Genomic DNA, 47,906 nt, shown 5'->3' on the forward strand with positions numbered 1-47,906 from the left:
GGAACTGTACCCGACGAAGGTTGTAAATCTGCCAAAACTTCCGCGACGGACTGATAGCGACTTTTGGGTTTGGTTTCAACCAAACGGTCTAAAATTTTGCCGAATGAGTCACTGACCGGATTTCCATTCAAATAATCTCGCCAGACCCATTCCACCTCCATCGCATCATACAAATCAAAAGGATTCATCTGAGTCAACAAATGCAAGCAGGTGACACCCAAACTATATAAATCGCTGGTATATTTGGGTTTTCCCACTGCCTGTTCTGGGGCGCAGTATTGCGCCGAACCGATAACCGTTCCGGTGACACTGAGGGACGTGCGCGACATCTGTTTGGCGGCACCGAAATCCACCAAGACTAATTTTTTATCGCTTTTTCGTCTGATGATATTTTCCGGTTTGATGTCCCGGTGAATGACTTTTTCACTGTGGACAAAATCCAAAACCATCAATAAATCTTCTAACAATGACCGAATTTTCTTCTCGGTGAACACGCCATTGTTATCTAATTCTTGTTGCAGCGTTTCCCCGTCGATAAATTCTTGGACTAAATATTGCCGGTTATCGGCTGTGAAATAGGCTAAAAGTTCGGGGATTTGGGGATGTTTGCCCAGTTCTTCCAGGCGCCGCGCCTCCTGGTCGAACAGTTCGGCGGCTTTTTGTAGTGTAGCGGTTCCCTGCGCTTGGGGGAGAAACTGCTTGATGACGCAGGGGGGTTTGGAGGGTTTGAAGTCATCGACGGCGAGGAAGGTGCGTCCGAAGCCACCCTGTCCGAGGATGCGTTGAGCCTGGTAGCGTTCGAGGAGTCGCAGTTTGCCCCCACATTTCTGGCAAAACTGGGAACCGTCGGGGTTGCGGTGGAGACAGTCGGGGTTGAGGCACTGGCTCATGATTCGGGATGGTTATGGTTACTGATACCTGATTTTATTCAATGGTTTCATGGCAAAATCAGGTTATTTTGACGAAATAATCCTCCGTGTCCTGGAGTGCCTCCGTGGTTTTTCAAGTCAAACCGCTTACATATTTCCCCCCTCGCCCAAGATTGGGAGAAGGGTCGGGCGATGCCCTGAGCTGGGTCATTGGGGATGAGGGTCGAATCCAGTGCTGGGTTGTGACACGCTGACGCCGTTGGCGAAACATAACTTAACACGCTAAAACCCTCGAAATCTCGGGGTCGCCTCTCGCCATCCAATATATTTTTGTAAAGTCACCAAATGCACCATCACACAGACTGTTGATAAAAGCAACCTGGGCGGGGACTCCTTTGCGAGATAGCAGTAGGTAAGAAGTTTCCGTGACCACGCACCAAGTTGTAATCAATGGTTCATCAACTTTTTTTAAGGCTCGTTTTGCCGCTTCGTGGTGGGTGTCACGGCGGTCAGCAAGGGCCAACCAAAATCCCGTATCAACGACGATCATGCTTGGCTTGCATTTCAGTTTTTAGGACGGATTTATAATTGCTGGAAAGATCGCTTTCGACAGAGCAACAGCCGATGAAGCCCGATCGCTCTAACTTTTCAAAGGGATGTCGATTTTTTTCTTGTTGTAGCTTTTGTCAATCGCAGCGCCCAGAATGTCGGAAAGCTGTTGTTCTGTTTGTTCTTGAATTGCGGCCAATTGTTCCGCCGTGCGATCGCTCAAATGAGTTTCGATTTTTAACATTTTTATTCGGCGTTTAAAGGTTTGTATTGCCATCAATTTTAAATGAAAAATATCAAAGTGTCAACGGGCATAATGAACGGCTCCGAGATTGGGAGAGGGGTTTGGGATGAGAACCGAATCTTAAGTTTTCTTAAATTAATTGTAAATAAATGAATCCGATCGCAACGAAACATTGCAAGTCATTAATAAAAATTAATTGTCATTCAGTTTCGATCGCCCGCCCCCGAACCCGATCGCACCCTTTCCACCCGGACGAGAATCCGCCCAAACCCCCGCCAGACGGGGACTTTGGCATCAAATGGGTCCGACGCGATCGCCAAAATGTTAAATTAAAAATTTGTGAAGATCGGGTGATCAAACGTCCACCGAGTTGACTTTCGTGATATTAGTTAAAAGTGATTCTCAATATTGCCGTTCGATAGGCTTAATTAACTATGGGTACCGATCGCTCTTCCGCCGATCTCAGCTTCAACCCCTCAGATCGAAACTCAGTTTGGCAAAAATTCACCTACATCGGAAACCACGGCACCGAGAAACGGGCGGGAGAGCCATCTGGAGCCGATCTCGTCGCCGTCGGAAATCCGTCGCACACCAACAGTTTCCCCCTCTCCACCGCCCGGGCGGGCGATCGCCTGCGGATCGTCTCCCTCGACTGCGACGGGGCGAATGCGCGTCTGATGGGGATGGGATTGATGCCCGGTACCGAAATTAATGTCATTAGCTGCACCGGCAATGCCAGCGTCATGGTCGCTTTGAACGATCATCGCCTGGGACTCGGGGCGGACATGGCGCGATGTATCCGAGTCGCCCCCGTCTGGGAGACGCCGCCGGACGCCGCCGAGTCCGAAGAACAACCGATATCCGAACACTCAAAAAGGAAGCGATCGCCAATGAACAGCCAAACCGAAACCCCACGGGTGACACTGCGGGACGCCGCCATCGGTTCCCGGTTGCGGGTCGTGGGCTACGACCCCACCGCCCGGGCCTACAAACGGAAATTGCTGGCGATGGGACTGACGCCCGGAGTCGAATTTACCGTCACCCGCCACGCCCCCCTCGGAGACCCCACCCAGATTCAAGTCCGGGGATTCTATCTGAGTTTGCGAAAAGACGAGGCCGATGCCCTAAAAGTCGCCCCCGCCGAATAGCAGGGCCGTTTCATTCTCCCCTGAGAAATGGTTGGGGAAGCAGAGGAAACAGAGGAAGAAAGGGGGGAATTAATTATTAATTGTTAATTATCAATTATCAATTATCCCCACCGCCCCCGGCAATTTTTAACCGAGAATGAAACGGCTCTGCTTGCCGAATCAATAGAAGCAGATCTTAAGGAGGAACCGGACGTGAGTCAATCCATCCAACTCAACCGCCGACCCGAAACCGAAAAATCCCTCTACGCCATCGCCCTCGTCGGCAACCCCAACTGTGGCAAAACCACCCTGTTCAATGCCCTCACCGGCAGCAGCCAGCGGGTGGGCAACTGGCCGGGGGTGACGGTGGAGCGCAAAGAGGGCAGCTACCGTTACGATAACCAGACGGTGACGGTGATCGACCTGCCGGGGGTCTATTCCCTGGACGTGGAAGACGCCAGCACCGGCCTGGACGAACAGGTGGCGCGGGACTATTTGCTCTCCGGGGAAGCGCAACTGATCGTCAATATCGTCGATGCGTCGAACCTGGAGCGCAACCTGTACCTGACGACGCAACTGCTGGAAATGGGGATGCCGATCGCGATCGCCCTCAACATGATGGACCTGGCGAAAAAGCGGGAAATTGCGATCGAAGCCGAGCAACTCTCCCGCCGCCTGGGGTGCCCCGTCATCCCCATGAGCGCCAGCAGCGGGCGGGGCGTCGATCGCCTCAAAGACGTGGTCGCCGACGCCATCCAATCCCCCCAACTGCCCCAGGCTCAAGTCGCCTATCCCCCCGTCATCGAAGCCGCCCTAGCGGACATTTCCGAAGCTCTCCGGAGGGGCGACACCTCCCCGAGTGACGCCCGCTGGCTCAGTGTCGGCCTGCTGCAATACGACGACAGCCACGCCAACATCGATCGCGACGTACTCGGGCGCATCGCCACCCACCGCCACCGCATCCACCAAACCCTCGGCGACGATATCGATTTATTGATCGCCGACGCCCGCTATAGCTGGATTCACCAGATCTTGCAAGACGTGACAGCCCGCGGCAACGTCATGGGGCAGCACCTGTCCGATCGCATCGATGGCGTCGTGTTAAGCCGCGCCTGGGGCATCCCCATCTTCCTGGCGGTGATGTACCTGATGTTCCTGATCTCCATCAACTTCGGCGGCGCGTTTATCGACTTTTTCGATATCGCCTTCGGCACCATTTTCGTCGGCGGCATCGCCCACGGACTCGAACAGATCGGCGCCTCCGGTTGGCTGATCGGTTTTCTGGCCGACGGGGTGGGCGGCGGTATCCAAACCACCGCCACCTTCATCCCCCAAATCGGCTTGATGTTCATCTGCCTCGCCATTTTAGAGGACTCCGGCTATCTGGCCCGGGCCGCCTTCGTCATGGACCGGTTCATGCGGTTCATGGGGCTCCCCGGCAAATCCTTCGTGCCCATGATGGTCGGTTTCGGGTGCAACATCCCCGGCATCATGGCGACCCGAACCCTGGAAAATCGGCGCGATCGCCTGATGACCGTGCTGATGAACCCCTTCATGTCCTGCGGGGCACGGCTTCCCGTCTACGCCCTATTCTGCGCCGCCTTCTTCCCCCGCAACGGCCAAAATATCGTCTTCATGCTCTACATCATCGGGATTTTCGCCGCCGTCTTCACCGGACTGGTCCTCAAACACACCCTGCTGCAGGGCGAGGCGTCCCCCTTCGTGATGGAACTGCCCCCCTACCACATCCCCACCCCCAAAGGCGTAGCGATCCGGGCCTGGGAACGGTTGCGGGCCTTCATCACCCGGGCCGGTAAAATGATCGTGATCATGGTCGTGATTTTGGGCCTGCTCAGTTCCGTGGGCACCGACGGCTCCTTCGGCAAGCACGACAGCCAGGACAACCTCCTCAGCGCCGTCAGCCGCACCATCACCCCCGCCTTCGCCCCGATGGGCATCACCCAGGACAACTGGCCCGCCACCGTCGGCATCTTCACCGGAGTCTTCGCCAAGGAAGTGATGGTGGGAAGTATGGATGCCCTGTATACGGAACTGGCCAACCAAGAAGCCGGGGCGGATGAAAATCTCGCCGCCGAACCCCCCGAAGCATACAACTTCTGGGGCGGCATGGGAGAAGCGATCGCCTCCATCCCCGCCAATTTGGCAGATTTGGGCAACCAGGTCTTAGATCCCCTCGGATTGGGTATCATGGATAGCGCCGGCGACCAACAGGCCGCGGCAGAAGCCCAAGAAATCAGCTATACCACCTTCGGGCAGATGTACAAGCGCTTCGGTTCCCCCCAAGCCGCGATCGCTTTCCTCCTGTTCGTGCTCCTCTACTTCCCCTGCGTCTCCGCCACCGCCGCCGTCTACCGGGAAACCAACCTGGGTTGGACGATCTTCGTCGGCGCCTGGACCACCGGACTCGGCTACTGGGTAGCAACATTCTACTACCAAGCCACCCGGATCGGTCAAAATCCCGAAGCGGCAACCACCCTCGCCGGACTCTGCCTGGTCATGGCCGCCGTCCTGACCGGCTTGAAAGTGGCCGCCAAACGCCGTCAGATCAATTGATAATTGATAATTATCCAAGTATCAATTTCTGAGAAACCGGGTTTTTAACAGCATCTCAAATTCCTCCGAACCACTCGGATAAAAACCCGGTTTCTAAAACCACACCCCACACCCCACACCCCACCCCCCAAACCATGATACTCACCCAACTCCAAAACCACCTCAAAACCCACCGCCGCGCCTCCCTCGCCGAGCTCGAACACTCCCTAAAAGTCGATGCCGACGCCCTGCGGGGGATGCTCGGTAAACTCATCCAAAAAGGGCGAGTTTGCAAAATTAACGGAAAAGCCTGCGGTGGCTGTCACAGTTGTGCCCCGGAGGCGATCGAATTTTACGAATGGACCGCCCATTAAACCGCCCCCTTCCATAGAACCCCAAGGAGCGAAATCAATGCTTTCCAAAGCAATGACCGACCAACTCAATCACCAGATCAACCTGGAGATGTATTCATCCCATCTCTACCTGCAAATGAGTGCCTGGTGCGCCTACAAAGCCCTCGACGGTTGCGCGTCATTTCTCAGCCAACACGCCGCCGAAGAAATGACCCATATGCACCGCCTCCTCAACTACGTCCAGGAAACCGGAGCCCTCGCCGTCGTGGGCGGCATGGAAGCCCCGCCCACCCAGTTCAACTCCCTCAACGAACTGTTCGAGCAAATTTACGAACACGAGCGGTTTATCACCAGCAAAATCAAAGATCTCGTCCACCTCGCCACCGTCGAACCCGACTATTCCACCCTGCAATTCCTGCAATGGTACGTCGCCGAACAACACCAAGAGGAATTCTTATTCAAAGGAATTCTCGACAAAATCGAACTAATCGGCACCGAAGGCCAGGGCATCTTTTTCATCGATCGCGAAATCGCCACCCTAGCCACCAACCCAGCCAAAGAAACCACATCCATGACCCCCGCCGTATGACCGTCCGACACCGATCGTGATAAATTATTAGAGGAGGTAGAAATAGGATTTTCGAGATGTCCGATCGCCCAGACCGCGCCGCCCTGGAACGGGCCTTAGTGGAAGCCATCAACGACGAATATAAAGCCTGTGCCACCTATGGCAAGATCATCAAAAAATTCGGTCCAATCCGCCCATTTGTCAATATCATCGAATCGGAAAAGCGCCACATAATGGCGCTAATTCCGCTGTTCAAAAGATACGAAATCCCCATTCCCGAAGACGACTGGGAAACCCGGGTGACAGCTCCCGCCTCCGTGCAGGAAGCCTGCGAAGCCGGCGTTCGGGGAGAAATAGAGAATGCCGAAATGTACCGGCGGTTGCTATCTGAAACCCGCAACTATTTCGACGTGCAGACGGTATTCTTAAACTTGCGGCGAGCCTCCCAATTCAACCATCTCACCGCCTTCCGACGCTGTGCCGAACGGGGCGGCACGGCATCCCCACACCGTCAGGGAATGAGAGGTGGCTGCGGTGGCGGCGGCGGCCGGGGTCGCAGACACCGCCGCAGAGGCGGCTGGGGAAACAATTGATCATCGATAATTAATAATTAATTTCTCCACCTCAACCTCCCAAACCAAAATCATCTGCGAAAATCTGCGAAATCTGCGGATTCCTTCATTCAGCAAAAAGGTACATTGACCATGACAGACGCAACAGTAACACCAGAGGTGCAACCTTCGGCCGGTTCGGAACTGGCGCCCCAGTTGGGCAAATTTTTGGACGAATACGATGAAATCGTGACGATTTTGCCGGTGGTCGCCGGATTACTCGTCACCAGCCGCCTGCGACTCCGCGGCGCCCAGGCTTTGCTGGTCAATTTGCTGATGGCGGCGATTATCCGCCAGGTAGTCGGGCAGTTGAAACGGCAGGCCCACGCCACCCCCGCGACGGTTCAAACCGCCGACGCCCCGGCATCCGACAAAAACGGCGCGACCCCCGGCCAACAGGAAGATTACACCATCGTCCATTCCGTCCCGGGGCGGATTCGGCTGCGGATTCCCCGCCTGACGGTGGATGCCCTCTACGCCAAGCGGTTGGAAAAATTGCTCTCGGAGGACAGCCGGGTGAAATACGTCCGCATCAACCGGGCGGCATCATCTTTGGTGATTCAATACGACGGGGCCGGGGTGTCCGAACTGGAGTTGGGCATCTACTTGCTCAACATTTTGGAACAAGCCGAAGCGATCGCATCGGAAACGACATCATGACAGCTTTGAAATCAATGCCGGAGGAGAACTCCGAATTTCCACCCGTCCTTTTATCGTCCGGCGAATGCCAGGTCGTCCACCGCATTCCGGGGCGGACCCGATTTCGCATTCCCTTACTCGGGGAAGATCCAGACTCCACGGCGGCGGTGCGGGAAGTCCTCGAATCCACCCCCGGCGTCACCGACATCCGCATCAATCGAATGTCGCGATCGCTCGTCGTCCGCTACTTTCCGGAATCCTCGGTCGAAGCGCAAATTTGTCGGCGGGTGTCGGACTATTTGCGACAGTTGGCGGGGCGGGACGAAACCGAAACCGACCTTTCGACTGCCGAGGAGACGACTGAAGAAGATGCGGGATCGAATTTGCGCCTGCCGGTTGCTGCCGTTTCCCTGGCGTTGCTGAGTCGGTTTCCTCGACTGGGGGGGCTGCGACTCGTGGCGCGAGTTGCCTTTCTGGCGGCGGCGTTCCCCGTGGCGCGGCGGGCCTTCGAGAGCGTGGTGGTGCGGCGGCGGTTGAATATCGACTGCCTGGATTTTCTGGCCCTGAGTTTGAGCGCGGGGCAGGGCAAGTTAGTCACCCCGGCGATGGTGATCCTGCTGCACGAGTTGGGGGACGCCATCCGGGAGCGGACGGCCCGGGCGACGGAGGTGCAGACGGCGACTTTGATGGACGCGATCGGCCGGTTCGCCTGGGTGAAATACGACCCCGATCGCGAACCGGAACAAATTCCGAGCGATCGCGTCCAAGTCGGAGATACGGTCGTCGTCTATCCCGGCGAACAGATCCCCGTGGACGGCACGGTATTGCAGGGGGAAGCGGTCATCGATCAGCAGAGTTTGACCGGGGAGGCGATGCCCGTCGTCCGCCGTCCGGGGGAATCGGTGCTGGCTTCAACCCTGCTGCGGTCCGGACAGCTTTACCTGCGGGCCGATCGCGTCGGGATGCAGACCCGGGCGGCGTTGAGCATCGAATTATTGCAAAAAGCCCCCGTCCACGACACCCGCATGGCGAACTACGCCGAAAAAGTGGCCGATCGCCTCATCTGGCCGTCTCTATTGCTGGCGGCGATCGTTTTGGGGGCGACCCGCGACCCGGCCCGGGCGGCGGCGATCCTCACCCTCGATTTCGTCACCGGCATCCGGGTTTCCATCCCGACGGCATTTCTCGGCGCCCTCAACCACACCACCCGCCACGGGATTTTGGTCCGCAGCGGACGGACCCTGGAACAGTTGGCGGAAGTGGATACGGTGGTTTTCGACAAAACCGGCACCCTCACCGAAGGAACCATCGCCATTACCGGCGTGACAGTGGTGGAGGGGGGATTGCCCGCCGACGAGATCGCCCGGTTAGCCGCGGCGGCAGAACAGCGACTCACCCATCCGGTGGCCGAGGCGATCGTCGAATACGCCCGAAATCAAGGCCTGACGATTCCCACCCGGGGGGAATGGTTCTACGAAGTGGGTCTGGGGGTGCGGGCCGTCATCGACGAACGAGAAATTTGGGTCGGCAGCGAACGCTTTTTGGAACTCTCCGGCGTGGAGTGGGGCGGCGGTTTGCCCGAGTTGGACGGGGAATCCCAATCGTTGATTTATGTCGCCTGCGATCGCAAATTCCAGGGCGTGATCCGATATACCGACCCCCTGCGGCCCGAGAGCGATCGCCTGATCCGCGCCCTGCAAGAATCCTACGGCATCGAGGTGCACCTGCTCACCGGGGACAACCCCCAGCGAGCCGCCCAGGTCGCCCAGAAACTCAGCATCCCCACCTCCCGCGTCTACGCCGAAGCCTTCCCCGACGAAAAGGCCCGCATCGTCCGCAACCTGCACCGGGCCGGACGCACCGTCGCCTTTGCCGGGGACGGCCTCAACGATTCCGTCGCCCTCGCCTACGCGGATGTTTCCATCTCCTTCGAGCGGGGTTCGGATATCGCCCGGGAGACGGCGGACGTGGTGTTGATGAACAACAACTTATTGGACTTGTTGGAAGCAATTTCCATTTCCCGCCAAACCCGCAACCTGATCGACCAAAACATCGCCCTCGTCGTCGTCCCCAACCTCGCCGCCCTGGGGTTGGCTTCTACCATCGGCCTCAACCCCCTGGTGGCAACGGCCGTCCACAACGGATCGGCGATCGCGGCGGGGGCGAACAGCCTGCGGCCCCTGGTCGAACACCAGTTGGATTGGCGGAATTCCGGCTGACCGGATTTTCGGATTTGTCCGTCAAATTGTTGCCAATGCTTCTCATTTGACGGGCAATTCCTGCTACGCTGGGAATCAGTAGAACTGTTATCTCCAACGTCCTATGTCTCTCGTTCACTTGGAAAAATCGGTACTGACCTTCCACTTCCGAGAAATGCTCGAAGGCGGACACGGCAATCACCCCCTCGTCTGGGTGGGGTTGGGCGTCCTGGTTTTGGGACCGAAACTGCTGCCGAGTCTCAGCCAAACATCTCAACCCGCCACCCCGGTCAAAAAAGTATTGCCCCCGTCCCGCCGAACCGAAGTTCCCCTGTCCCAGTGGGTCGCCGAGGCGAAGCGGCGGGAGATGTCCGCCGCCGCCTCTTCCCGCGTCGTCGATGCGGAGGTTCGTCCCCTGTCGATGTTGAATTGATCCGATTATTTTTCTGACAAAGCGATCGCGCGTTGACAAATTGAGGAAGCCTCAATTTCAAGGGAGTTTGAGTTTTTCCGACTCCCTAATACCGACTCCCGACTCCCGCGCGAAGCGCCATCAAAGCGTTGCCGTCTGAATCCGTCCCTCTGTTCCCAAAAAAGTTCAGCCGGCAACGTCAGTTTGACTTAATCCTCCGATGTCGAGGATTTTGCAGCGGAAAGGGCTGGAGTTTGGGCGACTTTTTGCTGCAGGCTTTCGGCCTGGGCTTCGGCTTTCGCCTCCGCGACGATATCCGCCATCACTTCACCCGTCTCGGCCAGTGCAACTTTGGTCTTTTCCAACAGTGTCACGCCGGATTTTAGCGTCGATTTGAGGACGGGTTTCACCAGGGGTAAAACCACCGGCGTCAGGGCAACCGCAGCCACTCCGACGACGATCGCCCTCGTATTCGGGTTGGCTGTCAGCTCGGCGATCCGCTGCCGCAATCCAGTTGCCCCCTGATAGTTGTATTGTTCCATCATTTTCGTTCCTCTTCTATGCCGGGATGCCAATGGCATGACATCCCACATTTATTTTACTCTATATCGGTGCGATCGGGGATATTTTTTTTGGCTTCCGTTATTGATAAAAATTAAGGATTGCCATCGCTTCAAACTGCCAAAAAATGAGGCGAAAGTCATCAATTGGAACGTCCTGTTGCCGGGGGAAAAGTGACGCGATCGCTTGACCGTTTCATCACTTCCCGGGTGGCATAGATGGCACTGACCAGAATCTCGGCGGCGCGATCGATTTCGGATTCGGTGGTAAACTTGCCGACACCAATTCGCAGCGCACCTTCGATCGCATTTTGGGGCAAACCGATCGCCCGCAAAACGTGGGATGGCGCTTCGACTCCGGAAGAACAAGCCGCCCCCGTGGAAATGGCGAGGCGATCGCGCACTCGGGCGATAATCGCACTGTTGGGAACGTCGGGAATGGAAACGTGCAGGTTTCCCGCCAGTCGATTATTAATATCTCCATTAATCACTAAATCGGGGATTTTTTCAAGTAGAAAATTCTGCAATTTATCCCGCAATTTAGCAATCCTTATCTCATCTTCCGCCATCTCCGCACCCCGCAGGCGGCAGGCTTCCCCCAACCCGACAATTCCCGGCACGTTCAGGGTTCCGGGACGGATTCCCCCCTGGTGTCCGCCACCGAATCGAATCGGTTGCAAGTGATAACCTTTTCGCATCACCAACGCGCCGACTCCTTTCGGGCCGTAGAGTTTATGACCGGAAATCGCCAGATAGGTGATGCCGGATTCCTCGAAATCGACGGGGATTTTTCCGACGGCTTGGGACCCGTCGCAGAAAAAGGGAATGTCGTGGGTTCGGGCGATTTTGCCGATATCCGCGATCGGATATATCGTCCCAATTTCGTTATTTGCCGCCATCACGCACAGGAGGGAAATGCGATCGGCACAAACTTTTTCTATTTCTTCTAAGTTCAGTCTCCCCCGGGAATCAACCCGCAAAAATATCAACTCTGCCATTCCTTTTTTTTCTAAAGCCTGACAGGTATCTAAAACGGCTTTATGTTCCACCGGAGAAAGGGCGATTCGCGGTTTTTTGGGATTGAGAGATTCAGCCAAAATACTCCCTTGAATTGCCAAATTTATGCTTTCAGTCGCGCCGGATGTGAAGGTGATTTCTTTCCGGGAGGCGCCGATTAATTCCGCCACTTGAATCGCGGCTTTGGATACGGCTTTTTTGGCGCGATCGCCCCAAATATGATCGACACTGTTGGCATTCCCAAATTCTACCGTCATGTAATGCAGCATCAGTTCCGCTACCCGGCGATCGCTTGGGGTGGTGGCGTGGCAGTCGAGATAGATGGGGGAAGATTCGGTCATTCTCTTTATCCCACGGCAAACTCCGTATAACGTCGCACTTCCGGCGGATGAAACCCCAAAACAATCTGATGTTTTGGAATTCCAGCCCTCACCAAATCATCCGCTATTCCATCCTCCAAACCGTCCTCATGAATCCAAACCTTATCCCCCACAATTTCCAAGTGAACGATACAGCCATGTACGCGCTTTCCATTCACCTCTCCCACGGTCAACAAAACATAATTTTTGCGATCTTCCCCGATCGCCAGCTTTCGTTCTAAATGGCCGTGAGCATAGGGCAATCGTGCATATTCCTTCAAAATCGGAGCGATGATTTGATAATAATGATCTAAGATATCCATTGACAGATCGCCTCCTTTTTTTCGTCAAAGACAATCAAACTTAACCGCTTATTTCTCAACAAAACCTCGCCAATTGGCTCTTCAAAAATGTCTTCAAAAACATCCTTTTTTATCGCCAGATACAGCGACCGTTCTGGCTCGATATCTTGCATGATATCATAATATAACACATATTGCCCCAAGGCATTCTCCACTACTGTCATGTAATGCAGCATCAATTCCGCCACCCGGCGATCGCTCGGGGTGGTGGCGTGGCAGTCGAGATAGATGGGGGGAGATTCAGTCATCGGATAGGAATTTATCGAGCTTGTTGATAGAGAGAACGGGCAAAATTTAAAAGTTCTGTTTGTTTTTCTTCGGGAAGTCGTTCGAGTAACAATGAAACTTTATCGGTGGTGGTCAACCATTGTTTTGTTTTGGCTTGCCAAACGACAATAAATTGCTGTATATCAAGCGGACAGAGAGCTTTCATTTCTCCCTGTTCGTCGGAAAATTCAACCTCAAAATGGGTGGCATCCAAACATTCAACGATCGCACCTCGATCGCCGATGGATAACTGATATTCTGGCAAGTTCGAGAGGAGTTCTACAATATCAAAGAGTTCGGGTTTCATCATGATCGCTTTTTAATAAAAAGAGTAATCAGTCGAGCTTGTTTGGAATTTTCGGGAATTAACCAACCTGTCCGCACCGTTTCGATTTGGGCGGTTTCGATTCCTTGAATTTCGAGATCGATTTGGTATCTTGTACCGTACTGGTCTTGATTTTGGGGGATCGCTTCGGCATCGAGAACTTTCTGATGAATTTGGTCAAGTAATAATTGATAGTTGTCTATTGTATAGCCTAAATATTTGGCAAACATCAAGGCTTTATTTTTGCCTTTTGGGTTGTCTGGGTTAAGAGCATAATCGGTGAGTTTACGACGCTCAATCAGGATTTCATCGACCAGTTCTCTGAGTTTCATGGCTCATTCGAGGATGTGGGAGACTTTAACATCGAGTAAATATTTTACGTTCATGAACGACTTACTTCATTACCTCGTGTTCTGCTTTTAATTTCAATAACCGACTCACGGATGACGGCGGATTTTCATCTTGTTGACGTTCGGACTGTAGGCAATATTCCAACCAGTTGCCTATGTATCGGCTGACTTCTTCCCGATTGTGGAGATAATATAAAATTGTGGCGTACACTTGCTCCAAAGTGAGGCATGGGTAGGCGATCGCAATTTCCTCGGCGGTGCGACGGCGATAGATGTACTCATACAGAATCGTTTCGATACCGATTCGCGTGTTTTTGATCCGAATATCGTTGGGTGCGATCGCATCAAAATAATCGATAATTTTCATGGTCTTTCCGTTCTGTTTCTTGCTATTGTAGCTTAAAGGCTAACTTGGATTAAAGTTTTCATCAGCCATAAATTTTAGCATCAGCGATCGCGACCCCGACGAGCCAACAAGCGATCGCGCACCCCTTCGGGATCGAATCGACGCTGGTTTTGCCGGCGAATTTCCTCGGCGCGATGTTTTCGTTGCTGCAAATAGTTTTCCACGTCCTCCTGTCGTCGCAAGTAAAACGCGATCGTCGCATAGATGTCGGCGAGTTGTAAAGACGGATATTGAGATGCAATTTCCTCGGCCGTTGCCCCTTGATTAAAAGCGGCAACAACGGTATCTAAAGTGACTCGCGTTCCGCCAACGCGCACCACTCCATCGGGATGGAATTCTAAAGGGACGGGTTCGAGGGGAATTGAAAATGTCATGGGTTTCTCCTTGGTTATGGATTCTCTCCATTATAATAACTGAGCCTCCCTCAATACCTGCTGCCGAATCAAAGGACTCAACCCCGCTTCCGTCACGATATCCACCCGACATCCCAACAAATCCTGTAAGTCCATCAACAAATTGAATCAATAATCTCTTGAAAATTCATGATTAACTTCCCTCAACTCAGGATATCTATAAAAATAGCATATCCGCGATCGCGATCGCCTCAAATTGGGTCGGTGCTGCTGGCGTTGCCTATGTAATGCAACATCGATCGCTTGCGGTGGTGGCGTGGCAGTCGAGATAGATGGGGGGATATTCGGTCATCGGAAATTAAGACAGATACACCCAATCCTGAGAAAAACCCTGATTTTTTGCCAATCCTAACAGAGGGCCGATCGCCGATTCATAGGCATTCATCAAGCGATCGCGATCGAGTAAGTCTTCTGTTGATAAATTGAGATCGCTGATAAATGGTTCGATTTGTTTCTCCCACTTTTTCTGAGCCAGTAAATCGTGGGAAGTCACCAAACCCAAATGCTGAAGATAAACGAATTGATAGAAATATCGGGACGATGGCAAATTGTTAGACTTGGCAGAATTGACTTCTGGGACTACCGGAACTAAATTCCATAATTGATCGTGGGCGACAAATGACCAGGGCAAATAATGATCCAAGCTGAATCGAGAATAATCTAAGATCTCCCCGGAATAAATGCAGCGAGTTTCGGGATGCTGATTTAAGGTTAATTTCCAATATTGTGTTTGTTTTGATAGGGGTTGCCGCTTGGAGGGCATAAATAATTTATTCACCAAAGCGGGGGTGTTGGGGTTGCGTTTTTGCATATATCCCAACCACTCCCAAGCCGCCCAAGCCCGAACGATCACATAATTTTTTTCTAAATATTCCGCCCAACTGGGATGGATGATAATCGCCTGACAATGTTGCTTTTCTCTAGAATCAAAACAATACAGCGGTTTTTTGGAATTAAAATACTGCCCCGCCAATCCCGGCATCGCCAATTCCAATTCGTTACCCCGACCCCGGCTTACTCCCGCCGCTTTGATTTCTTGTTCTAGGAAAGGTGCAATTAACCGAAATGGAACATATCGAGAAAAATGAGATATAATATCTTTTAAATTTTGGGCAGAAATCGCTTTTCTGAGCAGTCTTTTATCGGTGTCGGTAAATTTGAGGATCGGTTCGGAAATTTCTAATTTTAAGGAATCCAGTTTTTTTGCGATTTGATCCTGCGTCCCGAAAGACAATTTAAAGTAAGTGTGGGGATACCAGGCATTCGCCAACATTTCGACGATGATCTCTTCAAAGCTGATTGACGATAAAACCTCAAACTCTCTGCGTCTCAAAATATCCAGCAGAGACAGGAAGAACAGATATTTATAAGAATTTGTCGTATCTGCGAACAGTCCGGAGAGTGCCGCCACATCCACATCTTCAGACGGGGGCAGTTCGGCGGGTTGTTCCACGGGTGCGATTTTTTCCAAAGCCATCCAGTCCCCCAAATACAGCCTGACAAATTGCCGAGAGGCATCTGGGTTGATGCCTTCGAGGGCTTGGGCGATATCCACAACGGTTTCGGCTGTGGGATCGACCTGGCCGTGAAACCATCGGTTAACCACGGTGCGTTTGGCGTCTAATGCGATCGCCAGTTGGTTTTGACTGATCCCGCAGTCTTCTAACGTCTGTCTGAGTGCGTCGCCTGCTTTGCCCATGTTCTCTATGTTGCCAGAGAAGCCGGGAACCGTAAATGTAAACATTTATGTATACACATTTACTCGAAATTTGTTAACATATATGATAACATCCCGTTGAGATTTCATCAGCCTATGTCATACCGAGATAGCCTGTATACCTGGTCAGTGGTGCGTTTGCTGCCCGATATGCGTCGGATCACCGTCGGGCGATTCTGGAAGCGATCGGATGCTGACGGACATCTGGGACTTCTGCGACGGTTGATCCCCTGGGGTCGGTTCGTGGTGGTTTTCGATCCCCCGCCTGACTTGACACGCAAAGCCGATCAATGATTGATTTTTATTCCCAGTCCCTTCGGCTGGGAATGTTATGATTTTTATGAAATGCTTGAAAAAGCGATTTTTTACCAAATAATCGCTGCTTTTTGAGTCGCAAAATCATATAAATATGACATTTTAATTTATACTGAAGACTCGAAAACTTACAAATGACACGCCAAACAGGGTTCGTCCTCATCTTCTTCATCTAAGACGGAAGATAGCACGTCCGCTAGAGGTCGATTCGGAGGCGATTTTTTGGCTTCCTTTTCCATTGATTTTTGATGATTTTCGATAATTTCCTCCTTCCGTTCGAGGAGTTCGAGCAGCGTTTCCCCGTCCGTCCAGGTGTAATTCCTGCCGTCCCGGTGATTTTGCTCGTATTCAACCGCCTGGGCAAACAGGTCGGGATGTTCCTCCGCCAGCTTCACCCATTCGTATTTTCGCTGAAAAAAGCAGAAAAAGCAACCGGAGCGACTGCGCCACCGATAATAGTCGGGGAGTCCGATGCCACTCTCCTCCAGCAATCCCATGATGTCGGATTTGACCAAACCCCGCTCCTTAAACGGATAGACGGGGCGGATGTTCGGCTTGGTGGAGATATAGCCGTTTCGGTTTTCGTCGGCTCGGATGCCGATATAGCTGATCGTTTCGTCGTCTCCGATGAATTCCTCCAAGGGCTTGATTTTCATCATCACGGTACACCAGCGCTTTTGGGGGGAGGGGAGCAACCCGTCATGAACGTCGAGCCAGTGATCGAACCCTCGCTTGGCGCTGAGATAGTGGATCGTAATCCCCAAGCGGGCTTTGATGCGATCGAGATATTCGTAAGTCTCCGGCAACTCCTTGTGAGTGTCGCAGAAGAAATATTCCATCTGCGGCACTTCTTTATGAAGGAGGATGGCAAGTGCAGTGCTGTCCTTGCCACCGGATAACCCGAGGATATGTCGGACGGGTTTGTTACTCATATCTTATAATTTTCCCACATTTCGCGCTGCTCACCCTAGTCTAGCAAAATTTGAGAGCGCTTTTTTACCAAATTTTACTCAAATCCAGAACGAATCCGGGCAAGATCGGATCGCCACTCACCGCAGCCGGATGATTGAGGCAGTCTACCGGATTGCCGGGACGATAAATGTAAACTCGACGTTGTTTTCGGTCGATCAGCCACCCCAGTTGCACTCCATTATCGATGTACTGTTGCATTTTTTCTCGGAGTGGTTTTAATGTGTCAGATGCCGATCGCAATTCCACCACAAAATCGGGGGCGATCGGTGCAAATTTTTCCTGCTGTTCCGGCGTGAGGGCGTCCCACCGTTCCAACTTTATCCAAGCCGCATCCGGGGAAATTTCCGCTCCGTTCGGTAAGGTAAAACCCGTACTGGAATCAAACCCAATTCCCGTCCCGTCTCCTTCAGTCCAGTTATAAAGCTGCCCGAGCAGTCTAAAATTGCGTCCGCCCGTTTCGCTGCCGGTGGGGGGCATAATCACCAATTCTCCCGTTTCCGTGCGTTCGAGGCGCAAGTCTCGATTGAGTTGACAAAGTTCAAAAAACTGCTCCGGGGTAAGCTCGATCGCGGGATGGAGATGCAGCACCAAAGGATGATGTTTAACCGTCTTCGAGATGTCCGTCGGATTCATGGTCAATCACCTTAATTTTGCGATCGATTCACACTGATTTTATCTTCTTCAGGCTTCCGAGTTTGACGCTTTTCCTGCATTTGGGCAATATTCTCCTGGGATACCGCCCCCAAAACTCTCTCTGTCAGTTTGGCAACCAAAGCCTGCTGAAGTTGAGGATTGTCCCGCACCAGGGAATTTTGTAAGATATCTTCAACCAACGCCTCGATTTTATCCTCCGACTCGTGTTCCACCCAAACCATGCGGTGGGTTTCTTCGCCGTCGGGACGGGTGACGGTAATCCGCCGCGCCTCGAATCCCTCGCCCTTGGCGGCGACCTCTTTTTGCAGGGCTTCCAAGTTCTTAAACCGCCGCGCGATGTCGCTGAGTTTCATCTCGAATCCGGTGGCGTCCGCATCCGTCCAAGACTCGGCGGGTTTGTCCGCGACGATCATCACCAACGCTTCCAACCACTGCCGATCGCTCTTACTTTCGTCCGCCGCGGCCCGGGCAAAACTCTTGAGGATGCGTTCCAAACACTGACCGCTAATATAACTCGCCCGAACCCGCAAATCTTCCCGCAGGCGAGTTTCCGGACTCCTGATCCCGAAGGCCTCGTACAACTGGGCCTGACAGTCATTCAACAGGCAATCGTAGGCCGTCTGAATCTCCCGCAACGCCTCCACCAACTTGCCGCGCAGGGTCTTGGCCGTGGTGGTATCCTCCGCCTTTCCGGTCGTGATGGCGGGCAATCCGCAAGCCTGCGGCAGGGACGTAAACACCAATTCATCCGGTTCTTGATCGCGCTTCAACGCCTGCAAAACCCCCACCGCTTCGTCACTCAGACGCCGGGTTTGGGCGGTGTAGGCGGGCAGTTTTTTGACGAATTGAAATAGCGGTTTGACCACCGTCAATAACGTGACATTGCGAACCCCCGCTTTGTTGAGGGGTTTGCGGTTTCCCCACATCGCCTCCAATTCTTTGAAAACCTGCGATCGCAATCCCACCACTTCAAAATATTTCACCGAAAAGCGATCGGGATACCTCACCAATATCTCGAAATGTTCCAATCCCAACACCGGGATAAACGTGCCGTCTTTGTAAACCCCCACATCGTCCACATGGTAAAGCAGCACCGCCGCCAAAATATCGCGATCGCACCCTGTTTCATGCCGTAGGGGGGCGCTTGCAGGCGTTGATACAGCAAATCTAAGGTTTGCTGCCGTTCCTTCGCCTCCAGACAAAAGGTTTCGATCGCCTCCCAAACCGTGGAAATTCCCGAATCTTCCGGCGGGGGATAAAATCCCCACTCGCCATCCTCGCACCGATGAATTTTCGTCTCATTCAAAACCGAATAATAAATACTCACTTCCGGGCCGTATCCTTCCAACCCCAACCGTTCGCGATCGGCCCGATCTAACATTGCCGAAATCAACTCCAATCTCGCCTTCGCGCCTTGGGAGGTGAGGTCGCGGCGGTTGATCAATTCGTTCCACAGAACCGGCGTTTTGGAATAAACCCCGTCGCACACCCGCGACAGTTGCGCGTTTAAATCGGTGACGTGATTGAGGGTTTCTCGCCCTCCCAAAATCCAGCAAACATTGTGATTTTCCCCCACGTCGAAAGCCTGACTGAGGGTGTCGTCGAACAATTCTTCCGCCTGCACCAAACGATAGCGCACTTCCCGCCGCGCCACCCCGTCGCTTTGCAACTCCGGCGCGTTGTGTTGGACGTGCCGCAGGGCCGCAAATTCCCGCGCCTGCATCCGCAGCGTCTCCAATTTCGCGGCACAAACCACGATCAAAGGTTTGCCGTCCGCCGTCATTTCCGGAACGCGATCGGGCAATTCTTCCCCCACCCAATAGGCGATCGCGCCGTCGGCATTTTCGAGGGTACAAGCGAGGGTCGAAAGCTGTTCTAAATTATCCAAATAGCGCCGTTCAAAATAGCGCAATGTACCCGTAAGATAACTGTGCCGTTGGGCGACCAGCGGTTCCATCGGGCGGATGTCCGACAGCAGATCCACCAGGGGGGAGCGATCGCTTGCCAGATAGTCCGCGATCGCGCGATCGACGTTGAAATCCGACCCCTCCCAAATCCGCAATTCGTCCACCTGCCGCCGGTAGGTGACGATCCCTTTTTGCAACAAGTTATCGATCGCGTTTTCCCACTCCCGGGACTCGTCAACATCGTCGCCCATCGCCAATGCAACGAGCGATCGCGTCGCCTTCAGTCCCCCCGTGGTGGTGACGATATTTAACGTTCCGATGGTTTTGAGCACCCGCAAACTGTCATTATCCAGGGTTTTAGAAACGTCGTTGATCAACCCCTGCACTTCGATCCACCGCTGCAATTTCGGGCGGGAAGTGATCCCCATCCCCACCGCTTCGATAAAGTAATCGTAAACGCGATCGAGCTTCAGCGTCGGCAGTTTCGCCCCGTCCGCCGCCGTCTCTTCCAAGTAGCGTTTGAACGAATAGGGTTCGGCACTGGTGAGGAATGTAAATAACGAGCGATCGTTCTGGGCGTATTGGGTGCACAATTCCGGCAACACCAACGCCGTCACCGGATGCAGGGGATAGGTCGCAGACACCACGTCGGCGCTAATCTCCGAGGTGAGTTCTGAAGGCAGCAAATCGAACCATTCTCTCGCCCGGTTATCGATCACGCAGGCAAATTTTTCAGCCTCCGAAGAATCGATCGCTTTGCCGATCAACCGCATCATTTGCGGGGCCGAATCTTTGAACGGAATATCCTCGAATCTTCCCTGAATTTTCGCCCATTCGTTGCGCTGAACCGAAGCCAAGCGCTCCCCGTAGTCCGCGAAAGCCTGGTGCAACAATCCGATCAGATAAATCGGCGCATCGCTCTCCCTCGGCAGTTCCGCCAATTGCTGTTTTTTCCCAATTCATCGATCAGGATCAAAACCGGAGCTTTGGCCGCTTTAGAAATTCCTCTAACTAACTTGAGAATATTTTTAGTTTTGATAGATTTTCCGTCTTCGATCTCGACATATAAATCCATCAATTCTCGGGCTATTTGCGACCTTTTACCCGGTTTTATATCCTTCCAAAAATTTTCGGAACCATGATACAGCGCCCTGACGATTGTATGGCTCAACGGTTCCCGCTGGGCCGTGACAACCGCCCGAAAAAAACCGGATTCCGGAATAATTTTGGTCAGCGATTCGTACTCGTCACTCTCCGCCCCCAAGGTCGATTCTAACAGTGAAAAAGCCCGCTGACGCGCATTATTTTCCCCGTCCCCACAGGCGGCAATGAGGAACTGGGCGAAAGACGATTTCCCGGTTCCGTAGACTCCGGTCAATGTCCAGGCGCGATTCGCTTCCGGGTTGGCAAATCCGGTCAAAATCCGCCGCAGCGCATCCAGCGATCGCTCGGTGATAATATATCCAGCCAATGCTTCTTCTCGGTCCAAATCCCGCTCGATATTGATCGAACGAGAATAGCGCCGATTCAGGCCAAAATAATCCGATAAAAATTTAGTCATAATTGCTTCCGTCCCGCCTCAAATTATAGTATCGTTCTATTATAGAATCTGCCAAGTCTTGGGGATTTTCGGTAAAGGAAAATTGAATCAACCCAGCCGCTTCCGACAGGGCGATCGCATCCCATCCCCGCGCCACCCGTTCGATCGCCTCGCAGACCGCACTTTCGGGCAACTTGAACACCATCCCCGGACTGCCGACATCGTAAAGCAGCCGGGACAGGGCGATCGTCCGCTGTTCCCGCCCCACGAAATTCGCGTATTCCAGACAGGCCGCGACCACAATTTCGGCGGGCAGATTCCGCTTGTTGTTGACCCGAAACGTGTAATATTTTGTATTTCCAGAACGGTGGATCAATCCCAATTCCGCGAACGGACAGTCGATAGAATCCTCGCTCACCTTCGCCTGGGATTTTTGTCTGACGTACATCCGCAGGATGCAGCTCACATCTTTATTGATCGAAGAATCGGCGATATTATTTTTCAGCGTTTTTCCGTAGTCCGACACCCCCAAAAACAGATCGTTTTGGGAAAATTCCACCGGGCGAAACTGATTGAAGGTATAATGCCAAGCGGCAGCGTCGCAGGTGGGTTTGAGCAAATTCCAGTGCAGCAGCCACAGAGAAGCCGGATCTTCCAAAAACGGGTCCCACCCGCCATCCTTTAAAAGATTGTCGCCGAATTCCGTCGGGCGATCGCTTTCCAAAATTTTAAACGCCTTGCACCAGTAGCGGATCGATCGCACCATATTTTTCCCCACCCCGAGACGCACCGGCGCATCTTCCGCGAGAAATACGTCGCTATCTTCTTTGGCTTTATCAAAACCCTTTTTGAGCCAGCCAAACCGAGGGTGAAAGGTTTCGTGGCGGGCAAAAACCGGATTCACCAAGGCTTGCTGGTTCGGGAGATTAATATTGAGGGGAACTTGAATCATCAATTAATTGCAGACAAAATACTATTGTTGCCAATGAGGGTCGCTGCGAGAAACACGAACAACAAAACGTCACCTCTCACATCGAACCACACCGCGATCGCGTCGTCAACCCGTCCCCCGATCCCGAGGGCGATCGCCGGCCGCGATCGACTAAAAGCGCCACAAAAATTCGTTATTTTTTCTCCGACAAAATCCACTCCGACAAAATCGGATTCACCAACTCCGGCGCCTCATCCTGGGGACAATGCCCCACCCCCTCCAGCGGCACGAACCGTTTCACCGCCTCAAAATTGGCGAACTCCCGCCCCAGGGCGATCGGTTCCCAGGGGTCCTCCGTCCCCCACAAAACGATCGCCGGACAGGGCAAAATCGGCAGCAGATCCTCCGGTAAAGGACCCTGGGAATAGCGGGTAAACGCCGCGAACACATCCACCGCCCCCCGATCCCGGGCCGGCGTCAGCAGCATTTCCACCAATTCATCCGTGACGGCATCCGATCGCCGGTAAGCTTGCAACAGGACCCGACGCACCGTCCGGGGGGTGGCAATTTGCCGAAAAAATAACTCGCTCACCCACCGCAGGCCCAAAACTTGCTGGGCGACTCCCGCGCCGAAGCTGCGATACCAGGGAATCTCCGCCCGCTTGCGATCGTGCAGCAACCGCAACGAACAGTTTAACAGCGCCACGTCGCGGGCGACATCCGGATGGGACACCGCCGCCTGCATCGCCACGATACAGCCGATGGAATTGCCCACCAAATGGGCCGGTTCGCCGACCACCTGGCGACAAAAATCGGCCACCAGATCCCCCCAGGTTTCAAAGGTGTAGGATACGGTAGCCGAGGGCAGGGGTTTAGCCGACCCCCCGAACCCCAACAGGTCGATCGCGAACACCCGGCACTTTTCGGCCAAAACGGGGATATTTTTGCGCCAGTGTCCCCAACTCGCGCCGAAGCCGTGAATCAACACCACGGCCGGCCCGGTTTCTCCGGCGGCGGTGTAGCAGATGGGAAACCCTTTCCAAAGCCAAGTTTGAGTCGTGACAGTTGCTGCGGTCATGGGGCAAATGAATAATGAAAAATGAACAATGAAAAATTCCCGACTCCCCACACCCCACACCCTACACCCTACACCGGATTCCAATTTGGTGCAGGGACTCCCCCCGACGTCGGTCCGTGGCAAAATTTGGGAATAGCCAAAACTGTCCTCTCACATCGGAGAGGCGAAATCTCAATTTTAAAATGCAATCGACCCTGACTCCCCCCTCCGTCGCGGACTTTCTCGGATCGGAAATCGTCCCCGACTACGAAACCGCCAAAGTCGCCATTGTACCCGTCCCCTTCGAGGCGACCACCACCTACCGCAAGGGGTGCCAGAACGGGCCGGCGGCGCTGTTGGAGGCCTCCCACCAACTCGAATGTTACGACGAGGAATTGGGGCGGGAAATCGCCTCTGAAGTGGGAATTTACACCCACCCGGCGATCGCAGATACTCGCCGCGACCCCTCCCTGTCCCTGGAAGAAATGCTCCGCGTCACCCGGGAAACCGTCAAATCCCTGGCGAAAGATGATAAATTTGTCATTGCCGTCGGGGGCGAACACGGCATCACCGCCGGGGTGGTGGAAGCCTATCTGGAACTGGAAACCGAACCCTTCACCGTCGTCCAAATCGACGCCCACGGCGACCTGAGACACGAATACGAGGGGTCGATTTACAATCATGCCTGCGTCATGCGGCGGGTGTTGGAGATGGGGTTGCCCACCCTGCCGGTGGGAATTCGCAGCATCTGCCGGGAAGAAGCCGACCTAATCCGGGAGCGGGACATCCCCGTGATTTGGGCGCGGGACATCGCCACACAGCCGGACTGGATCGAAAAAGCGATCGCCCGCATCCCCACCCGGCGAATCTTTCTCACCATCGACCTCGACGGCCTCGACCCCGCCGCCGTGCCCGGAGTCGGCACCCCCGAGCCTGGAGGGCTGTCCTGGTACGGGTTGCTGGCGTTTGTGCGGGCGCTGTTGACAGACAGCGAAGCGATCGGCTGTGATGTAATGGAATTAGCACCCGTCGGAGATTCCGTCGTCTCCGAATTCACCGCCGCCAAATTGATCTATAAACTGATCGGATACCAAGCCGTGGCCCGGGGTTGGGTGAAGTGACGCGGAACTCCGCTCCCCGGAGATTTCCGAGTGTCATTCCACCCCCAATTCCGACCGCCCAACTCTCAGATTGTGAACCGCGATCGCTCGAATGTTGAACTGCTTATGAAGGGTACTCCAATTAACAGCTATGCGCCCGATTTTGAACTGCCGGGGGTGGACGACGAAGTTCACCACCTGGCTCGCTATCTGGAACGATTCCGGGCCGTCATCGTCGTCTTCATGTCCAACTGCTGCCCCCACGTCCGCTCCTCGCTCGAAGGCTTGAAGCGGTTGCAGGCCGAACTGCAGCCGCAGGAAGTCACCTTGGTGGGGATCAACGCCAACGATGCCGCCCGCTCCCCCGAAGACAGCTTCGAGAAAATGAAGGCCTTCGCCGACTCCAACGACCTCAACTTCCCTTACATTCGGGACGTGAACCAGGACGTCGCCCAATGTTTCGGCGCCCGAACGACCCCGGAGGCTTTCCTTCTCGACCACGAAGGAATTCTCCGCTACCGGGGTTCCATCGACGATTCCCCCGACGGCGGATCGACCCCCGGCCTCCTCCACGCGGCGGCGGCCCAACTCCTGCGCGGAGAGGCGATCGAGCCCGCCGTGACTTCCCCGGCCGGCACCCCCATCCAGTGGCGGGGGTGACGGGCGATCGGTTTTCGATCCCCTGGGGGTCGGACGTCGCCGCCCCGGAAAAAAAGCTGAGAGGAAATCGCACCTTTCTGTTATCTTATTGGGGAGACAACTGCCAAACCGGTCGCCCCCATTGGTGATGTTTCCTGATTCGCGTGTGAGCCGAAACCTGGCCGAGTGCACAAATATAGTAGGTTTTAACGATACCCCAATGAAACCAACCCGACGATTTCAACCGTGCAGACCACCCGGAACCGTTGTCGCGATCGCCGTCGATCCCCGGGGATTGGGTCGTTCTCAACAGGGGGATTAAATGGGGACCAAATATAAGCGGATTTTACTGAAACTGAGCGGCGAAGCCCTCATGGGCAGTCTGGGATACGGCATCGACCCCGCCGTAGTCCAGGGCATCGCCCAGCAGGTGGCCGACGTGGTGGCCAAGGGCGTCCAGGTGGCGATCGTCGTCGGCGGCGGTAATATTTTCCGGGGCATGAAAGCCGCTTCGGCGGGCATGGACCGGGCGACGGCCGACTACGTGGGCATGATCGCCACCGTCATGAACTCCATCACCCTCCAGGATGCCCTGGAACAGATCGGCGTCCCCACCCGGGTGCAGACGGCGATCGCCATGCAGGAAGTGGCCGAACCCTACATCCGCCGCAAGGCGATCCGCCACCTGGAACTCAACCGGGTGGTCATTTTTGGGGCCGGTTCCGGCAACCCGTTTTTTACCACCGACACCACGGCGGCCCTGCGGGCGGCGGAAATTGACGCCGAGGTGATCTTCAAAGCCACGAAGGTGGACGGGATTTACGACTCCGACCCAGCCGTCAACACCGACGCCCGCCGCTACGAAACCTTGAGCTACGGCTACGTACTCACCCACGACCTGCGTGTAATGGACAGTACGGCGATCGCGCTGTGTAAAGAGAATGATCTTCCTATTATTGTATTTAATCTCACCGAGCCCGGCAATATCGGCCGCGCCGTGATGGGCGAACCTGTAGGAACATTTGTTGGAGGTTCTTGTGAAGTTAAGTGAAGCTGACAATTTGATGAAAAAAGCCGTCGAGGCGACTCAACGCGCTTTCAACACCATCCGCACGGGGCGGGCGAACGCCTCCCTGCTGGACCGGGTGACGGTGGAATATTACGGCGCCCCCACCCCCTTAAAATCCTTGGCCAGCATCAGCACCCCCGACGCTTCCACCCTCACCATCCAACCCTTCGATCCCAATACGCTGGGGCTGATCGAAAAGGCGATTTCCACCTCCGACGTGGGACTCACCCCCAACAACGATGGGACGGTGGTGCGGTTGAATATCCCCCCCCTGACGAAAGAACGCCGCCAGGAGTTCGTCAAGATGGCCGGGAAATACGCCGAAGAAGGCCGGGTTTCGGTGCGGAACATCCGCCGGGACGCGATCGACTCGGTGCGGAAGCAGGAAAAAAGCGGCGACCTCTCCGAAGATGAGTCCCGGGATTTGCAAGACCAAATTCAAAAGATAACGGACAAATACACGGCTAAGGTGGACGAGCTGCTCGAAGCCAAAGAAAAGGATATTATGACTGTTTAGGAGAATTTTTCAATTCCCGACAGTTCAAATCCGGCTCCCGTCAGATCGATATCGGAGGTCAGGGGTAGAAGCGGCATCGTCGCCTGCGGGGCCGGTATCGAAAACCCAAGACAGATCAGATCCACTCACAATGACAACTCTATTCGACTGCATCATCGTAGGAGCCGGGCCAGCCGGCGGGGCTGCGGCCTATCACCTTGCCAAACGGGGCCATTCGGTTCTCGTCCTGGAAAAAGACACCTGGCCGCGGAATAAACCCTGCGGCGGCGGCGTCTCTCCCGCCGTCGCCGAGTGGTTCGACTTCGATTTCGCCCCGGCTATCTCCACCACCGTCCAAAAAATCCGCTATACCTTCAAACTCGGGGACCCGGCGGAAACGGACATCGCCAAACCCATGTGGATGGTGCGCCGGGATGTCTTCGATGCCTTTTTAATGCAACAAGCCCAAGACCAGGGCGCCCTCCTGCAGGCCGAAACCGAAGTCAAAGGGATTCAGTGGAAGGGGGAGGCTTGGGAAGTCCTCACCGGCGGCGAACCGGTGACGGGCCGATATTTGATCGCCGCCGACGGTGCCAAAGGGCCGGTCGCCGGGTGGCTGGGCATCAAACAGTCCAATCCCCGCACGGCCCTGGTGACGGAGGCCGGTTCGTTTTCCGACGTCCCCACCTTTGAATTTGGCCTGGTCAAAAATGGCAGTCTGTGGGGATTTCCCAAGGCCGACGGCTACACCGTCAGCACCGCCACCTTCCGGGGGGGGGAACCCAAGAGTTTGAGCAAAGACCTGAGCAAATATGTGGCGGAACTGGGGTTGGATGCCAACTCCCCCGTCCTTGAACATTCCCTGCGCCTGTGGGACGGCGATCGCACCCTGCACGCCCGCAACGCCCTGGTGGCCGGGGAAGCGGCCAGCATCCTCGACCCCCTCTCCGGCGAGGGGATTCGCCCGTCGATGTTGACCGGGGTGAAGGCGGCCGAAGCGATCGACGCGGCCCTCGGCGGCAACGGCAATGCCCTCGAACAGTACACTCAGACCGTCCACGAAGATTGGGGCGCCGATATGGTCTGGGCCGGGCGCCTGGCGGGGTTGTTCTACCGCTTCCCCGGTATTGGCTATAAGGCGGCGGTGAAAGTCCCCGTCGCCACCCAACTGATGAGTCAGATCCTCTGCGGCGAACTCCGCTACGCCGACGTCGCCAACCGGGCGATTAAGCGACTGAGTCCCTTTTAGAACCGAAAGAAGTCGTCGAGGGGGCGGAGGGGCAGAGGGGCAGAGGGGCAGAGGGGCAGAGGAGCGGAGGAGGCGGAGGAAGCAAGGGGGCAGGAAAAATCTAAAATTCCCTATTCCCTATTCCCTATTCCCTATTCCCGACTCCCGACTCCCGACTCCCTATTCCCGATTCCCGACTCCCGATTCCCGACTCCCCCACTCCCCTTTGCCCAGACGCCAGATCGCGTCTGGGCATCGAGTTTTTGGGTGCGACCGGATTGGGGCGGGCACAAAGGGGGCGATCGCGACGATCCCGTAGCCGCATCTCGGCTTCGGTCGGGCGGTGACATTCCTTCTCCCTTGGATGATGATATCATATCAGCAGATATCGGTTGACTTCTGCGCTTTTATCTCCCTATTGAAAAACCAACAGTTCTTCCTGATTGGGAGTGGCTAACTCTCCCACTTTTGCCCCGGATCTTGCCAGAGAATGAATTTCTCTCTCCCCCGATAGTCTCCGGATCTGATCCACTTCTAACGATTAAATTGGCTCCGAAATTCGCTAAAATAACTCCAGGAGACCCGTCCGGATCGCACGGTCATCATTACTCTCGCGACCGCCACCATTTGAGATTTGAAGGAGGGCGGTGATGGGTTCGATCCCAACTCGGCACTTTTGTCGGGCCGGTCAGTTTCGGGGCAATCTGTACGCTGTCGCGGATGTGTGCGCTTCGCGGGTGTGTGCGCTTCGCGAATCGGCCTTCGCGGGCGGACGACAGGAATGACGCCAAAACGCCGGGTGCGCTCCTCGCCACCCACCTGAAAGACATCCTTTGAACCTCGATCCTCCCCGGCAGCTCGATTCCGACCTAAGGAGATTTATGAATCCCGTGGATACCGCACAAATACTTCAATCCCAATTCGATCAGCAGGTCCTGTTACACCGAATCGTCAACCGCATCCGCGAGTCCCTCGAACTCCAGGAAATTTTGAGCGCGACGGCCTCGGAAGTCCGCTCCTTTTTGGGGACGGACCGGATCATGATCTATCGATTCGACGAAGACGGCAGCGGGGAAGTGGTGGCGGAGTCCATCGACGCCGATCGCCTCCCCTCCTTGAAAGGGCTGCACTTCCCCGCCGACGACATCCCCCCCGAAGCCCGCGATCGCTACCTCCGACTCCGGCAGCGCACCATCGTCCACGTCGCCTCGGGCAGCATCGGGCTGAGTCCCCTCGATGCCGAGGAAACCGGCCGACCCCTCCAGACCCCCGAAATCCACACCCGGGAAGTCGATCCCTGCCACGTCAGCTACCTGAGAGCGATGGGGGTGCGGTCCTCCGTCGTCGTCCCCATCCTCCACTCCCCGCGAACGGCACAAATCTCCGACGCCCCGGAATCCCCCCCGCCCGAAACCCAACTCTGGGGGCTGCTCGTCTCCCACCACTCCGAACCCCACGCCATTACCGAATTGCAGCTTCAAGTCCTCCAGTTGGTCGTCGATCAGGTGTCCGTCGCCATTTCCCAAGCCAACCTGCTCGAGGGCAGCCGCCGGCAAGCCCGCCGGGAAGCCACCGTCAACCGGATCGCCTCCCTGCTGCACGAACAACCCACCATCGAATTACAGGCAGCCTTGGAAGCCACCGTAGAGGCCTTTGAGGGGTCGGGGGGGCGGTTGTACCTCTTCCCCCACGGGGATGGAACCGCCTCGGAGATCTGGACCTGCGGCGACGGGCCCACCTTGCCCGAATGGGAATCCACTTCAATTTTGGAAGAACATCCCCTGTGGCAGCAGTGGGTCGATCGCGGCTTTCAACCCGCCGCCTCGGACTCCCACTCCGACATCTGGGCGATCGCGGACCTGTACCGGGAGCCGCAACTGCGGATCTTCGCCCCCGCCTTCCGCCCCACCGACATCCGGGGCCTGCTCGTCCTGCCGGTCCGGTATCGCCGGCAAAACCTCGGCATCCTGACCATTTTCCGCGACGAGATCGACACCGAAACCCTGTGGGCGGGATTCTTCGACCCCAGCGCCAAACAGATGATGCCCCGGCAATCCTTCGAGGTGTGGCGGGAATTGAAAAAGGGACAGGCCCAGCCCTGGACCGCCGACGAAATCGCCCTGGGGCGGGCGTTGGAAAATCAATTTTCGATGGCAATTCAACAATATTGTCTCTACCGAGAAGTCAACGCCCTGAACAGCAACCTGGAGCGGCAGGTGCAAGAGCGCACCGAACAACTGCAACAGTCCCTCGCCAGCGAACAGTCCAAAGCCGAACAGTTGGCGAAAATTTTGGACGAACTGCGGCGCACCCAAAGCCAACTGATTCAGACCGAAAAAATGTCCGGACTCGGGCAGCTCGTGGCCGGCGTCGCCCACGAAATTAACAACCCCATCAACTTCATTTTTGGGAATTTGACCTACGCCAACGAATACAGCGATCATTTGTTGAAACTGATTCCCCTCTACCACCAACATTACCCCGATCGCCACCCGGATATCGAAGCCTACGAAGAAGAAATCGAACTCGATTTCATTCAAGAAGACCTCCCAAAAATTATCTCGTCGATGCAGATCGGGGCGCAACGAATTCGGCAACTGGTCCTCTCCCTGCGGAACTTTTCTCGCCTCGACCAGGCCGAGCGCAAATCCGTCGATATTCACGAGGGAATTGAGAGTACGCTGTTGATCCTGCAACACCGCCTCAAAACCAAACCCAACTATCCGAGCATCACCATTGAGAAAGAATACGGCGATCTGCCCCCCATCGAATGTTATGCCGGGTTACTCAATCAAGTGTTCATGAATTTGCTCAGTAATGCGATCGACGCCCTCGATGCCAAAATTAAGGAACGGGAGGGGGAAAAGTTCGTGCCGACGATCGCGATTCGGACGGCGATGGGTTCTGACGAAACCGCCCCGAGTCCGGCCGTGGAAATTGCGATCGCGGACAACGGGCCGGGAATTCCGCCGCCGATCCGGGAACAAATTTTCGACCCCTTCTTCACCACGAAACCCGTGGGTTTGGGCACCGGCCTGGGACTCTCCATCAGCCATCAAATTGTCGTGGAAAAACATCGCGGTCAGCTCCACTGCATTTCTCAGCCTGATCAGGGGACGGAGTTTCGCATCAAACTTCCGGTCAGTTGACGTTTATTTCGCATAAAAAAAGGAGTTGCATCCACCAATTGCCAGACCCATTATTTCTCAACTCAAATTGCTGACTTATGCTTGTTAACTCTCATCAGTGGCAACAATTCCGAGACTGCTGTCGCGACGAGGCCGCCTTCACGAAGCTGCAAAATCTGTTGAATTTGACCCCACCTGACGCCGAACCCGCCGCGGCGGGAGCCAATTCCCCATTTTGTCAACTGTGGATGGATGCGGCCGAAGATGCCATTTTCATCTGCGATCGCCAACTGCGCTACACCCAAATCAACCGCGCCGCCTCCGCAGCCCTCGGCCTGTCCCTCTCCGAGGTCGCCGGAAAAACCCACCGGGAGCTATTCGGGTTCGGGGACGAATCCCTGGAATTGGGGCTGCGGCAGGTTTTGGAGCTCGGCGAACCCCTGCGGGTCAACCACAAACTCTCCCCCCGCCCCGGCGCCCCACCCTACAACTGCGCCTACACGGCCGTCCGGGATGAAGAGGGCGCGATCGTGGGACTGTTGGGCATCTGCCGCCCCCTGAGTTCCATGAATCTCCCCCCCCGACTCGACCCCGCTCCCCGGCTCACCCCCTCCCTCAAACAGCGCTACGGTGCCCTTTCCCACGTCATCGCCTCGATCCGCGAGTCCCTCGACCTCCAGACCATTTTCAACACCACCAGCACCGAAGTCCGCCAACTCCTCGATGCCGACCGGGTGGCGGTGTTCCGCCTCGATCCCGAGTCCGGCTACAATGACGGCGAATTCGTGTCCGAAGACCTCTTGCCGCCCTTCTACTCGGCCCTGCAGGCGAAAATCCACGACCACTGCTTCGGCGAACAATTCGCCATTTATTACCAGCAGGGCCGGATTCAGGCGATCGCTGATGTGGAAACCTTTGAACTGAGCGACTGCCACCGAGACATCTTGACCCGGTTTCAAGTCCGGGCTAACCTGGTGGTCCCCCTGCTCAAAACCGGACAACTGTGGGGATTGCTCTGCATCCACCAGTGCCGCGGCCCCCGGCAGTGGCAGCCCGATGAAATTGACTTCATTCGGGAAATCGCCGGCCATCTGGGAGTGGCGATCGGACAGGCCGAACTGCTGGCCCGCACCCGCTCCCAACTCGAACAGCGAAAAGCCCTGGTAGCGGTGATCCGGCGGATTCGGGAACCGATGCACATCGACGAAATCTTCGTCGCCACCGTCCGGGAAATTCGCGGGTTGCTCGGCGCCGACCGCGTCGGGGTGTTCCGCTTCTACCCGGAGTCCCACTACGACGACGGGGAATTTATTGCCGAAGATGTCGCCCCCGGCGTGAGTTCGGCTCTGGGGGTCCCCATCCACGACCACTGCTTCGGGGAGCGGTTTTCACCGGGCTACCAAAAAGGGAAAATCAGTGCGATTTCCGATATCTACGCAGCCGATTTGAGCGACTGCCACCTCGAGATTCTGGGTCGGTTTCAAGTGCGGGCGAACTTGGTCGTCCCCCTGTTGAAGCATCAAACCCTGTGGGGATTGGTTTGCATCCACCAGTGCGATCGCCCCCGCCCGTGGACGGAGGAGGAAATTGATTTTATCGTCCAAATTGCCCGCCACCTGGAAGTTGCCCTCCAACAGGCCGAATACGTCGCCCGGGTGCAGGCTCAAAATACCCAACTGGCGATCGCCCAAGAGCGACAGCGGGAGATGGAACGGCAACAAATTCAAGCCGCGATCGTCGATAAAATTCGCCAGTCCCTCGACATCGACTCCATCTTCAACACCACCACGGCCGAGGTGCGACACCTGTTCAAAGCCGATCGCGTGGCGGTGTACCGCTTCCACCCCGACTGGAGCGGTTCTTTTGTGGCGGAGTCGCGATCGCCGGAGTGGAAACCCCTGGTGGGGACGATGCCCGCCATCGCCGACGACCACTTGCAGGGAACCGAAGGGGGACGCTACCGCCGCCACGAAACTTTCGCCGTTGACGATATCTACACCGCCGGACACCAGGACTGCCACGTTCGACTCCTGGAAGAGTTTCAGGCTCGGGCTTACGCGATCGCGCCCATCTTCCAGGCTAACCGCCTGTGGGGCCTGCTGGCCGCCTACCAAAATTCCCGTCCCCGCCGCTGGGAAGACTACGAGATCCGCCTGCTGGCTCAAATTGGCGTCCAGTTCGGGGTCGCCCTGCAACAGGCGGAGTTGTTAGCCCAAACCCGGCGTCAGGCGGAGGCCCTGGCCCGAGACTTGCGCCACACCCAAACCCAACTGGTGCAGAGCGAAAAAATGTCGAGTTTGGGCCAACTCGTGGCCGGCATCGCCCACGAAATCAACAACCCGGTCAACTTCATCTACGGCAATTTGGACTACGCCGCCGACTATTGCCACGACCTGCTGGACTTGGTGGAATTGTATCGGAAAGAATATCCCGACCCAACTCCGGCCCTCGACGATCGCATCGAGGAGATCGAGTTGGATTTCCTCACCGAAGATCTGCCCAAAATTCTCTCGTCCATGAAAGTCGGCACCGATCGCATCCGCAAGTTGGTTTTATCCCTGCGGAATTTCTCCCGCCTCGACGAGGCGGATATCAAATCCGTCGATATCCACCAGGGCATCGACAGCACTTTGTTGATCCTCGGACACCGCTTCAAGGCTAAACCCGATCGCCCCCCCATCGAGGTGGTCAAAGAATACGGCCGACTGCCCCGGGTCGAGTGTTATGTCGCCCAGTTGAATCAGGTGTTCATGAATGTTTTGAGCAACGCCATCGATGCGTTGGAAGCCACAACTGACGTCTCGGACTCCGACAAACCGCCGACGATCGCGATCGCGACATCCCTACAACCGGCCGCCGCCCCCGGACTGGGCGATCGGGTCGTTATCGCCATCCGGGACAACGGTCCGGGAATTCCCCCCGAAGTCCAACCCCAAATTTTCGACCCGTTCTTCACCACCAAATCCGTCGGCAAGGGCACGGGTTTGGGACTCTCGATCAGCTATCAGATCGTTGTGGACAAGCACGGTGGGGCGATCGAATGTGCCTCCGGGCCGGAGGGGGGGACGGAGTTCCGGATACTGATTCCGGTCGCACAGCGGAGATAGGGGCAGGGGAGCGGAGGGGCGGAGGAAGCGGAGGGGCGGAGGGGCGGAGGGGCGGAGGGGCGGAGGAAGCGGAGGAAGTAACTCAGACCGCTTGGGAATCAATTCCCAAGCTAATAGCGAAAATCATCTAAAGATGATTGAGAAGTTGGTACGGATCTGATATCAGGACACCCTATGTCCAACCCAGTCCACGCAAGCGTGGACTTTTGCTATTAGCCTTGAAATTCATTTCAAGGCGGGTCTAAAATTGGCAGACCTGTCCGAATCGCCCTGGCGGTTGCTATAAGTCTTCCTCCTCCGCCCCCCTGCTTCCTCCGCCCCCCTGCTTCCTCCGCCCCCCTGCTTCCTCCGCCCCCCGACAAATGTCACAATAACGGGGACGGATCACTCAAAATTGATAATGCTGCGAAATTTGCTGACTGCTTTCGTCCTGGGCGTGATGGTGTGGGTGTTGGGCTTCGGGTCCCCCGCGATCGCCGAAAAAACCGACACCGGAGCCCAAATTTTTAGCGCCCAGTGCGCCGGGTGCCACGCCGGCGGGGGCAATATCGTGCGCTGGTGGAAAACCCTCAAGAAGGGCGCCCTGAAGCGCAACGGCTACGACTCCGTGGAGTCCATTTCCGAAATCGTCGCCAACGGGAAAAGCAATATGTCCGCCTACAAAAACCGCCTCAGCGAAGCGGAAATCCGACGGGTGGCGGCCTACGTCCTCGAACAGGCTGAAAAGGATTGGCGGTAGTCGAATCGCCCTTCGAGCGGGTGGGAAAAGTGGGAAAGGTGGGAAAGGTGGGAAAGGTGGGGTGAGGCGATCGCGGGCGAAAATGACCGGAATCGAGAGGATAAAATAACGACAGCTCGAACTCCCGCACATCAACCATCTCAATTTGAATGGATTTGGCCGCCGCCCTCAAACTCGTCGAACAAAAATTACGGCGATCGCTCACTCCCATCGAGCGATCGATCTTTTCAGAATCCTGGAGGGGCAAAACCTACGGGGAAATTTCCCGGCAATCGTCCTACGGAAACGACTATGTAAAAGAAGTCGGATCGCGCCTGTGGCAGGAACTTTCGGAGGCGGTGGGGGCGAAAATCACCAAAAAGAACGTCCGGCTTGTCCTCGAATCCCCGGACACCGCCGAACCCACCGAACCCACCGAACCCACCGATCCGGGCGGCTCCGAACCCACCGATCCCACCCATTGGGAACGACCGGGCGGTCCGATTCCCATCGACTCCCCCCTCTACGTCGATCGCCCCCCCACCGAAGAGCAGGGGTTCGCCGAACTGCGGCAACCGGGCTGCGTGATTCGCATCAAGGCCCCCCGGAAAATGGGAAAAAGTTCCCTGCTCAACCGGATGTTGATCCTCGCCGACTCTTGGGGATACCGGACGGTTTCCCTCAACTTTTTAGAAGCGGATGCCGACACGTTAAATTCCTTGGATCGCCTGCTGCGCTGGTTTTGTGCCAACGCCGGCCAACAACTCGGCCGGCCGTCGCAACTTGACGAACTCTGGGACCTCGATCTCGGCTCCAAAGTCTCCTGTCGGCTCTATTTTGAAGAATACTTACTGCCCGACAGGGATTCGCCGCTCGTCATCGCCCTCAACGAAGTCAACCGGGTGTTCGAGTACCCCGCCATCGCCCGGGACTTCCTCCCCATGCTGCGATCGTGGCACGAACATTCCAAACAGGACCAACTCTGGCAACATCTCCGCCTGATCGTCGTCCACAGCACCGAAGTTTACATCCCCCTCCAGTTCCACCAATCTCCTTTCAACGTCGGTTTGGTGTTGAAATTGCCCGAGTTTACCGCCGAACAGGTGCAGGATCTCGCCCTCCGACACCGGCTCGGTTGGGCCGGGGGCGCGGCGGGACTCAAACGCCTCGGACCTTTAATTTCGATGGTGGGGGGACATCCCTATTTGATACAACTGGCATTTTATCAGATGTGTCGGAAACGGATGTCCCTGGAAGAGGTGTTGCGAGATGCCCTGCAACCCGACGGTATTTACAGTTCCCACTTGCGGGAGTTGTGGGTGACGCTCCAGCAAGATCCATCTTTGGCGATCGCCCTCGATCGCCTCATCGAGTCCGACCGCGGCGTACCCCTCGAGGCGATCGCGGCTTACAAATTGGAAAGCATGGGATTGATCCATTTCGACGAGAATTTGGCCCGGGTTCGCTGCGAGTTATACCGCATTTATTTTCGCCAGCAATTTGGGAAACTGAGTCGCTCAACGGCCGGGGAAGTCGGGCCGGAAGTGGGAAGGCACCCACTCCACCATTCCTCCGAGCTCGACGGGCTCACACAACTGGCAAACCGCCACTATTTTGAACGGTTAATCCGACAGGAATGGCAACAAACCATCGACCGAAGTTTGCCGTTATTCTTGATGCTGTGTGAAGTCGATTATTTTCAACTGTACAACGACACCCACGGCGATTCTGCCGGGGATGAATGCCTCAAAAAAATCGCCGCGACCCTTCGGGAATGTGGTGGCGATCGCGCCCGCTCGATCGCCCGCAACGGCGGGGCGAGATTTGCCCTTCTCTTCACCGATGCCGATGTGGAAACCGTGACGGATATCGCCGAGAAAATGTGCCGCGACGTGAAAGCCCTCGCCATCTCTTACGATATTTCCGAATTCGACGGGTTCGTTTCCCGAAACATCAGCCTCAGCGTCGGCGTGGCGAGCCAGATTCCCACCTCCAACAATTCTCCCGAACGGCTGTTTCAAGCCGCCGAAGAAGCCCTCGACCGTTCCAAATACCGGGGCGGCGATCGCGTCACCTTTTACGACTCTTTCCGGTTCTAGATGCGATGGTGCGACTGGCGACAGTTCAAGAGGGAATCGCCAATTTGTTGGCGACTCTAGATAGCGATCGCCCGACAATTCAAATAACATCTAATTTGAGAACGTCATACAGGATGAAAAAATGAGGTGATCGCGCCCATCCCAAGTTTTGACCTTATAATTGTGATAGAGTATTGGGATTCAAACCATGTCCGCACAACAGATGGGAAAAATAACCACCACATTAACAATTGTCAATCGGATCGACCAGGCGAGTGCCACACGGGGTTACATTCCCCCGGAGCAGGTGCGATCGCTCACCCTCAATAACGTCCTGGTGGATACCGGAGCCACCACCCTCTGTTTGCCGGCAGACGCGATCGCCCAATTGGGTTTGGAACTCCTGCGGGAAGTGGACGTGATGACGGCGAATGGTATCGGAAAAGCCCGCATTTTTCGAGATGCGAGTGTTATTCTGATGGGGCGAGAAGGAACCTTTGAATGTCTGGAACTGCCGGGGAGAGGGGATGCCCTTTTGGGCGTGGTTCCCCTGGAAGCGTTGGGAATTGAATTGGATCTAAAAAATCAACGGCTCAAAGTTTTGCCCGAAACGTCGGCGGACACCTATTTGACGATTTTATAAAAGCGATCGCACCTCAACCGATTGAAATGGCGATCGCCGACTGCAACTGAACTGGGAAGGGGTCGCCCACATTCAAACCCCTGACCTGCGGGTGTATGAAAAGGTTTATCGGGGGGAATATTTAACCTCGTATAGAACAGATATCAAGCCCCAAAATAGCGGCGGATAAACTGTTCTAAGGATTCCATTTTGATGTCAAATAGCGTCTCCAATTCCGCGATTTCTTCCGGTGTGCAGAAAAATTCATTCCCCAACAAAACCCGCAGGGTTCCCAAACTGCGTTGCAAGTCCGGGTTGAAGAAACCCGCCGCATTTCGCAGGCCGTCGAACAGCATCAGGGGGGGATTGATAACGATGGGTTCGCGATTGAATACCTGGCTGAAAATTTGATAAATTTGCTCTCGGGTGATGATTTCCGGGCCGCCGACGGGGAGGATGCGATCGCGGGCACCCTCCACCTGTGTAGAGGCGATCGCGATCGTCGCCACATCATCCGTACTGACGATGGAACTGCGATTTTTCGGGTCGCCGATCAGCAAATAAAAACCCGTTTCTTTGAACCGTTCCGCCAGGGGTAACAGGCTCGAAGCCAAAGCAGAAGGCTGCAATATGGTATAATTTAAACCGCTATTGGAAAGAACCTTTTCCACCTCCCGCTTCGCCTTGAAAACCGGGGAATCTTCGTAGCCGCGATCGGTGCCCAATACGGAGGTAAAAACGAAATGTTCCACCCCCTGGGCTTTGGCCTGGTCGATCAGTTCGACATTCGCCCGATATTCGAGGGCCTGGGCATCTCCGCCGGAACCGTGGGCGGTGATAATATAACGCACCCCCCGGCAGGCTTTTTCGATGTCCCGTTCCCGCTTCAAATCGCCGATAAAAATTTCCGCCCCGCGATTTTCGAGTTCCGAATAGCGGGAGGTGAGGCGGACAAAGGCCCTCACGGGCAGATCCCGTTCCCGTAACTGCCGCACGATGCGGCGGCCGAGATCGCCGGTTGCTCCTGTCACTAAATACATCGCCATAATTACCCACGCTTCGTCTTATTAGGGTAGCGCGGTTTCAGCGCAGGCGCTGCCGCAGGACCTCCAGCAGGGTGGTCATGGCCTCGGGCAAGGGCGCGATCGCTTCGATCGCTTCCTCGGAAATCGGGTGGCGGAGGGTGAGTTTCCAGGCGTGGAGGGCCTGTCCGGGGAGGTTCACCCCGGGCGATTTGCCCCGCCCGTAGACCGGATCGCCGACGATGGGATGCCCCAGACTGGCGCTGTGGACGCGAATTTGGTGGGTGCGGCCGGTTTCGAGGTCAAATTCGACCAAAGTGTAGTTTCCCAGGCGTTCCCGGACCTGCCAGCGGGTGATGGCGGCACGCCCGCCCCGGTCGGGGGGGACGATCGCCATTTTTTTGCGGTCTGTCGGGTGGCGTCCGATGGGTTCGTCGATGATGCCGGATGGGGTTTTGGGGGCGCCGTGGACGACACCGAGATATTGGCGACGGGCGGTTTTGGCTTGAATTTGGGCTTGTAAATGTTGGTGGGCGCGGTCGGTTTTGGCGATCGCGATCGCGCCGGTGGTATCCTTGTCGAGGCGGTGGACGATGCCGGGACGTTGCACTCCGCCGATGCCGGCTAGGGTTTCGCAGTGGGCTAATAACGCATTCACCAGGGTATCATTTTCGTGTCCGGGGGCGGGGTGGACGACCAATCCGGCGGGTTTGTTGAGGATCAATAATTCTTCGTCTTCGTAAAGAATATCCAGGGGAATATCGGCGGGTTTGAGTTCTAATGGTGCGGCGGGGGGGACGTTAATTTGGATGCGATCGCCGGTTTTGAGTGCCGTTTTTTTGGAGGTGCAGGGGCGATCGTTCACCGAGACACAACCTTCGGAAATGAGGGTTTGTAGGCGCGATCGCGACAACTCTTTTACTTGTTCCGATAGCCAGCGATCGAGCCTCTGATTTTTCTCCGTTTCCGTTTCGACAATTAACTCAATAATCGTTTCCAAAATAATGCCTTCTCTCGTTTAATTGTAGGGTATAGGAACCGTCAATGGGGAATCGGTGATTTTTCACTTTTCAGTTGTCACTTTCCTCCCCCATCGATTCTTCCTGTTCAATGACAATCTCCCACCGTTCCAATGTTGTCCCCAAAGTTTGCTCCAACTGAGTCAAAGAATTGAGGTAATCAATTTGTGCGTTTAATTCCGCGTTTCGCGCCGCCGCCAAATCATCTTGAAAGCGAACCAGATCTACGATCGAAGTATCTCCGACACCCAGGCGAATCTTTTCTTCCTCATTATTTAATTCCTGTTCCCGCAATTCTGTCAACTGTTGCCTCAATTCCAACTGACGTAAATTATCCCGGACATCGCGAACCGCATTGGCGACATCGATATCGATTTGCTGCCGTTCTTCCTCTAAATTATTTTTGGCTTGGAGAACGTTGACCCGGGCGCGATCGAATTCCTGCTCGATCGTCAAATCTCCGAGGGTTTTGCTGAACACGATTCCCGCCCGAAATTCCGTCTGTTCTTCCAAAATATTGGGGGTAGCATTGTGACGGATTTCGGTATCGAGATCGATGTTCCAACGGCGATTATTTTCGGCGACCATTAAACGGGTTTCCGCCTTCTCAATTTCCAGCTTTGCCTTCAAATAATCGGGCCTGTTTTTAAAGGCAATTTCGATAATTTCTTCGGGATCTGGAAGTTCTGCTTCCGGCACCTTGATCTCGGTGGCGATCGGAATCCGACCACCTTCGAGCTCTATATCGAGTAAATCTAGCAATGCCAACTGTTGCTGTTTGAGATTATTCTCCGCATTTAAAACGCTGACTTCTTGATTGGTTACACCCCGTTGAGCCGTGATTAAATCGACCGCAGGGCGGCGACCAGCATCGATCAATATTTGCGTGTTTTCGACCTGCTGTCGGGCCGCTTCTAAAGAACGAATTTGAATGTCAAGTCGCTCCTGAGCTTGTACGAGACTCCGATAGGCTAAAATGGCTTCCGTTATTTGCTCGATCAAGGTATTTTTTAAATCCAGAATATTGATCGCTTCATCCAAGCGGGCAACTTTAATGGAGGCGCGGTTGACATCGGTTCCCGCCCCCCGCAAAAGGGGTTGTTGAAAGGATAATTCCAGATTTTGTCTCAATTCACTTTCTGCATCAGCATCAGTTCCTACCTGTGTTCCTCGTCCCCTCCAACCCATCCCCAATTCGCCGCCGGTGGGGATTTTCATGACCAATCGGGCTTCGGCGACTAAACCCGCAGTCCTGGAAAAGGTTTCGCTCTGTTCGATATTTTCCCATTCGATGGATAAACTGGGGGTGAAGTCGGGGACAAATTCATCTTCTGCCACTTCCAGAGCGCGGCGCTGAACGATCCGTTCCAGGTATTGATTTTTGATGGTTCTGTTATTTTCTAATGCCAAATATACGACATCTCTTTGGGTTAACTCTAGGGTATTTTGTTGGGGTTCTGGTGCGGTTTGGGTGATCAGGGCTGCGGCGGAATTTCTGAGAGTTGGGACGGGGGTTTCTAGGGTGGGAGGAAGGGAGATTCCATCCCACCAACTCGACGCGATCGCACCTTCATCTTGGCGAGAAGGTGGGGACGGTTCGACGATTGGAGAGTCGGATTTTTCTGGGGATTGGGGTTGACTTTCCGGAAGATTTGGGGTATCTTTAAAGAAGATAGATTGACGAAAATCATCAGTCTTTTGATCGGGAACGGGTGAACTTTGCGGCGGTTCCGCAGGCGGCAATTGGGGAGCGGTTGTCTGGCGGATCGCCACATTGCCAAAAATTCCCGGAAGTTGAGGTGGCGGTGGAGCTTCCCGATCGCTATCTTTGAGCGGTTTTTGTTTGTGAAAATCTGGGGGAATTGTTGAGGCGTTTTGGGATGGCTTTTCGGTACTCGCATCGGCTTCCGGGACGGGACGGGATTGCAACCCCACCGCCAGGGCGATACAGAGTCCAGAAGTGGCGATCGCGATCGCCGAAAACCGCACCCACCAGGCGCGATCGCTTGTCGGCAAGGGTTCCTGAGATCGAGTCATGGTTATTGTCCCCTTAACGCTTTCACCGGATCGAGTTGGCTGGCGCGGAGGGCGGGAAAAAATGCCGCGCCGATGCCCACCACCACGGACGAACCGAGGGCGATCGCGGCCGTCTGCCGGTCAAATTCATAGGGTAACTCAAACCGGTCGGCGATCACCAGGGTTATCCCGTGAACCGTGGCGATCGCGATCGTCCCCCCCACCACACTCAAAATCGCCGCTTCGAGTATGAACTGCGACATCACGTCCAGTTGCGTCGCCCCGATCGCCCGCCGCAACCCGATTTCCGGTGTCCGTTCGATCACCGATGCGATGGTGACGTTGGCGATTCCCACGCCGCCGACAACTAAAGCAATTCCACCCACCACCAGCAGAGCCCGAGAAACCGATTCCAAAGTTTGCTTTTGTTCGAGGATATCGTTGATATTTTTCCAAGCGCGATAATCCTGAGTCGGAACCCGCTGTTTCATCAGCGCGATCGCCCGTTTTTCCACCGCTTCCATGTCTTCGATGCGATCGACCCCCACCGCAATCGTATGAAGTTTACGCTGCCCCGTCACCGCCGTATCTAAGGGCAGCGGCATCATCAAAAGACCTTGTTGATCTGATCGCGATGAAAATTCCTTGGTTTCGACCACCCCAACAACAATGTAGGGTCGATTTTTAATGTAAACTGATTGGTCGATGGGAGCGACCGTTTCAAAAAGTTCCTTAGCCAAAACTTCGTCAATCACGACCACCGGACGATATCGCAGGAAATCGGTGGCATTGAAAAACCGACCTTCGAGCACTTTTCGACCCGAAATTTTTTGATAGTCTTGGGAAACGGCCAGCACATATTCCGGGCTGACACTGCGATCTTGAAAGACAACCGAATCGACCCACCAACGACTGTAACGCTGACCCGCGATCGCCGTCGCACCCCGCAGGCGGTGTTGCAGAAATTCCAAATCCTCTAGGGTCAAGGGTTGAATTTCACGTCCCGGTTCCCACGCGGGATTCAACCGGAGCGTGGGGGCTTCTCTGGCTTCAATTTGTTGGGAAATCACCGTTCGAGAAATCGTCCGGACTTGCAGGGTCGCCGTCACCGCCGCCACTCCCATAAAGACGCCGACGGCGGACAGGGTGGAACGCAGGGGATTGCCCATCAAAGATTGACAACTCAGACCGAATAAATTGAAGGGAGATAGACTCATGGAGTAGAAAATTAAAAATTAACAATTAACAATGGACTCGATTCTGTGATTGGGTAATGGCAATTTAATCGCCCCGCAGGGCTTTCACCGGGTCGAGTTGGCTGGCGCGGAGGGCGGGGAAAAATGCCGCGCCGACTCCCACCGCCACCGACGAACCGAGGGCGATCGCAGCCGTTTGGCGGTCGAATTTATAGGGTAACTCAAATGGCTCGGCGATCACCACTGTGGCACCGTGAACTGTGGCGATCGCCATCGCCTCTTCTTGGATGCGATCGATATCCTCCAAGCGATCGATTCCCATCACGATTCTGATGGGGTGGAGGTCGGTTATTCCGCCCCTCCAACCACGGCCATTCCGGGCTTCAGGGGTTCGTCGGGAGAGGAGGAAATCACGCGATCGCCGGGACTCAAACCCGATGTGACCTCCACCTGCAACAGCCCTTCCAAACCCAGGGTGACGGGCCGTTTTTGGGCGCGATCGTCGGCATCCACGACCCAGACGTAGGGCGATTCTCCGTCCCGTCGAATCAACTCTGTACTTAAAACGACGACATCTTCCCGGGCGTCCAAAACAATTTCCACACTCACCGGACTCCCCGGAATCAAACTTCCCGTCGGCCGATCCAATTTGATGGTGGCGGGAACTGTCGCCTGTCCCGAGTCGGAACTTTGATTGTTTTCAGAGGAACTCGCTTTCAGATCGATCCGCTCCACCCGCCCGGTAAATATTTCGGGATCGGGGCCGATTTCGCTGACGCGGGCGAGTTGGCCCGGTTTCACCTGGACGGCGTTGAGGGTGGACAGTTTCAGTTGCACCACCTCCTGATTCGGGTCGCCGAGGGCGATCAGATCGTTGCTGCGGTTGACTCCATCCCCCGGTTTGACGTCGATGTTGAGAACGATGCCGTCGATGGGGGCGGTGATCACATAGTTTTGGAGTTCGAGAGCCGCTTCTTGATATTCGATTTTGAGGCGATCGAGTTCGCTCTGGCTTCCTCTCAAATCCGCCTGAGCCTGTCGCAGGTTCACTTCGGCATTAATGACGGGGCCGCTGCTCGGCGTCTCGATCTCCTCGATCAGTCGGGTTCGGGCCGTTTCCAAATCCACCACAGCCGTTTCTAAGGCGTGTCGGGCATCCCGCAATGTCGCCCGTTTTTCCCGGACTATCTGCTCTTGTCTGTCAATTTCCTGTTTTGCGATAAATCCCTTTTCTAACAGTTCCCGATCCGTTTCCAATTGGACTTCGGCCGCCGCCAGTTCCACCTCGGCTTCTTTGACCTTTTGGCGGTTGCGATCGACGATGGTTTCCTGCTTTTCAATTTCCAGGGCTTTGACGGCTTCCGCCGACTCGATTTTTCGTTCGTATTTGGCGATATCCCGCCGCAACTGCGCCTCGGCCGCCGCGAGTTCTTCCTCTGCTTCTCTGACTTTTTGCCGATCGCGATCGACGGTAATTTCCTGTTTTCGGATTTCGAGCTGCTGCTTTTGTAAAATGGTTTCGCGATCGGGGTTCCGCAGGCCGATCAGTTCCTGGCCCTCCGAGACGCGATCGCCCACCGCCACCAAAATCCGCTCCACCGCCCCATCCTCCGGGGACTTGATGCTCCGCTGTCCCCCCAACTCCAGGGTCCCCCCCTCGCTGATCTTCTTTTCCACTTCCCCCAGTTCCACCGGGGTCAGTGCCACGGACACGGGGGCCGGGGGCTGATTCTGGATCAGATCGTAGGCCAAAACGCCGCCGACACCGATGGCGGCGAAGAGTGCGGAACCCATCAACCATTTGATTCCCCGTTGATAGGCCCGTTTGGCTCGATAGTCTAAAGTTGACACGGTATGACAGTTGCGGTTGAGGTCGAGGTCAGGTTTGAGCGAATCTCCCCTACCAGTTTAGCCGATCGCCGCCGTCGGTTGTCACCAGGGGGCCGGGAAGGACCGGCCGTCGGCAAACCGTTCACTTTCCCCAATTCCGAATCCGAGAAGAGCGGGTAAATTTATCTTGAATTTAACGCATCGTTTACCTGCGCTTTCTATGATGGGGGCGGATGCCAAATTATCTGAAATTCATGACATTATCGACCCTCTCCGACGCCCTGGATCTGAATCGGCGATCGACCCAGTTGCTCGCCCGTTCCGCCAGTCGCTATCAAATCACGGTACAAGTTGCCAAACGCGCAAAGCGATTTCATTACGAAGAATTTCACAATTCCAACCCCTCCGAAATCAAGCCCGTCGCCCGGGCGATCCTGGAGATGTCGGACGAACTCATGCAGCCCCAACTCCTCGTCGAAGACGGGGGGTGAAAATGACGAGAACTTAAGCTTTTTATTACCAAATGATAACTCATGTTCGGGGGAATGTAGGTAAGCTATATAGTAAGGTTTCGTGTGATTTTTGTGACGATGTGTCTGTTGTGGTTGATTTTGGGCTTTGCGATCGCCGGTTGGGCCCTGAAGCAAAGGGATGAAGTGTATCGGATCGCCCTGTTCCTGGGGGGCGGGTTCTGCGGTTTGTTGTTTTTATTTCATATCCCGGATACACTGCAGTTATCCATCGAGGCGATTCTGGTCGTCGGGCTGATTTTGAAAACCAGTCAACTGATAAAGAAGGTTTCATAAAATGAGTGGCAAGACAATCAACTGGCGGGACTACGGCGACGTGCTGATCGCCTATTACGAAGATGTGGACAATGGAATTTATTTGAAATTCCGCTCCGACGCCCCCTACAACGAGTTGAGATGGCGGGACAGACCCTTTCCCCTCACCTACCCCCACGGATGTCCAGCCCAAGGGCGCAGCAGTTTGGATGCGATCGCCGAGCAGGTCATCCTCCGACAGATTTCGACCCGGCTCCAAGCCAGTTAATTGTTCTCCGGGGCCGCGAACGTCGCCCCGGGGGTAGAATCGGCGCAGAGTTGACAGATCCGGAGCAACGATTGAATTTAATCCGGATAGTTGGCAAACAGTCTATAATAATGGGTTAAAATTCTAACCCCGGGCTTCGCGATCGCCGAAGGGACGGTGTAGAATTGCGGGGGGGAGGTTTTGATCTCCTCGTTCCAAAACCTTGTCGAAATCTAATTACCCGTGTGAGGAGAGAGAGAGTGTCGAAACGATCGTTCAATGCTTGGCTACTCAGTCCGGCAGTTTTGGGAGCCAGTTTGCTGGCCTCTTCACCTGCCCTCGCAGAACTATCTGCATCCGAAACAGGAGAAGCGGAACTGACGGCTAACACGGCAACCACCATCACTTCCCGAGAAGGTGCGGTGGAACGGCCCCAAGAATTCGCCCAGGTTCCCGTCAACCCCCACGCCGGCGGTGTGGGCGTGCAGGGCAACCCCGCAGCCGGCGCGACATCGGAAGTTCCCGTTGCCGACTTGGATGCCCCGGGCGCCGAAGGGCAAACCCTGGACCAACTCAACCAGTACGGCCGGGAAGGTCGGGGCCGCCAGAAACAGTCCCAAGTCACCTCGGTTTCCCAACTGTCCGACGTCCAACCCACGGACTGGGCCTTCCAAGCCCTCCAGTCCCTCGTCGAGCGCTACGGCTGTATCGCCGGTTATCCCGACGGAACCTACAAAGGAAACCGCGCCCTGACCCGTTTTGAATTCGCGGCCGGGGTCAACGCCTGTCTGGAGCGGATCACCGAATTAATTAACGCTTCCACCGCCGACCTGGTGACTCGCGAAGATCTGGCCAAAATGCAGCGGCTCATGGAAGAGTTTGGCGTGGAATTGGCCAGCCTGCGGGGGCGGGTGACGGTTCTGGAAGCCCGTACCGGGGAACTAGAAGCCAACCAATTCTCCACCACCACCAAACTGAGCGGGGAAGCGGTGTTCTGGCCCGGTGACAGCTTGGGCGATCGCGCCCAATTTAACGTCGCCGGCGGCCCCTTCGGACAAGACAGCGACGACCCCACCCAATTCTACATGGGCTATCGGGTCCGCCTCAACTTCGACACCAGCTTCACCGGGAAAGACCGGTTGAGAACCCGTTTGCAAGCCGTAGACATTCCCAACCTCAGCGACTTCGACCTCACCAATACCCTGATGGCGCGCACCGGCATCGACGGCCAATCCGACGGGGTGGAGATCGACGACCTGCATTATCGCTTCCCGGCTTTTAACGATCGGGCGCAATTCTACATCGGCGCCAACAGCCTCGACCTGGACGACGCGATGGACATCCTGACGCCCTTCAACAGCTCGGGTACCGGTGCCATCTCCCGGTTCGGGCGGCGCAACCCCGCCATCTTCCGGGGACCCGAAGGAACGGGGGCGATCGCCAAGTTCGGCTTCGGTAGCGAGGGTCAGTTCAAACTGAACCTGGGTTACTTGGCCGGCGATGCGGCGGACGCCCGGGAAGGACGTGGCTTATTTAACGGTGGCAACACCGGATCGGCTCAGTTCGTCTTCGAGCCGACGGACAAACTAGCCTTTGCCGTTGAATACGCCCGCAAATACTTCACCGACGGAGATGTTAACGTCGCGGGTGGAACCGGGAGCTGGATCGCCGATCGCCCCTTCGGAGATAACTCCACCACCAGCGACAACTTGGGCTTCCAGTTCAACTGGCGGGTCGCCAATAGCTTTGAATTCGGCGGCTGGTTCGGCGCCACCTGGGCGAATCAGAAAAATGGCGGCGACAGCGATGCCACCATCCTCAACTGGGCCGTCACCCTCGGATTCCCCGACGTGCTCAAAGAAGGAGATTCCGGCGCGATCATCGTGGGGATGCCTCCGAAAGTCACCTCCCACGACATCGCCGCTCTCGAAAACGAGGACACCTCCCTCCACATCGAGACGTTCTACCGCTTCCCGTTCAACGAGTACATCTCCATCACCCCCGGAGCGTACATCATCACCAACCCGGGCCACAACGATTCCAACGATACCATCGTCGTCGGGACGCTCCGAACCACATTCCAGTTCTAGGTGCTGGAGTGCGATCGGCCCATTCCGATTCGCACGGATGAGATGAGTCAATGGTAGGGGCGAAAAATTTTTCGCCCCTACTGTCATTTGTGGCCGACCCCACCCCCGCAGTTGATGAAGAAACCCGGTTTCTATGAGAGTTTTTTTGGGGGATGAGAAATGCTGGTAGAAACCCGGTTTCTAGCGATCGGGTTGAGGATGAAGAAACCGGGTTTCTATGAGAGTTTTTTTGGGGGGATGA

Annotated in this window: 47 protein-coding genes and 1 pseudogene; 23 read left to right on the plus strand and 25 right to left on the minus strand. The window is 55.3% G+C overall.

What is annotated here, in order from left to right:
* The 3 genes from LKE08_RS12710 to LKE08_RS12720 form a co-directional block, all read right to left on the minus strand.
* Window positions 1-890, minus strand: an 890-nt coding sequence (locus tag LKE08_RS12710; RefSeq protein ID WP_324704601.1) for a serine/threonine-protein kinase, incomplete at its 3' end; no start/stop codon positions are given.
* A gap of 253 nt (window positions 891-1,143) precedes the next feature.
* Entirely contained in the window at window positions 1,144-1,419 is a 276-nt protein-coding gene (locus LKE08_RS12715; protein ID WP_324704602.1) for a PIN domain-containing protein, read from the minus strand.
* Between the two features lie 90 nt (window positions 1,420-1,509).
* A complete protein-coding gene (locus LKE08_RS12720) occupies window positions 1,510-1,662 on the minus strand; it encodes a hypothetical protein (RefSeq protein ID WP_324704603.1) in 153 nt (50 codons plus the stop codon).
* Window positions 1,663-2,096: 434 nt separating this feature from the next.
* On the opposite strand from LKE08_RS12720, the gene LKE08_RS12725 reads away from it, so the two are divergent.
* From LKE08_RS12725 to LKE08_RS12760, 8 genes are all read left to right on the plus strand, one after another.
* Window positions 2,097-2,810: a FeoA family protein gene (locus LKE08_RS12725; RefSeq protein WP_324704604.1), complete on the plus strand. Its 714-nt coding sequence runs from the start codon at window positions 2,097-2,099 to the stop codon at window positions 2,808-2,810.
* Between the two features lie 204 nt (window positions 2,811-3,014).
* On the plus strand, window positions 3,015-5,363 hold the full coding sequence (feoB, locus tag LKE08_RS12730; protein ID WP_324704644.1) for a Fe(2+) transporter permease subunit FeoB: 2,349 nt from the start codon (window positions 3,015-3,017) through the stop codon (window positions 5,361-5,363).
* 134 nt (window positions 5,364-5,497) lie between these two features.
* A complete protein-coding gene (locus tag LKE08_RS12735; RefSeq protein WP_324704605.1) occupies window positions 5,498-5,716 on the plus strand; it encodes a FeoC-like transcriptional regulator in 219 nt (72 codons plus the stop codon).
* Window positions 5,717-5,753: 37 nt separating this feature from the next.
* Entirely contained in the window at window positions 5,754-6,284 is a 531-nt protein-coding gene (ftnA, locus tag LKE08_RS12740; protein WP_324704606.1) for a non-heme ferritin, read from the plus strand.
* 56 nt (window positions 6,285-6,340) lie between these two features.
* Window positions 6,341-6,856 carry a DUF2202 domain-containing protein gene (locus LKE08_RS12745; RefSeq protein WP_324704607.1) on the plus strand — a complete coding sequence of 172 codons (516 nt, stop codon included), beginning with the start codon at window positions 6,341-6,343 and terminating at the stop codon, window positions 6,854-6,856.
* A 111-nt stretch (window positions 6,857-6,967) separates the two neighbouring features.
* Window positions 6,968-7,534: an HMA2 domain-containing protein gene (locus LKE08_RS12750; RefSeq protein WP_324704608.1), complete on the plus strand. Its 567-nt coding sequence runs from the start codon at window positions 6,968-6,970 to the stop codon at window positions 7,532-7,534.
* Complete coding sequence (locus LKE08_RS12755) at window positions 7,531-9,732, plus strand: heavy metal translocating P-type ATPase (RefSeq protein WP_324704609.1); 2,202 nt, start codon at window positions 7,531-7,533, stop codon at window positions 9,730-9,732. Before LKE08_RS12750 ends, LKE08_RS12755 begins: the two co-directional genes overlap by 4 nt.
* A 103-nt stretch (window positions 9,733-9,835) precedes the next feature.
* The gene (locus LKE08_RS12760) at window positions 9,836-10,144 is read left to right on the plus strand and encodes a hypothetical protein (RefSeq protein WP_324704610.1); all 309 of its coding nucleotides are present in this window, start codon (window positions 9,836-9,838) and stop codon (window positions 10,142-10,144) included.
* Between the two features lie 188 nt (window positions 10,145-10,332).
* Here LKE08_RS12760 and LKE08_RS12765 read toward each other — a convergent pair whose 3' ends face one another.
* The 9 genes from LKE08_RS12765 to LKE08_RS12805 form a co-directional block, all read right to left on the minus strand.
* Window positions 10,333-10,668 carry a DUF5132 domain-containing protein gene (locus LKE08_RS12765; protein WP_324704611.1) on the minus strand — a complete coding sequence of 112 codons (336 nt, stop codon included), beginning with the start codon at window positions 10,666-10,668 and terminating at the stop codon, window positions 10,333-10,335.
* Window positions 10,669-10,826: 158 nt separating this feature from the next.
* Window positions 10,827-12,041, minus strand: a complete 1,215-nt coding sequence (locus LKE08_RS12770) for a cysteine desulfurase family protein (protein ID WP_324704612.1) — start codon at window positions 12,039-12,041, stop codon at window positions 10,827-10,829.
* 5 nt (window positions 12,042-12,046) lie between these two features.
* Entirely contained in the window at window positions 12,047-12,382 is a 336-nt protein-coding gene (locus tag LKE08_RS12775; RefSeq protein ID WP_324704613.1) for a XisI protein, read from the minus strand.
* On the minus strand, window positions 12,370-12,669 hold the full coding sequence (locus LKE08_RS12780; protein ID WP_324704614.1) for an element excision factor XisH family protein: 300 nt from the start codon (window positions 12,667-12,669) through the stop codon (window positions 12,370-12,372). Before LKE08_RS12780 ends, LKE08_RS12775 begins: the two co-directional genes overlap by 13 nt.
* An 11-nt stretch (window positions 12,670-12,680) precedes the next feature.
* Window positions 12,681-12,998, minus strand: coding sequence for a DUF4926 domain-containing protein (locus LKE08_RS12785; protein ID WP_324704615.1), 318 nt, complete (start codon window positions 12,996-12,998; stop codon window positions 12,681-12,683).
* Window positions 12,995-13,345 carry a DUF6883 domain-containing protein gene (locus LKE08_RS12790; RefSeq protein WP_324704616.1) on the minus strand — a complete coding sequence of 117 codons (351 nt, stop codon included), beginning with the start codon at window positions 13,343-13,345 and terminating at the stop codon, window positions 12,995-12,997. The genes LKE08_RS12785 and LKE08_RS12790 overlap by 4 nt, the downstream gene beginning before the upstream one ends.
* A 61-nt stretch (window positions 13,346-13,406) precedes the next feature.
* On the minus strand, window positions 13,407-13,730 hold the full coding sequence (locus tag LKE08_RS12795; protein ID WP_324704617.1) for a DUF433 domain-containing protein: 324 nt from the start codon (window positions 13,728-13,730) through the stop codon (window positions 13,407-13,409).
* 80 nt (window positions 13,731-13,810) lie between these two features.
* The gene (locus LKE08_RS12800) at window positions 13,811-14,143 is read right to left on the minus strand and encodes a DUF433 domain-containing protein (RefSeq protein WP_324704618.1); all 333 of its coding nucleotides are present in this window, start codon (window positions 14,141-14,143) and stop codon (window positions 13,811-13,813) included.
* Between the two features lie 337 nt (window positions 14,144-14,480).
* A complete protein-coding gene (locus LKE08_RS12805) occupies window positions 14,481-15,881 on the minus strand; it encodes an HNH endonuclease domain-containing protein (RefSeq protein ID WP_324704619.1) in 1,401 nt (466 codons plus the stop codon).
* A 114-nt stretch (window positions 15,882-15,995) separates the two neighbouring features.
* Here LKE08_RS12805 and LKE08_RS12810 point away from each other — a divergent pair, with 114 nt between their 5' ends.
* Window positions 15,996-16,193 (plus strand): hypothetical protein, encoded by a 198-nt coding sequence (locus LKE08_RS12810; protein ID WP_324704620.1) that lies wholly within the window; start codon window positions 15,996-15,998, stop codon window positions 16,191-16,193.
* Window positions 16,194-16,342: 149 nt separating this feature from the next.
* On the opposite strand, the gene LKE08_RS12815 is transcribed toward LKE08_RS12810, so the two are convergent.
* The 7 genes from LKE08_RS12815 to LKE08_RS12845 form a co-directional block, all read right to left on the minus strand.
* Window positions 16,343-17,146, minus strand: coding sequence for a phosphoadenosine phosphosulfate reductase family protein (locus LKE08_RS12815; RefSeq protein ID WP_324704621.1), 804 nt, complete (start codon window positions 17,144-17,146; stop codon window positions 16,343-16,345).
* A gap of 64 nt (window positions 17,147-17,210) precedes the next feature.
* The gene (locus LKE08_RS12820) at window positions 17,211-17,819 is read right to left on the minus strand and encodes a Uma2 family endonuclease (protein ID WP_324704622.1); all 609 of its coding nucleotides are present in this window, start codon (window positions 17,817-17,819) and stop codon (window positions 17,211-17,213) included.
* A gap of 11 nt (window positions 17,820-17,830) precedes the next feature.
* On the minus strand, window positions 17,831-18,934 hold the full coding sequence (locus LKE08_RS12825) for a hypothetical protein (protein ID WP_324704623.1): 1,104 nt from the start codon (window positions 18,932-18,934) through the stop codon (window positions 17,831-17,833).
* Window positions 18,844-20,688, minus strand: a complete 1,845-nt coding sequence (locus LKE08_RS12830; RefSeq protein WP_324704624.1) for a hypothetical protein — start codon at window positions 20,686-20,688, stop codon at window positions 18,844-18,846. The genes LKE08_RS12825 and LKE08_RS12830 overlap by 91 nt, the downstream gene beginning before the upstream one ends.
* On the minus strand, window positions 20,646-21,308 hold the full coding sequence (locus tag LKE08_RS12835; RefSeq protein WP_324704625.1) for a hypothetical protein: 663 nt from the start codon (window positions 21,306-21,308) through the stop codon (window positions 20,646-20,648). Before LKE08_RS12835 ends, LKE08_RS12830 begins: the two co-directional genes overlap by 43 nt.
* The gene (locus LKE08_RS12840; RefSeq protein WP_324704626.1) at window positions 21,301-22,239 is read right to left on the minus strand and encodes a DUF4007 family protein; all 939 of its coding nucleotides are present in this window, start codon (window positions 22,237-22,239) and stop codon (window positions 21,301-21,303) included. The genes LKE08_RS12835 and LKE08_RS12840 overlap by 8 nt, the downstream gene beginning before the upstream one ends.
* Window positions 22,240-22,411: 172 nt before the next feature.
* Window positions 22,412-23,296, minus strand: a complete 885-nt coding sequence (locus LKE08_RS12845) for an alpha/beta fold hydrolase (RefSeq protein WP_324704627.1) — start codon at window positions 23,294-23,296, stop codon at window positions 22,412-22,414.
* A 182-nt stretch (window positions 23,297-23,478) separates the two neighbouring features.
* On the opposite strand from LKE08_RS12845, the gene speB reads away from it, so the two are divergent.
* The 10 genes from speB (at window position 23,479) to LKE08_RS12895 (ending at window position 37,481) form a co-directional block, all read left to right on the plus strand.
* Window positions 23,479-24,396, plus strand: coding sequence for an agmatinase (gene speB / locus LKE08_RS12850; protein ID WP_324704628.1), 918 nt, complete (start codon window positions 23,479-23,481; stop codon window positions 24,394-24,396).
* A gap of 105 nt (window positions 24,397-24,501) precedes the next feature.
* Window positions 24,502-25,035: a thioredoxin family protein gene (locus LKE08_RS12855; RefSeq protein WP_324704629.1), complete on the plus strand. Its 534-nt coding sequence runs from the start codon at window positions 24,502-24,504 to the stop codon at window positions 25,033-25,035.
* A gap of 301 nt (window positions 25,036-25,336) precedes the next feature.
* A complete protein-coding gene (pyrH, locus tag LKE08_RS12860; protein WP_324704630.1) occupies window positions 25,337-26,065 on the plus strand; it encodes a UMP kinase in 729 nt (242 codons plus the stop codon).
* A 13-nt stretch (window positions 26,066-26,078) separates the two neighbouring features.
* Window positions 26,079-26,600, plus strand: coding sequence for a ribosome recycling factor (frr, locus tag LKE08_RS12865; RefSeq protein WP_375341423.1), 522 nt, complete (start codon window positions 26,079-26,081; stop codon window positions 26,598-26,600).
* Window positions 26,601-26,730: 130 nt separating this feature from the next.
* Window positions 26,731-27,828 (plus strand): geranylgeranyl reductase family protein, encoded by a 1,098-nt coding sequence (locus tag LKE08_RS12870; RefSeq protein ID WP_324704632.1) that lies wholly within the window; start codon window positions 26,731-26,733, stop codon window positions 27,826-27,828.
* A gap of 860 nt (window positions 27,829-28,688) precedes the next feature.
* Entirely contained in the window at window positions 28,689-30,956 is a 2,268-nt protein-coding gene (locus LKE08_RS12875; RefSeq protein ID WP_324704633.1) for a GAF domain-containing protein, read from the plus strand.
* Between the two features lie 77 nt (window positions 30,957-31,033).
* Window positions 31,034-34,042, plus strand: a complete 3,009-nt coding sequence (locus LKE08_RS12880; protein ID WP_324704634.1) for a GAF domain-containing protein — start codon at window positions 31,034-31,036, stop codon at window positions 34,040-34,042.
* Between the two features lie 397 nt (window positions 34,043-34,439).
* On the plus strand, window positions 34,440-34,781 hold the full coding sequence (petJ, locus tag LKE08_RS12885) for a cytochrome c6 PetJ (RefSeq protein ID WP_324704645.1): 342 nt from the start codon (window positions 34,440-34,442) through the stop codon (window positions 34,779-34,781).
* 149 nt (window positions 34,782-34,930) lie between these two features.
* Window positions 34,931-36,859 carry an AAA-like domain-containing protein gene (locus tag LKE08_RS12890; RefSeq protein ID WP_324704635.1) on the plus strand — a complete coding sequence of 643 codons (1,929 nt, stop codon included), beginning with the start codon at window positions 34,931-34,933 and terminating at the stop codon, window positions 36,857-36,859.
* A gap of 187 nt (window positions 36,860-37,046) precedes the next feature.
* A complete protein-coding gene (locus tag LKE08_RS12895) occupies window positions 37,047-37,481 on the plus strand; it encodes a retroviral-like aspartic protease family protein (protein WP_324704636.1) in 435 nt (144 codons plus the stop codon).
* 143 nt (window positions 37,482-37,624) lie between these two features.
* Here the strand turns inward: LKE08_RS12895 and LKE08_RS12900 are convergent, their stop codons facing one another.
* The 6 genes and pseudogenes from LKE08_RS12900 to LKE08_RS12925 all read right to left on the minus strand — a co-directional run bounded on the left by LKE08_RS12900 (window position 37,625) and on the right by LKE08_RS12925 (window position 44,564).
* Complete coding sequence (locus tag LKE08_RS12900) at window positions 37,625-38,500, minus strand: SDR family oxidoreductase (protein ID WP_324704646.1); 876 nt, start codon at window positions 38,498-38,500, stop codon at window positions 37,625-37,627.
* A gap of 43 nt (window positions 38,501-38,543) precedes the next feature.
* Window positions 38,544-39,473 (minus strand): RluA family pseudouridine synthase, encoded by a 930-nt coding sequence (locus LKE08_RS12905; protein WP_375341424.1) that lies wholly within the window; start codon window positions 39,471-39,473, stop codon window positions 38,544-38,546.
* 79 nt (window positions 39,474-39,552) lie between these two features.
* On the minus strand, window positions 39,553-41,538 hold the full coding sequence (locus tag LKE08_RS12910; protein WP_324704637.1) for a TolC family protein: 1,986 nt from the start codon (window positions 41,536-41,538) through the stop codon (window positions 39,553-39,555).
* 2 nt (window positions 41,539-41,540) lie between these two features.
* A complete protein-coding gene (locus tag LKE08_RS12915; RefSeq protein WP_324704638.1) occupies window positions 41,541-42,734 on the minus strand; it encodes an ABC transporter permease in 1,194 nt (397 codons plus the stop codon).
* A gap of 64 nt (window positions 42,735-42,798) precedes the next feature.
* Window positions 42,799-42,987: pseudogene (locus tag LKE08_RS12920) on the minus strand (ABC transporter permease); the annotation flags it as partial.
* A 74-nt stretch (window positions 42,988-43,061) separates the two neighbouring features.
* Entirely contained in the window at window positions 43,062-44,564 is a 1,503-nt protein-coding gene (locus LKE08_RS12925; protein WP_324704639.1) for an efflux RND transporter periplasmic adaptor subunit, read from the minus strand.
* A gap of 233 nt (window positions 44,565-44,797) precedes the next feature.
* Here LKE08_RS12925 and LKE08_RS12930 point away from each other — a divergent pair, with 233 nt between their 5' ends.
* The 4 genes from LKE08_RS12930 to LKE08_RS12945 all read left to right on the plus strand — a co-directional run bounded on the left by LKE08_RS12930 (window position 44,798) and on the right by LKE08_RS12945 (window position 47,665).
* Complete coding sequence (locus LKE08_RS12930) at window positions 44,798-45,034, plus strand: DNA-directed RNA polymerase subunit omega (protein WP_324704640.1); 237 nt, start codon at window positions 44,798-44,800, stop codon at window positions 45,032-45,034.
* A gap of 84 nt (window positions 45,035-45,118) precedes the next feature.
* Complete coding sequence (locus LKE08_RS12935; protein ID WP_324704641.1) at window positions 45,119-45,349, plus strand: hypothetical protein; 231 nt, start codon at window positions 45,119-45,121, stop codon at window positions 45,347-45,349.
* Between the two features lies 1 nt (window position 45,350).
* Window positions 45,351-45,596, plus strand: a complete 246-nt coding sequence (locus LKE08_RS12940) for a hypothetical protein (protein ID WP_324704642.1) — start codon at window positions 45,351-45,353, stop codon at window positions 45,594-45,596.
* Between the two features lie 239 nt (window positions 45,597-45,835).
* On the plus strand, window positions 45,836-47,665 hold the full coding sequence (locus LKE08_RS12945; RefSeq protein WP_324704643.1) for an iron uptake porin: 1,830 nt from the start codon (window positions 45,836-45,838) through the stop codon (window positions 47,663-47,665).
* The last annotated feature ends 241 nt before the right edge of the window (window positions 47,666-47,906 follow it).

Source organism: Lyngbya sp. CCY1209, from assembly GCF_035615495.1.
Taxonomy (GTDB): domain Bacteria; phylum Cyanobacteriota; class Cyanobacteriia; order Cyanobacteriales; family Microcoleaceae; genus Limnospira.

What these genes read in the sequence shown, in the direction of transcription:
- LKE08_RS12715 (WP_324704602.1), bottom strand. Translation starts at nt 1,419, where the DNA reads ATGATCGTCGTTGATACGGGATTTTGGTTGGCCCTTGCTGACCGCCGT.
- LKE08_RS12720 (WP_324704603.1), bottom strand. Translation starts at nt 1,662, where the DNA reads ATGTTAAAAATCGAAACTCATTTGAGCGATCGCACGGCGGAACAATTG.
- LKE08_RS12725 (WP_324704604.1), top strand. Translation starts at nt 2,097, where the DNA reads ATGGGTACCGATCGCTCTTCCGCCGATCTCAGCTTCAACCCCTCAGAT.
- LKE08_RS12735 (WP_324704605.1), top strand. Translation starts at nt 5,498, where the DNA reads ATGATACTCACCCAACTCCAAAACCACCTCAAAACCCACCGCCGCGCC.
- ftnA (WP_324704606.1), top strand. Translation starts at nt 5,754, where the DNA reads ATGCTTTCCAAAGCAATGACCGACCAACTCAATCACCAGATCAACCTG.
- LKE08_RS12745 (WP_324704607.1), top strand. Translation starts at nt 6,341, where the DNA reads ATGTCCGATCGCCCAGACCGCGCCGCCCTGGAACGGGCCTTAGTGGAA.
- LKE08_RS12750 (WP_324704608.1), top strand. Translation starts at nt 6,968, where the DNA reads ATGACAGACGCAACAGTAACACCAGAGGTGCAACCTTCGGCCGGTTCG.
- LKE08_RS12755 (WP_324704609.1), top strand. Translation starts at nt 7,531, where the DNA reads ATGACAGCTTTGAAATCAATGCCGGAGGAGAACTCCGAATTTCCACCC.
- LKE08_RS12760 (WP_324704610.1), top strand. Translation starts at nt 9,836, where the DNA reads ATGTCTCTCGTTCACTTGGAAAAATCGGTACTGACCTTCCACTTCCGA.
- LKE08_RS12765 (WP_324704611.1), bottom strand. Translation starts at nt 10,668, where the DNA reads ATGATGGAACAATACAACTATCAGGGGGCAACTGGATTGCGGCAGCGG.
- LKE08_RS12770 (WP_324704612.1), bottom strand. Translation starts at nt 12,041, where the DNA reads ATGACCGAATCTTCCCCCATCTATCTCGACTGCCACGCCACCACCCCA.
- LKE08_RS12775 (WP_324704613.1), bottom strand. Translation starts at nt 12,382, where the DNA reads ATGGATATCTTAGATCATTATTATCAAATCATCGCTCCGATTTTGAAG.
- LKE08_RS12780 (WP_324704614.1), bottom strand. Translation starts at nt 12,669, where the DNA reads ATGACTGAATCTCCCCCCATCTATCTCGACTGCCACGCCACCACCCCG.
- LKE08_RS12785 (WP_324704615.1), bottom strand. Translation starts at nt 12,998, where the DNA reads ATGATGAAACCCGAACTCTTTGATATTGTAGAACTCCTCTCGAACTTG.
- LKE08_RS12790 (WP_324704616.1), bottom strand. Translation starts at nt 13,345, where the DNA reads ATGAAACTCAGAGAACTGGTCGATGAAATCCTGATTGAGCGTCGTAAA.
- LKE08_RS12795 (WP_324704617.1), bottom strand. Translation starts at nt 13,730, where the DNA reads ATGAAAATTATCGATTATTTTGATGCGATCGCACCCAACGATATTCGG.
- LKE08_RS12800 (WP_324704618.1), bottom strand. Translation starts at nt 14,143, where the DNA reads ATGACATTTTCAATTCCCCTCGAACCCGTCCCTTTAGAATTCCATCCC.
- LKE08_RS12805 (WP_324704619.1), bottom strand. Translation starts at nt 15,881, where the DNA reads ATGGGCAAAGCAGGCGACGCACTCAGACAGACGTTAGAAGACTGCGGG.
- LKE08_RS12810 (WP_324704620.1), top strand. Translation starts at nt 15,996, where the DNA reads ATGTCATACCGAGATAGCCTGTATACCTGGTCAGTGGTGCGTTTGCTG.
- LKE08_RS12815 (WP_324704621.1), bottom strand. Translation starts at nt 17,146, where the DNA reads ATGAGTAACAAACCCGTCCGACATATCCTCGGGTTATCCGGTGGCAAG.
- LKE08_RS12820 (WP_324704622.1), bottom strand. Translation starts at nt 17,819, where the DNA reads ATGAATCCGACGGACATCTCGAAGACGGTTAAACATCATCCTTTGGTG.
- LKE08_RS12835 (WP_324704625.1), bottom strand. Translation starts at nt 21,308, where the DNA reads ATGACTAAATTTTTATCGGATTATTTTGGCCTGAATCGGCGCTATTCT.
- LKE08_RS12840 (WP_324704626.1), bottom strand. Translation starts at nt 22,239, where the DNA reads ATGATTCAAGTTCCCCTCAATATTAATCTCCCGAACCAGCAAGCCTTG.
- LKE08_RS12845 (WP_324704627.1), bottom strand. Translation starts at nt 23,296, where the DNA reads ATGACCGCAGCAACTGTCACGACTCAAACTTGGCTTTGGAAAGGGTTT.
- speB (WP_324704628.1), top strand. Translation starts at nt 23,479, where the DNA reads ATGCAATCGACCCTGACTCCCCCCTCCGTCGCGGACTTTCTCGGATCG.
- LKE08_RS12855 (WP_324704629.1), top strand. Translation starts at nt 24,502, where the DNA reads ATGAAGGGTACTCCAATTAACAGCTATGCGCCCGATTTTGAACTGCCG.
- pyrH (WP_324704630.1), top strand. Translation starts at nt 25,337, where the DNA reads ATGGGGACCAAATATAAGCGGATTTTACTGAAACTGAGCGGCGAAGCC.
- frr (WP_375341423.1), top strand. Translation starts at nt 26,079, where the DNA reads ATGAAAAAAGCCGTCGAGGCGACTCAACGCGCTTTCAACACCATCCGC.
- LKE08_RS12870 (WP_324704632.1), top strand. Translation starts at nt 26,731, where the DNA reads ATGACAACTCTATTCGACTGCATCATCGTAGGAGCCGGGCCAGCCGGC.
- LKE08_RS12875 (WP_324704633.1), top strand. Translation starts at nt 28,689, where the DNA reads ATGAATCCCGTGGATACCGCACAAATACTTCAATCCCAATTCGATCAG.
- LKE08_RS12880 (WP_324704634.1), top strand. Translation starts at nt 31,034, where the DNA reads ATGCTTGTTAACTCTCATCAGTGGCAACAATTCCGAGACTGCTGTCGC.
- LKE08_RS12890 (WP_324704635.1), top strand. Translation starts at nt 34,931, where the DNA reads ATGGATTTGGCCGCCGCCCTCAAACTCGTCGAACAAAAATTACGGCGA.
- LKE08_RS12895 (WP_324704636.1), top strand. Translation starts at nt 37,047, where the DNA reads ATGTCCGCACAACAGATGGGAAAAATAACCACCACATTAACAATTGTC.
- LKE08_RS12900 (WP_324704646.1), bottom strand. Translation starts at nt 38,500, where the DNA reads ATGTATTTAGTGACAGGAGCAACCGGCGATCTCGGCCGCCGCATCGTG.
- LKE08_RS12910 (WP_324704637.1), bottom strand. Translation starts at nt 41,538, where the DNA reads ATGACTCGATCTCAGGAACCCTTGCCGACAAGCGATCGCGCCTGGTGG.
- LKE08_RS12915 (WP_324704638.1), bottom strand. Translation starts at nt 42,734, where the DNA reads ATGAGTCTATCTCCCTTCAATTTATTCGGTCTGAGTTGTCAATCTTTG.
- LKE08_RS12930 (WP_324704640.1), top strand. Translation starts at nt 44,798, where the DNA reads ATGACATTATCGACCCTCTCCGACGCCCTGGATCTGAATCGGCGATCG.
- LKE08_RS12940 (WP_324704642.1), top strand. Translation starts at nt 45,351, where the DNA reads ATGAGTGGCAAGACAATCAACTGGCGGGACTACGGCGACGTGCTGATC.